Genomic DNA, 55,432 nt, shown 5'->3' on the forward strand with positions numbered 1-55,432 from the left:
GGTGCGGTCCGTCGCTCCCGGCCGGTCCGCGGGTGGCCGGCCCGCGTCGGGCGAGCGCGCGCGCCACGTGCGCGCCGAGCGCACCGGTCCCGCCGGTGATCAGCACCGTGCCGGACGGCTCCCACTCCGCCGCGGGGCGCGGGGCGGGGGCGGGCACCAGCCTGCGTACGTACGTACCGGACGGCCGCACGGCGACCTGGTCCTCGCCGTCCCGGCCCGCCAGTACCGCGACGAAGGCGGCGGCCGAGGGCTCGTTCAGCTCGGTGGGCAGGTCGATCAGGCCACCCCAGCGGTCCGGGTACTCCAACGCGGCCACGCGTCCCAGCCCCCACGCCGCCGCCTGCGCCGGGCCGGCCGGGTGCTCGGCGTCGTTCACGGCCACCGCGCCGCGCGTGACGCACCACAACGGGCAGTGCAGTCCGGCGTCGCCCAGCGCCTGCACCAGCGCGGCCGTGCGGACGAGCCCGGCGGGTACTCCCGCGTCGTCCGCTGATTCGTCCGCTGCCAGCAGCGAGAGCACCCCGGCCACGGACGGAAGACCGTCGGTCGCGGTGGTGAGGCGTTCGGCGAGGGCGGCACGGCCGGCGTCCCCAGCTTCCCGGGCTTCGATGCGGACGGTGTCCGGCCCCAGGGCATCGGCGACGGTGGAGATCCAGTCCTCGTCCGGGCCGCCCGGCGGGGTGACGACCAGCCAGGTACCCGATGCCTTCCCGGCCGGGAAGCTCCGCCGCCGCCAGGCCTCGCGGTGGCGCCACGAGTCCACGGTGGACCTCTGGCGGTGCCGGGTCCGCCACGAGGACAAGGCGGGCAGTACGGTGCGCAGCACCGCGGCGTCGGCGTCCAGGTCCGTCGCCAGCGATGTGACGTCCTCCCGCTCCACCGCCGCCCAGAACTCCGCCTCGGCGCCGTCGCCGTCCCGGACGGGTGTGTCCGCGACCGGCGCGAACCGCTGGTGCTGGAACGGGTAGGTGGGTACGTCGACCCGGTGCGCGCCGGTGTCCGCGAACAGCGCGGGCCAGTCGACGGCCACCCCCGATACGTGGAGCCGCGCCAGCGCGGTCACGGCCGCGAGTTCCTCGCCGATGTCCTCGCGCAGCAACGGAACGACGACGGCGTCGGGCGCCAGGGACTCCTGGGCCATGGCCGTGAGGACGCCGTTCGGTCCCAGCTCCAGCCAGGCGCCGGCGCCCTCGGCGGCGATCGCGCGCACGCCGTCGGCGAACCGTACGGTCTCGCGGACGTGGCGCACCCAGTAGTCGGGCGAGCTCAGCTCACCGGTGGTCGCGAGTCTCCCCGTCACATTCGACACGACCGGAATGCGCGGCTCATGGAACGTGAGCCCGCCGACAGCCGCACGGAACTCCTCCAGCATCGGGTCCACCAGCGCCGAATGAAACGCGTGGCTGACAGCCAGTCTCCTCGTCCGGCGGCCCTCCAACCGCGCGACGGCCTCCTCGACCGCGGTCTCCTCGCCGGACAGCACCACCGACGACGGCCCGTTCACCGCCGCCACCGACACCTCACCGGACAGCAACGGCCGGACCTCGTCCTCAGCCGCCTCGACGGCCACCATCGCCCCGCCACCGGGCAGGCCCTGCATCAGTCGGGCCCTGGCCGCCACCAGCGCACAGGCGTCCGGAAGGGACAGCACTCCCGCGACGTGAGCGGCCGCGATCTCACCGATCGAGTGCCCGGCCAGGTAGCCGGCCTTCAGACCCCATGTCTCCGCGAGGCGGAAGAGGGCTACTTCGATGGCGAACAGAGCGGGTTGGGCGAAGCCGGTGCGGTTCAGCCGCTCGGCGTCCTCGCCCCAGATCACTTCGCGGAGGAGGCCGGTGGTGCCGGGCGGTGGCAGGTGTTCGGACAGCTCCACGAGTACCGCGTCGAATGCTTCCGCGAAGGCCGGGAAGCGGGCGTGCAGTTCGCGGCCCATGCCGATCCGCTGGCTGCCCTGTCCGGAGAACAGGACCGCGAGTGGCCGTTCGGCCGCGACGCCCCTGGCGAGTTCCGGTGCGCCCTCGGCGGAGCCCAGGAGCACGGCGCGGTGCTCGAAGACCGACCGGCCCGTCGCCAGGGAGAATCCGGTGTCGGCCGGGGAGGCCGGCCCGCCCCGCAGGGACCGCACCCGCAGGAGATGCTCGTCGAGGGCGGCGCCGGTCCTGGCGGAGACCACCCAGGGCACCGCGTCGGGCACGATCGGCACCGGGTCGGCGTCGCTCTCCGGCGCCCCCGGGACCTCGGGGGCCCCGGGTGTCTCGGGGGCCTGTTCCAGGACGACATGGGCGTTCGTACCGCTGATCCCGAACGAGGACACCCCCGCGCACCGGGCCCGGCCGGTCTCCGGCCACGCGATGGTCTCGCGCAGCAGCGCGACCCGGCCGGCGGACCAGTCCACCCGCGTGGAGGGCCTTTCGGCGTGCAGCGTACGGGGCAGCGTGGCGTGGCGCATCGCCTGGACCATCTTGATGACCCCGGCGACTCCGGCGGCCGCCTGCGTGTGGCCGATGTTCGACTTGAGCGAGCCCAGCCACAGCGGGCGGTCCGGCTCCCGGCCCTGGCCGTAGGTGGCGAGCAGCGCCTGCGCCTCGATGGGGTCCCCGAGCCGGGTCCCGGTGCCGTGCGCCTCGACCACGTCCACGTCGGAGGTGGTCAGCGCGGCGTTCTCCAGTGCCTGCCGGATGACCCGCTCCTGCGCCGTTCCGTTCGGCGCCGTCAGGCCGTTCGAGGCGCCGTCGGAGTTCACCGCGCTGCCGCGCACCACCGCGAGTACGGGATGACCGTGCCGCCGCGCATCCGACAGCCGTTCGACGACGAGCACCCCGACGCCCTCGGACCAGCCGGTGCCGTCCGCCTGCTCGGAGAACGCCTTGCACCGCCCGTCCGGGGCCAGCCCGCCCTGCCTGCCGAACTCCGGGAAGATCGCCGGGTCCGACAGCACCGTGACCCCGCCGACGACGGCGAGCGAGGACTCCCCGCCGCGCAGCGACCGCACCGCCATGTCCAGCGCGACCAGCGAGGACGAGCACGCGGTGTCCACGGTGACGGCCGGGCCCTCCAGACCCAGGGTGTAGGCGAGGCGGCCGGAGAGAACGCTGGCCGCGGTGCCGGTCATCACGTGGCCCTGCTGGTCGTCGCCGTCCGCGTCCGGCGGCTGCCGGTAACCCCAGTGGTAGGTGCCGACGTACACGCCGGAGCGGCTGCCGCGCAGGGTCAGCGGGTCGATCCCGGCCCGTTCCAGCGCCTCCCAGGACACCTCCAGCAACAGCCTCTGCTGCGGGTCCATCGCCGCGGCCTCGCGCGGGGAGATGCCGAAGAAGCCCGGGTCGAACTCGGTCGCCCCGGCCAGGAATCCGCCCTCGTGGGTGGGGCTGCCGCCCGGGCCGTCGCCGTGCAGAGCGCCCAGGTCCCAGCCGCGGTCGGTGGGAAACCCCGTGATGGCGTCCCCGTCGGCGCGGACCAGTTCCCACAGCTCCTCCGGGGAGCCGACCCCGCCGGGCAGGCGGCAGCCCATGCCGACGATCGCGATGGGTTCGCCGGCGCGCTGCTCCAGTTCCTCGACCCGCGCCCGCGCCCGCCGCAGGTCGGCGGTGACCCGCCTGAGGTACTCGACGATTTTGCCCTGCTGGTCTTCTGGCACCGGACCGTCCTCACGGCTCAACGAAAGTGTGACTGCTTACTGGGGTTCGAATTCCTCGTCGATGAGGTCGAGCAATCGGTCCACCGGCAGCGAATCGATGTCCTCGGTGGAGACCCGATCGGGCATCGGATCGGGCGGTTTCGCCTCGGGGTCGGTGTCGTCCGCCTGACCGTCACCCATGCGGTCCGCCAAGTGGTCCGCGACCGACGCGGGCGTCGGATGGCTGAACACGAGGGTGTCGGGCAGTCTCAGCCCGGTGACCGCGCCGAGCCGCGCGCGCAGTTCGGTCTCGGTCAGTGAGTCGAAGCCCAGTTCCCGGAAGGCCAGGTTCGCGTCCACCTGGCCGGGGTCCGCGTGGCCCAGCACCGCGGCCGCCTCGGCACGCACCAGGTCGAGCAGGACGCGGGCCCGTCGAGCGGCGGGCATGCCCCGCAGCTCCTCCGGGCGCGGCGCGGCGACTCCCGGTCGCCCGGCGGGCCGGTCGGCGTCGTACTCGGCGGCGGGTTCGGTCGCCGGGGGCAGGTCGCCGAGCTGCGGCACCAGGCGTACGAACAGGGTGTCGACCGACAGCACCGGCTCCCCGCCCGGTTCGACGGCCTCGATCGCCAGCGAACCGTCCCGCTGGGCCGAGAGCCGCACACGCAGTGCCGTGGCACCGGACGCGTGCAGGGAAAAGCCGTGCAGGTACGAGGGAAGGCCGATGTCGGCGCCGGGCGGGGTGGCGTGCCGGGCGGCGTCCAGCAGCGCGGGATGCAGGACGAACGCGGCCGTGTCGGCTCCCGGTGGAAGGACCACCTCGGCGAACACGTCCGCGCCGCGCCGCCAGGCCGCGCGCAGCCCCTGGAGCATCGGCCCGTAGGAGAATCCGGCCTCGGCCCACCGCCGCCGGAAACTCTCGGCCTCGACCGGCTCGGCCCCCGGAGGCGGCCACGCGGCCGTGTCGAGCCCGCGGTCCGCGCCGCTCTTGGGGGCGAGCACACCGAAGGCGTGCTCGATCCACGGCGCGCCGAAGGCCGGGACGGGCCGCGCGTGCACGGTCACCGGCCGCCGTCCCGATTCCCGGGCGGCCCCGACCCGCAGCTGAAGTTCCACCGCCCCGGATTCGGGCAGGACGAGCGGCGAGGTGAGGACAAGCTCTTCGAGGTGGGCGCACCCGGCCTCGTCACCGGCCCGGACGGCCAGTTCCGCCAGGGCGGTGCCGGGCAGCACGACCCGGCCGCACACGTTGTGGTCGGCCAGCCATGGCTGCGCGGCCACCGAGACGCGGCCGCCGCACACCAGGCCGGCGTCCTCGGCGAGTTCCACGACCGTGCCCAGCAACGGGTGTCCCGAGCCGTTCCGGGACGTGCCGCTTCCCTCCGCCCGGACGGTCGGCCAGAAGCGTTCGTGCTGGAAGGCGTAGGTCGGAAGGTCCACCCGGCGTGCGCCCGTGCCCGCGAAGAACACGCGCCAGGCCACCGGCACCCCGGTCACGTGCAGCCGGCTCAGCGCGGTCACCAACGCGGCCTCCTCACCCCGGTCCCCGCGCAGGGCGGGCACCGCGGTCACCCGCGTACCGGCCAGGTCGTCCCCGGCCATGGCGGACAGCGTGCCGTCCGGGCCGAGTTCCAGCAGGACGGTGGCGCCCGCCTCGCGGAGGGTGGTGAGGCCGTCGCCGAAGCGGACGGTGTCGCGGATGTGGCGCACCCAGTACTCCGGCGAGCACAGCTCCCCGCCCGTCGCGAGCCGCCCGCTCAGGTTCGACACCACGGGGACGCGCGGCTCCCGGAACTCCAGGCGCTCCACCGTGCGCCGGAACTCCGCGAGCATCGGGTCCATCAGCGGCGAGTGGAAGGCGTGCGACACGGACAGCCGGGTGGTCCTGCGGCCTTCGGCCGCCAGCGCACCGGCGATCCGCACAACCTCGCGCTCCGCTCCGGCGAGCACCACCCGCGACCGGCCGTTGACCGCCGCGATCGACACGCGGTCGGTCAGTAGCGGCCGCACTTCGTTCTCGGTGGCCCGCACCGCGACCATGGCTCCGCCGTCCGGCAGCGCCTGCATCAGCCCGGCGCGCGCGGCCACCAGGCGGCACGCGTCGGCGAGCGAGAACACCCCGGCCACGTGTGCCGCCGTCACCTCGCCGATCGAATGCCCGGCCAGGAGGTCCGGCGTCACACCCAGCGACTCCACGAGCCCGTACAGGGCCACTTCGACGGCGAACAGCGCGGGTTGGGCGAACCCGGTCCGGTCGAGCAGGTCCGGGTCCTCGCCCCACAGCACGTCCCGCAGCGGCACGTTCGTCCGCAGCAGGTCCGTATGGCGGTCGAACTCCGCCAGCACCGCGTCCAGCCGCTCGGCGAACACCGGGAAGCGGCCGTACAACTCCCGTCCCATGCCGAGTCGTTGGGTGCCCTGCCCCGCGAACACCACCGCCGTCCGGCTCTTCCCGGCGACGCCGCGCGCCGCTTCGGACCGGCTCTCGCCGACGGCGAGCAGGACCGCCCGGTGATCGAACGCCGAACGGCCGGTGGCCAAGGAGAATCCGACGTCGAGGGCGGCACGGGGATCCGTTGTGGACACCGGAGTGGACCGGATCCGGTCCAACTGGGCGTCCAGCGCGGCCTCGGTCCTGGCCGACACCACCCAGGGCACCACGGCCGGAGAGACCTCCGGGTTCCGCTCGGGCTCGTCGACCGGTGCGACCGGCGGCGCCTGTTCGAGGATGACGTGCGCGTTGGTTCCGCTGATGCCGAACGAGGACACCCCGGCACGGCGCGGCCGGCCGGTATCCGGCCACGCGGTGTTCTCACGCAGCGGTTCGACCGCCCCCGCCGCCCAGTCCACCTGGGTCGTGGGCACGTTCAGGTGCAGGGTGCGCGGGAGCGTCCCGTGCCGCAGCGCCAGCACCGTCTTGATCACGCCCGCCACGCCCGCCGCCGCCTGCGCGTGGCCGAGGTTCGGCTTCAGCGAGCCGAGATACAGCGGGCGGGTCCGGCCCTGGCCGTACGTGGCGAGCAGGGCCCGCGCCTCGACCGGGTCGCCCACTCGGGTGCCGGTGCCGTGCGCCTCCACCGCGTCCACCTCGGAGGTGCCCAGCGCGGCGTCCTCGAGTGCCTGCCGGATCACCTGTTCCTGGGAGGCGCCGTTCGGCGCGGTCAACCCGCGTGAGGCGCCGTCGGAGTTCACCGCGCTGCCGCGCACGACGGCGAGCGCCGGGTGGCCGTGGCGCCGCGCGTCGGACAGCCGCTCCAGCAGCAGTACGCCCACGCCTTCGGCCCACACGGTGCCGTTCGCGTCGTCGGAGAAGGCCCGGCACCGGCCGTCCGGCGCGAGCCCGCCCTGCCGGGAGTAGCCGACGAGACCCCGCGGGGTGGACATGACGGTCGCGCCGCCGGTCAGCGCCAGCGAGCACTCTCCCGCCCGCAGCGCCCGCGCCGCGCAGTGCAGCGCCACCAGCGAGGACGACGACGCGGTGTCCACCGTGATCGCCGGGCCCTCCAGGCCGAGGAAGTAGGCGAGCCGGCCGGTCGCCACGCCCGGCGAGGTGCCGGTGACGGCGTGCCCGGCCAGGTCCTCCTCCGCCCGCTGGACGACCAGTGCGTAGTCCTCGCCGCTGGTGCCGATGAACGCCCCCGAGCGGCTGCCGCGCAGGGACAGCGGGTCGATTCCCGCCCGCTCGACCGCCTCCCAGGACACCTCGAGCAGCAACCGCTGCTGCGGGTCCATGGCCAGGGCCTCGCGCGGGCTGATCCCGAAGAAGCCGGGGTCGAACTCCGCCGCGCCGCGCAGGAAGCCGCCCCGCTGGGACGCGCTGCGGCCCGGGCCGTCGCCGGCGAGGGCGGCCAGGTCCCAGCCCCGGTCGGCGGGGAGGCCGCCGGTCGCGTCCTGCCCCGACACGACGAGGTTCCACAGGTCTTCGGGAGTATCGATCCCGCCTGGGTATCGGCACGCCATTCCGACGACCACTACCGGATCGCCGGAGGGCTCGGTGCCGGGCCTGACCGTCATGACGCCGTACCGCCTCTGAGAAAGTCGGACGAGTGAAGTTCAGCCCGGAGGCTAAGGCCGCGGGATCTTTACATTCCCTTAGACCTTGCGGCGGATGGAGCTACGCGCCACCGCCGGATTCCAGGGTGGTGAGCCATTCGTCCATCAGGCGTGCGGTCTCCCGGGAGTCGTCGGCGATCAGCGTCAGGTGGTCGGCGTCGATCAGGCGCGTGGTGGAGGCCGGGACCGCGGGCACCGTATCCCCGTGCCCGACCCCGGGCAGCGACTCTGCGCACCGGATGAGCAGGCTCGGCACCGAGGTCGTGTACCGCTCCGCGCCTCCGGTGGTCATCCGTATGAACCAGTACGCCATCGCCGACAGCCGGGCGCTGTTCAGCTTCACCGACGGGGAGTCGATGCCGGCGAGGTAGTTGCTCTGGACCACGTCCCAGTCGACCTGCTCCCCGGCCTCGTACTGGAGGCTGAGGGTGTCGAGCATGATGACTCCCTCGGGGCGGACGCCCCAGACCTCCTCCAGCACGCCCGCGGCCCGGTAGGCGAAGGTGCCGCCGGTGGAGTAGCCGACGAGGACGAACGGCTCGCCGTCACTGGCCAGCAGCGCGCTCTCCGCGATCAGCCGGGCCGCGGTCTCGCTGGTGGCGGGCAGCGGCTCGCCCTCGGCGAAGCCGAGCAGCGGCAGCGCGGAGACGTGTCGGTCGCCGCGGAACCGGGAGGCGATCCGGGCGTACTGGTGGACGCCTCCGTTCGCGCCGGGGGCGCTGATGCAGATCAGCCGGGGCTTGCCCGGGCCCGTGGCCAGGGTCACCGGCTGCGGCAGCTCTTCGACCTCGGCGGACACCTCGCAGGACGGCCGGGTGGCGGCGACGGCCATCAGCAGCCGCATCGCCTCCAGCTGCCTGCCGGAGTTCACGGTGTCGAAGAACATGCCGACCAGCGAGTCCTGGGCGTTCTCCCGGACGGCGGTGAGCGCTCCGGGTTCGGCGGCCGCGCTCATGCCGCCCTGGTGCGCGAGCCGGTCGCGTAGCCACTGGGCGAGCCCGGCGGGCGTCCGGGTCTCGAACACCACGGAGGTCGGCACCCGCATGCCGAGCGCCTCACCGAGCTGGTTGCGCAATTCGAGCGCGATCAGCGAGTCGAAGCCCATGGTGAGGAACGCGCCCTGCGGATCGATCGCGTCCGCGTCGCGCCGGCCGAGCAGTACGGCCGACGTGCCGACCACCAAGTCCACCAGCAGTTTCTCCTGCTCGTCCGGATCGAGGCCGCGGAGCCGGTCCCGTACGGTGGCCAGCGGCCTCGCCGTCCCGGCCGCCGTGGCCCGGGAGCTGGGGATGAGGTTGCGCAGCAGCGGGTGCACCTGCTGGAGCGCCCGCGACCGGTCCACCAGGAGCGGGACCAGCTGGGCCTCGTCGCGCGTGAGGGCCGCGTCGAAGAGGGCCAGACCCAGCTCCGGGGTCAGCGGTGGCGTGCCGGACCGGCTCATACGCTGGATGTCGGTCTCGGTGAGGTGGCCGGTCATTCCCGTGCGGCGGCCCCAGAAGCCCCACGCCAGCGAGGTGGCGGGCAGCCCCTGGCCGCGCCGGTGGGCCGCGAGGGCGTCGAGGTAGGCGTTGCCCGCGGCGTAGCTCGCCTGGGCCTGGCTGCCCATCACCCCGGACACCGAGGAATACAGCACGAAGGCGGCCAGGTCGAGTTCGCGGGTCGCCTCGTGCAGGTGCCAGGCGGCGTCGGCCTTGGGCCTCAGTACCGTGTCCACGCGCTCGGGGGTCAGCGAGGCGATCACGCCGTCGTCGAGCACGCCGGCCGTGTGCACCACCGCGGTCAGCGGATGCCGGGCCGGCACGTCGGCCAGCAGGCGGGCTATGGCGGCGGGGTCGGTGACGTCGCAGGCGGCGACGGACACGTCAGCCCCATGAGCGGTCAGTTCGTCGCGCAGCTCTGCCGCATCCGGCGCCTCGGCGCCCCGGCGGCCGACCAGCAGCAGCCGCCGTACGCCGCGTTCGGCCACCAGGTGCCGGGCCAGTTCCCCGCCGAGGCCGCCGGTGCCGCCGGTGATGAGCACCGTGCCGTCGGGGTTCCAGGCCCGCCCGGACGGGGGCTGTGCGGGCACCCGCGTGAGCCGGGCGACCCGTGCGGTCCGTTTCCGCAGCAACCACTGCTCCTCGTCGGCGGCCAGCAGACCGGACAGCGCCCCGGCCGATATGTGCGCGTCGTCGAGGTCGACCAGCAGGAAGCGGCCGGGGTTCTCCGACTGTGCGGACCGCACCAGGCCCCACACCGCCGCCGCGGCCAGGTCGGTGACGTCCTCACCGTCCGCGGCCATGGCGCCGCGGGTGACGAATACGAGCCGCGAGCGGGCGAACCTCTCCTCGGCCAGCCACTCCTGCATCAGCGCCAGCGCCCGGTGCGTGGCTTCGTGCACGGCCTCGGGGCCGGGGCCCCCCGCGACCGGGACCACGAAGCCGTTCGGCACGGGTCCGTTGTCGCCGCCCTCGCCGATCGCGTCGGCCAGGGTCTCGGCGTAGGCGGTGATGGTCTCGCCGGCCAGGGCCATCGCGTTGCCCAGGTCGTGCTGGTCGTCTCCGATGACGGCCCACCGTGCCCCGGCGAGGGGTGTGGGATCGGTCGGGGCGGGGACCCATTCGACCCGGTGGAGCGAGTCGAGCGGGTCCCGCCCGGCGGGCGTATCCGGCTGGGCCGACGGCGGCCGGAGCGTCAGCGAGTCCACCGAGATCACCGGTGTGCCCTCGACGTCGGTCGCGGCCAGCGTGACGGTGTCCGGGCCGGTGCGCACCAGCCGGGCACGCAGGACGGACGCACCGGTGGCGTGCAGTACGGCGCCGTTCCACGAGAAGGGCAGGGCGCACTCGCCCTTGTCCTCCCCGGCGAACACGGCGGCGTGCAGCACCGCGTCGAGCAGCGCCGGGTGCATCCCGAAGCCGTCCGCGGCCCTTGCCTCGTCCGGCAGGACGACTTCCGCGAACGCCTCCTCGCCGCGGCGCCAGACGGCCCGCAAGCCGCGGAAGGCCGGTCCGTACTCCAGGCCCGCCCGGGCGTGGCGCTCGTGGAGCCCGTCGAGGTCGACCGGGGTCGACTCGGGCGGTGGCCAGACCGTCGCGTCGAACTCCGCGGCCGGGGCTCGGGAGGCATCGGAGGTGAGCACGCCGGTCGCGTACAGGTGCCAGTCCCCGCTCGCGGCGTCGGCGGGCCGTGCGTAGAGCCGGATGTCCCGGTGGCCCCTCTCGTCGGGCTCGCCCACCTGTGCTTGGACCTGGGTCGCGCCCTGCGCGGGGAGCATCAGCGGCGTGGTGATGGTGAGTTGCTCGACACGGTCGCAGCCGGCCTGGTCGCCGGCGCGGATGGCCAGTTCCAGGAATCCGGTGCCGGGGAAGTAGGCCGAGCCGCCGGACCGGGGCTCGGTCAGCCAGGGGTGGGTGGCCTGGGAGAGGGTCCCGGTCAGCACGATGTCGTCCGAGCCCGCCACGTTCACCGTCGCGCCGATCAGCGGATGGTCGGTCGGAGCGAGGCCCACGCCGGACAGGTCCGCCGGGACGGTCGAGCCCGACGGCCAGAACCGCTCGCGCTGGAAGGCGTACGTCGGCAGGTCCACCCGCCGGGCGCCGGTGCCCGCGAAGAACGCCTGCCAGTCCACGGGCACGCCCCTCACGTGGAGCCGCGCGAGCGCGGTGACCGCCGCCGTCTCCTCCGGGCGGTCCGCGCGCAGCACGGCCACGGCCACGGCCGCCTCCGGCGCCGACTCCTGGACCATGGCCGACAGCACGCCGTCCGGGCCCAGTTCGAGGAACGTTCGCACGTCCGCGTCGGCCAGTGTCCGGACGCCGTCGGCGAACCGTACGGTCTCGCGGACGTGGCGCACCCAGTAGTCGGGCGAGCGCAGCTCACCGGCCGTGGCGAGCCGCCCGGTCAGGTTCGAGACGACCGGGATGCGCGGTTCGTGGAAGGTGAGCCCGACGATTGCCGCACGGAACTCGTCCAGCATCGGGTCCATCAGCGGCGAGTGGAACGCGTGGCTGACCGCCAGCCCGCTCGTCCTGCGGTCCTCGAACCGTGCGACGACCTCCTCGACCGCCGATTCCTCACCGGACAGCACCACCGACGACGGTCCGTTCACCGCCGCGACCGACACCCGGTCCGACAGCAGCGGCCGCACCTCGTCCTCGGTCGCCTCGACCGCCACCATCGCCCCGCCACCGGGCAGGGCCTGCATCAACCGGGCCCGCGCCGACACCAGTGCGCAGGCGTCGGCGAGGGACAGCACTCCCGCGACGTGAGCGGCGGCGATCTCACCGACCGAGTGCCCGGCCACGAACTTCGGCGCGATGCCCAGGGATTCGGCCAGCCGGAACAGCGCCACCTCGACGGCGAACAGGGCGGGCTGAGCGGCCCCGGTCCGGTTCAGCGCCTCGGCGTCCTCACCCCACATCACCTCGCGCAGCGCGGGATCGAACTCGGCCAGCACCGCGTCCAGGGCCTGCGCGAACACCGGGAACCGGGCGTACAGCTCCCGCCCCATGCCGAGCCGCTGCGCACCCTGACCGGAGAACAGCACCGCCGGCGCGCCTTGGCCTGCCACGCCCCGGGCGGCCTCGGCCACTCCGTCCTCGGAGGCCAGCAGCACCGCCCGGTGGTCGAACACCGACCGTTCCGTGGCGAGCGAGAACCCGATGTCCAGCGGAGCGCGTTCGGCGGTCCCGGCCGTGAGGGAGCGTACCCGGTCCACCTGGGCTTCGAGGGCCGTCTCGCTCTTGGCAGACACCACCCACGGCACGACGCCGGGCGTGACGGTGGGCGGTTCGGCATCCTCCGCCGGCTCCCGCGGGGCCTGTTCGAGGATCACGTGCGCGTTGGTGCCGCTGATGCCGAACGAGGACACCCCGGCGCGGCGGGGGCGCCCCGCCTCCGGCCATGCGGCGTTCTCGGTCAGCAGCTCAACGGCCCCCGCCGACCAGTCCACGTGTGACGACGGCTCGTCCACGTGCAGCGTCCGTGGCAGCACGCCGTGACGCATCGCCATGACCGTTTTGATCAGCCCGGCCGCGCCGGCGGCGGCCTGGGTGTGGCCGATGTTGGACTTCACCGTGCCCAGCAGCAGCGGGCGCGTCCGGTCCTGGCCGTAGGTCGCCAGCAGGGCCTGCGCCTCGATCGGGTCGCCGAGGGTGGTGCCGGTGCCGTGCGCCTCCACCGCGTCCACGTCCGCCGGGTGCAGCCCGGCGCTCGCCAGGGCCTGCCGGATCACGCGCTGCTGGGAGGGGCCGTTGGGCGCCGTCAGTCCGTTGGACGCGCCGTCCTGGTTGAGCGCGCTGCCCCGCACGACCGCGAGGACGGGATGGCCGCCCCGCCGCGCGTCGGACAGCCGCTCCACGACCAGCACGCCGACCCCCTCGGACCAGCCGGTGCCATCGGCGGAGTCCCCGAACGCCTTGCACCGCCCGTCCGGGGCGAGCCCGCCATGGTGCTTGAACCCCGCGAAGCTGGCCGAGGTGGTCATGACCGTCACGCCACCGGCCAGTGCCAGCGAGCACTCACCGCCCCGCAGAGCCTGGGCGGCCATGTGCAGCGACACCAGCGACGACGAGCAGGCCGTGTCGACGGTGACCGCCGGTCCTTCCAGGCCGAAGGCGTAGGACACCCGACCCGACATCACGCTGGGGCCGAGCATGACGCCCCGGCCCTCCATGTCCCAGGCGCGGGCGATCACATGCATGTAGTCCACGCCGTTGCTGCCGACGAACACGCCGGTCCTGCTGCCCCGCAGCCCGACGGGGTCGATGCCGGACCGCTCGATCGCCTCCCACGCGGTCTCCAGCAGCAGCCGCTGCTGCGGGTCCATGCCCAGTGCCTCACGCGGCGAGATGCCGAAGAACTCCGGGTCGAAGTCGGCGGCGTCGTAGAGGAATCCGCCCTCGCCCTGAAGGTCCCAGCCGCGGTCGGTGGGGAAGTCCGAGATGGCGTCGCGGCCGGAGGAGACCAGGTCCCACAGCTGATCGGGCGAGTCGACGCCGCCGGGGAAGCGGCAGGCCATGCCGACGATCACGATCGGGTCGTCGGCGCCGTCGGTGACACCGGCGGGTGCCACGACGAGCGCCGCTTCGTCACCCTCGGTCCCGTGGCCCATCAGTTCGGCCACGAGGTGCTCGGCCAGTGCCTGGGGCCTCGGGTAGTCGAAGAGCAGGCTCGCGGGCAGCGCGAGGCCGGTGGCGCGGGCCAGTTGGTTGCGCAGTTCCATCGAGGTCAGCGAGTCGAAGCCGTGGTCCTGGAAGACCCGCTCCACGCTGATGGCGTCCGGGCCGGCGTGCCCGAGGACCCCGGCCGCGTGCGTCCGGATCAGGTCCAGCAGTTGCGTCGTACGCTCGGACTCCGGCGCCGCGTACAGCTGCCGCCGCAGGTCGGAGGCCGCCGACTCGCTCTCGCGCCGGACGTCGCGGGCCGACCGCTGCGCTTCGCGGGCGGCGGGCAGCGCGCTCAGCGACGCGCTGGGCCGCAGGCTGAACAGCGCCTCCAGTACGTCCTGCTGCCCCAGGTCGGCGACCACCGTGACCGGGTCGGGTGCGGCGACCAGTTCGGCCAGCACGCCGAGAGCCAGCCCGGGTTCCAGCACCGTGGTGCCGGTCTCGTGCAGCACCTCCTCGATGCCGGCGGCCATCCCGCCGCCCTCCCAGGCGCCCCAGGCGATGGAGGTCGCGGGCAGGCCCTGCGCCCGGCGCTGCTGGGCCAGCGCGTCGAGCACCGTGTTGGCCGCGGCGTAGTTCGCCTGGCCCGGGTTGCCGACGGCACCGGCCACCGAGGAGAACAGGGCGAATACGGACAGGTCCCGGTCGCGGGTGAGCTCGTCGAGCAGCATGGCCGGGGAGACCTTCGCCCGGAACACCGTGCCGAAGCGCTGCGGGGTCAGCCCGTTGAGCACGGCGTCGTCCAGCACGCCGGCGGCGTGCACGATCCCGGTCAGCGGGAATTCCTCGGGAATGGCCGCCAGGGCGGCCTCCAGCTCGGCGCGGTTCGCGGTGTCGCATGCGGCGATGGTGACGCGCGCGCCGAGCGCGGTCAGTTCCGCCTCCAGGTCCGCCGCGCCCGGCGACTGGGGACCGCGGCGGCTGAGCAGCAGCAGGTGTTCCGCGCCGTGCTCGGCCAGCCAGCGGGCCAGGTGCGCACCGAGCGCGCCGGTGCCGCCGGTGATGAGCACCGTGCCGGCGGGCTGCCAGGTCGGCGCCGCGTCGTGGGAGGGGGCGGGCAGCAGCCGCCTGCCGAACACGCCGGAGGCGCGGATGGCGACCTGGTCCTCGTCGCCGGGCCCGCCGAGGATGCCGATGAGCCGCCGGAGCGTACGGTCGTCCGGCTCCGGCGGCAGGTCGACCACGCCGCCCCAGCGGTCCGGGTACTCCAGGGCGGCGACCCGGCCGAGTCCCCAGAGCGCGGCCTGCCGCGGGCTGGTGACGGGGTCGTTCTCGTCCACCGACACGGCGCCGCGGGTCAGCGCCCAGACCCGGCTGTGGATCCCGGCATCGTCGAGGGCCTGCACGAGTACGGCGGTGTCGACCAGACCCACCGGCACGCTCGACCAGCGGCGTGCCTCGTTCGCCGCAAGCAGCGAGACCACTCCGGCGATCCTCGTGCCGCCCGCCTTCAACTCGCCCAGCTTCTGGGCGAGTTCGGAACGGTCGGGCCGCTTCTCCATTGTCACCGGGACCACGTCCGGGCCGAGGCCGTCGAGCACCGACCGCACCCACGGGGTGTCGGTTTCCGACCCGTCATGGGGCAGCGCCACCAGCCATACGCCCGGCAGGGCGGCCGCGGACGCGCCGCGCAGCGGCTGCCAGCTCTCCCGGAACCGCAGCGAGTCGGCGAGCGAACGGGCCCGTCGCTTGGCGCGCCAGGCCGACAGCGCGGGCACCACGCCGCCCAGCGCGTCGGTGTCGATGTCCAGGCGGGCCGCCAGGGACGGCAGGTCCTCGCGCTCCACCGCGGCCCAGAACTCGGCATCCGCCCCGTCCGCCGCACCGGAGAGCGGGACGGACCCGGCCGCCTCCGGCCAGTACCGCTCGCGCTGGAAGGCGTACGTCGGAAGGTCGGTCCGGTGGGCGCCGGTGCCCGCGAAGAACGCCCGCCAGTCCACACCGGCCCCGGCCACGTGCAGCCTGGCCAGGCCGGTGACGGCCGCTGATTCCTCGTCGCGGTCCTTGCGCAGCAGGGGAACGACGGCGATGCGCTCCGGCACGGACTCGCGCATCAGCGGCGCGAGCACCCCGTCCGGGCCAAGTTCGAGCAGCACACCGGCACCGGCGGCGGCCAGCGCCCGTACGCCGTCGGCGAACCGTACGGTCTCGCGGACGTGCCGCACCCAGTAGTCGGGCGAGCGCAGCTCGTCGGGCGTGGCGAGCGCGCCGGTCAGGTTGGAGACGATGTCGATCTCGGGCTGGTGGAAGGTCAGGCGCGCGACGACGGAGCGGAACTCTTCCAGCATCGGGTCCATCAGCGGCGAGTGGAAGGCGTGGCTGACCGCCAGCCTGCTGGTGCGGCGCCCCGTCAGGTGGGCGGTCACCTCGGCGACGGCGTCCTCCTCACCGGAGACGACCAGCGACGAGGGACCGTTGACGGCCGCGATCGACACCTGGTCGGTGAGCAGCGGCCGGACCTCGTCCTCGGTGGCCTCGACCGCCACCATGGCGCCGCCGGCGGGCAGAGCCTGCATCAGCCGGGCGCGGGCCGCGACCAGGCGGCAGGCGTCGGGGAGGGACAGTACGCCCGCGACGTGTGCGGCCGCCACTTCGCCGATCGAGTGCCCGGCGACGAACCGCGGGCGCACTCCCAGCGATTCGACCAGGCGGAACAGCGCCACGTCGACCGCGAAGAGGGCGGGCTGAGCGTGGCCGGTCCGGTCCAGCAGGTCCGCGTCCTCGCCCCAGATCACGTCGCGAAGCCGTTCCGGCCGCGGCCCTGTGGGGCTTTCCGACGCCGTGGACGGGGGCGGGGAGAACTCCGCGAGCACGGCATCCAACGCCTCCGCGAAGGCCGGGAAGCGGTCGTAGAGGCCGCGTCCCATGCCGAGCCGCTGTGCGCCCTGCCCGGAGAAGACGACGGCCACCGGCGCTTCCCCGGCCTCGCCCCGGGCGACTTCGAGGAGCCCCTCGTCGGAGGCCAGCAGCACGGCGCGGTGCTCGAACGCCGACCGGGCGGTGGCGAGGGAGAAACCGACGTCGAGCGGCGAGCACTTCGGGTTCTGTGCCGCGAACCGCTTCACGCTCTCCACCTGCGCGGCCAGCGCGGCCTCGGTCCTGCCCGCGACGGGCCAGGGCACCGCGCCGGGCACCGGAGCGAGGCCCCCGGCGGCCTCCGGTTCGTCCGGCGTGTGCTGTTCCAGGATGACGTGGGCGTTGGTGCCGCTGATCCCGAACGAGGACACTCCCGCCCGGCGTGGGCGGTCGGTCCGGGGCCATTCGGTGTCGGCGGTGAGCAGTTCGGCCGCGCCCTCGGTCCAGTCCACGTGGGACGAGGGGGTGTCGACGTGCAGCGTGCGGGGCAGCACTCCGTGCCGCATGGCCATGACCGTCTTGATGAGTCCGGCGGCGCCCGCCGCGGCCTGCGTGTGTCCGAGGTTCGACTTCACCGAGCCCAGGTACAGCGGCTGCTCCCGGTCCTGCCCGTACGTCGCCAGCAGCGCCTGGGCCTCGATCGGGTCGCCGAGGGTGGTGCCGGTGCCGTGCGCCTCCACCGCGTCCACGTCCGCCGGGGAGAGCCCGGCACTGGCGAGGGCCTGGCGTATCACCCGCTGTTGGGAGGGGCCGTTGGGCGCGGTGAGACCGTTGGACGCGCCGTCCTGGTTGACGGCGGAGCCCCGTACCACGGCGAGGATCTCGTGCCCGTTGCGTATCGCGTCGGACAGCCGTTCCACCATGAGCACGCCGACGCCCTCGGACCAGCTGGTGCCGTCCGCGGCCTCGGCGAAGGGCTTGCAGCGGCCGTCGGGCGCCAGCCCGCCCTGGATGCTGAACCCGGCGAAGCTGGCGGGGGTCGCCATCACGGTGACCCCGCCCGCAAGCGCCAGGGAACACTCCCCGCTGCGCAGCGCGTGCGCGGCCAGGTGCAGCGACACCAGCGACGACGAGCACGCCGTGTCCACGGTGACGGCGGGGCCCACGAGGCCGAGCACATAGGAAAGCCGCCCGGAGATGACGCTCGCCGCGAGCCCGGTCCCCCCGTGGCCGTCCATGTCCTCCCGCGCCTCGGCCACCAGCCGGACGTAGTCCTGGCCGTTGGTCCCGACGAACACGCCGGTCTGGCTGCCGCGCAGCGAGAGCGGGTCGATCCCGGTGCGTTCGATCGCCTCCCAGGACACTTCGAGCAGCAGCCGCTGCTGCGGGTCCATGGCCAGCGCCTCGCGCGGGCTGATCCCGAAGAAGCCCGCATCGAAGTCGGCCGCGTCGTGGAGGAATCCGCCTTCGCCGGTGACGCTGCGGCCGCGGCCGTCACCGCCGAGCACCGCGGCATCCCAGCCTCGATCGGTCGGGAAGCCGGAGATCGCGTCATCGCCCGAGGCCACCAGGTTCCACAGCTGCTCCGGGGAGTGCACCCCGCTGGGGAAACGGCACGCCATGCCGACGATCGCCACCGGCTCGTGCCGGCCGGACTCGGCCTCCTCAAGCCGCCGCCGCGTCTGGTGCAGATCCGCGGTGACCCACTTCAGGTATTCGACGAGCTTCTCTTCGTCCGCCATGGTCAAGGCGCCTTTCCGCTTCCGCTTGAGTGATCGGCCGGGGGCCGGGGGTCAGTGGTCCGTCGGCCGGCCGAGCTCACTGTCGATGAAGGCGAGGACCTCGTCGGCACTCGCCGCCTCGATCCGCTGCTGTACGTCCTGTTCGCCGGTCTCGGTGCCGGGGCCGGTACCGGTGCCGGTCACCCGCGCGAGCATCTTCCGCAGCCGCGCCGCGGCCGCGGCCCTGGCGGCCTCGCCGAGGTCTTCCGCCGACAGCGCTGCCGACAGTGCCGATTCCAGCCGGTCGAGTTCGGCGGGCAGGGCGGGGCCAGCGTCCTCCCGGGCGGGCTCGCCGAGGCGGGTGGCCAGGAAGTCGGCGACGGCGGCCGGTGTCGGATAGTCGAAGATCAGGGTCGCGGGCATCCGCAGCCCTGTCGTGGCGGTGAGCCGGTTGCGCAGCTCGAGCGCGGTGAGCGAGTCGAACCCGAGCCGGTCGAACTCCCGCTCGACACCTACCTGGTCCGGCGAACCGTGCCCCAGTACGGCCGCGGCCTCGCCCCGTACCAGATCGGTGAGAAGGCGCACCCGCTCGTGCTCGCGGGTGTCCGCCAGTCGCGCCGCCAGGTCGGCAGCCCGGTTGTCGGCGGCGGCGGTCCGGCGACCGGCGCGGACCAGGCCGCGCAGGATCGGGGGCACGGCGCCGGCGAACATCGTCGTGCTGGGACCGGCCTTGCCCGCCGTACGCATCACGATCAGGTTCGCCTCGTCGCGGCCGGTGGCGGCGTCGAAGAGGGCGAGGCCCTGTTCCAGGGTCAGCGGCGGCGTTCCGGACCGTTTCATGCGCTCGATGTGGGCGTCGCCCAGTCCGCTGGTCATGCCGGTGCCCTGCGCCCAGGGGCCCCACGCCAGCGATGTCGCGGCCAGCCCCGCACGCCTGCGGTGCTGGGCCAGCGCGTCGAGGAAGGCGTTGGCGGCGGCGTAGTTCGCCTGCCCGGGGCTGCCCATGACGCCCGCCACCGAGGAGTAGACGACGAACGCCGCGAGGTCCGCCGTCCGCGTCGCCTCGTGCAGATGCCACGCGGCGTCGACCTTGGGCCGCAGCACCGTGTCCACCCGCTCCGGGGTCAGCGCGTCGAGCACTCCGTCGTCGAGCACACCGGCCGTGTGCACCACCGCGGTCAGCGGGTGCGCGGCCGGGACCGCGCCCAGGAGTTCCCGTACGGCGACGGGGTCGGCGAAGTCGCAGGCTGCGAGGGACACCTCCGCGCCGTGGGCGGTCAGCTCCTCGCGCAGCTCTGCGGCTCCCGGCGCCTCGGCGCCCCGGCGGCTCGCCAGCACCAGATGCCGGGCCCCACGCTCGGTCACCAGGTGCCGGGCCAGCTCGCGGCCCAGGCCGCCGGTGCCACCGGTGATCAGCACCGTCCCCTCCGGCCCCCAGGGGGAGCCGTTCCGGGCGGGCGCGGACGGTTCGGGCGCGTGCATCATGCGCGCGACCCGAACGGTCCCTTCCCGCACCATGAACTGCTCCTCGTCCGTACCCGGCAGGCTCGGCAGCACGGCCGCGGAGGCGGCCGAGCCGTCGAGATCGGCGAGCAGGAACCGGCCGGGGTTCTCCATCTGCGCGGACCGCACCAGGCCCCACACCGCCGCGGCGGCCAGGTCGGTGACGTCCTCGCCCTCCGGCGCGACCGCTCCCCTGGTGACGAACACCAGGCGGGTGCGGGCCAGCCGGTCCTCGGCCAGGCACTCCTGCATCAGCGCCAGCACCCGATGCGTCACCTCGTGCACCGTCTCCGGGCCGCCATCCATAGGGCCCGCGACGGGTACCGCGAGGATCCGCGGTGCCACCGCGCCGCCACGATCGCGCACTTCGGCTAGGGACTTCACTGGTGTTGCGTCCTGACCGAGCGCGTCGGCCAGCCCGAGCTCGTCGGCCCCGAGGACGAACCAGGCGGAGTCGTCGGCGGCTGTCCCGGGCTCCGGCCGTTCCACCCACTCAAGATGGAACAGGGACTTCCGGTGGTCCGGGCCGGCCGGTGCGTCCGGCCGGGCCGCCGGAGGCCGCAGCACCACCGAGTCCGCCAAGAGGACCGGCGCGCCCTGCGCGTCGGCCGCGGCCAGGACGAGCCCGTCCGCTTCGCGGGTCAGCCGGGCCCGCAGCACCCGCGCGGACGCGGCGTGCAGCGACACCCCGCGCCACTCGGCCGGGAGCAGCCGTTCGCCGTCCTCTTCGGCGCCGGTGAACACCGCCGCGTGCAGCACGGAGTCCAGCAGTGCCGGGTGCAGGCCGAAGCCGTCGGCGTCGCGCACCTCGTCGGGCAGCGCGACCTCGGCATAGAGGTCCTTGCCGCGCCGCCAGACCCCCCGCAGGCCCTGGAACGAAGGCCCGTAGACCAGGCCCGCGTCGGCGAAGCGGTCGTAGAGGTCGTCCAGCCCGATCCCGGTCGCGCCGGCCGGCGGCCACTGTGCCGCGTCGAAGCCGGCCCCCCGCTCCCCCGGTTCGAGCCACCCGTGGGCGTGCGGCGTCCACGCGGCGTCGGGGTCGTCGGTGGGGCGCGCGTGGAACCACAGCTCCCGGCGCCCGGCGTCGTCGGGTTCGCCGATCCGCGCCTGGATCCGCACCGCGCCCCGCTCCGGCACCACCAGCGGTTCGGCCAGGGTCAGTTCCGCCACCCGCTCGCACTCGACCTGGTCGCCCGCGCGGATCGCGGCCTCCAGGAAGGCCGTGCCCGGCAGGATGACCGCACCATCGACGGTGTACTCGGCGAGCCAGGGGTGGAGGGCGAGCGACAGGGTGCCGGTGAGGACCACCTCCGCCGAGCCCGCGACGGCCATCACGGCGCCGAGCATGGGGTGTTCCGTCGGGGCCAGGCCGAGGCCGGCCGCGTCCGCGGAGCGCAGCGACGCCGTCGGCCAGAACCGCTCGCGCTGGAACGCGTACGTCGGCAGGTCGGTCCGGCGCGCCCCGGTGCCCGCGTAGAACACCCGCCAGTCCACCGGGGCGCCGGTGACGTGCAGGCGCGCGAGCGCGGTGGCCATGGCGGCTTCCTCGTCCCGGTCCTTGCGCAGCGCGGGAACGACAGTGGTCCCGTCCGGCGCCGAACCCCGGATCATGGCCGAGAGCACGCCGTCGGGCCCGAGTTCGAGGAAGGTCTTCACGCCGCTCTCGGAGAGGGTCCGTACCCCGTCGGCGAACCGTACGGTCTCGCGGACATGGCGTACCCAGTACTCCGGTGAGCAGAGCTCACCGGCCGTCGCGAGCGCACCGGTCAGGTTCGACACCACCGGCATCGTGGGCTCGTGGAAGGTGAGGTCCCCGACAACCTTACGGAACTCCGCCAGCATCGGGTCCATCAACGGCGAGTGGAACGCGTGGCTGACCGCCAGTTCGCTCCTACGACGGCCCTTCAACCGTGCGACGACCTCCGCGACCGCTGTCTCCTCACCGGACAGCACCACCGACGACGGCCCGTTCACCGCCGCGACCGACACCCGGTCCGACAGCAACGACCGCACCTCGTCCTCGGTCGCCTCGACCGCCACCATCACCCCGCCGACCGGCAACGCCTGCATCAACCGGGCCCGCGCCGACACCAGCGCGCAGGCGTCGGCGAGGGACAGCACACCCGCCACATGCGCCGCGGCCACCTCACCGATCGAATGCCCCGCCACGAACCTCGGCACGACACCGAACGACTCCAGCAGCCGGAACAAGGCCACCTCGACCGCGAACAGCGCAGGCTGAGCACAACCCGTCGCGTTCAGCGCCCCGACGTCCCCACCCCACATCACCTCACGCAACGCAGGATCGAACTCGGCCAACACCCCGTCCAAGGCCCGCGCGAACACCGGGAACCGGCCATACAACTCCCGCCCCATCCCGATCCGCTGCGCACCCTGCCCCGAGAACACCACAGCAAGCGGACCCTCGGCAGCCACACCCCGGGCCACCTCGACCACACCATCCGCACCATCCGCCGACGACAGCAACACCGCCCGATGATCGAACACCGACCGGCCCGTCACCAGCGAGAACCCGACGTCCAGCGGCAGCCGCCCATCCGCGAAAGACCTGATCCGCTCCACCTGCGCATCGAGCGCGGCCTCGCCCACGGCCGACACCGGCCACGGCACCACGACCGGCCTGACCTCCGGCTCCCCACCGGCCTCCACCACCGGCTCGGGACCCTGCTCCAGGATCACATGCGCGTTCGTACCACTGATCCCGAACGAAGACACTCCCACCCGGCGCGGATGGCCCGTCTCCGGCCACGCCTGATTCTGGGTCAGCAGCTCGATCGAACCGGCCGCCCAGTCCACGTGGGACGACGGCTCATCCACGTTCAGCGTGCGGGGCAGGATTCCGTGCCGCATCGCCAGTACGGACTTGATGACACCGGCGACGCCCGCCGCGGCCTGCGTATGGCCGAGGTTGGACTTCACCGAGCCCAGGTACAGCGGGTGCTCCCGGTCCTGCCCGTACGTCGCCAGCAGCGCCTGCGCCTCGATCGGATCGCCGAGAGTGGTGCCGGTGCCGTGCGCCTCCACCGCATCGACCTCCCCCGGATTCAACCCGGCACCGGCCAGCGCCTGGCGGATCACCCGCTGCTGCGAGGGGCCGTTCGGCGCGCTCAGACCGTTCGAGGCACCGTCCTGGTTCACGGCGGAGCCCCGCAACACGGCGAGGATGTGATGCCCGTTGCGCAGCGCGTCGGACTGCCGCTCGACCACCAGCATGCCGACGCCCTCGGACCAGCTGGTCCCGTTGGCGGCCTCGGCGAACGGCTTGCAGCGGCCGTCGGGCGCCAGCCCGCCCTGGATGCTGAACCCCTCGAAGCTCACGGAGGTCGTCATCACGGTGACGCCACCGGCCAGGGCCAGCGAGCACTCCCCGGCACGCAGGGCCTGCGCGGCCAGGTGCAAGGACACCAGCGACGACGAGCACGCCGTGTCGACGGTGGACGCCGGGCCTTCCAGGCCGAAGACGTAGGACAGCCGACCGGAGAGCACACTCGCCGCCAGCCCGGTGCCGATGTGGCCGCCGATGTCTTCGCGCGCGCGGGTCACCAGGTGCACGTAGTCCTGGCCGTTGGTGCCCACGAACACCCCGGTCCGGCTGGAGCGCAGGCCGGCCAGGTCGATGCCCGCCCGCTCGATCGCCTCCCAGGACACTTCGAGCAGCAGCCGCTGCTGCGGATCCATGGCCAGCGCCTCGCGCGGGCTGATCCCGAAGAAGCCCGGATCGAAGTCGGCCGCGTCGTAGAGAAAACCACCCTCGGAGGTCGCGCTGGAGCCGGGTTGATTCCCGGCGAGGGTCTCCAGGTCCCAGCCGCGATCGGTGGGAAACCCGGCGATGCCGTCCCGGCCGGACGCGACGAGGTCCCAGTACTCCTCCGGGGTACGCACCTGGCCGGGGAAGCGGCAGGCCATGCCGACGATCACCACCGGGTCGTCCGCGGGGCCGGGCGAAACCGGGGTGAGGACCGGCGCATCGGCCTGCTCCCCCCGCCCCAGCAGCTCGGCGACGAGGTGTTCGGCCAGCACCCGTGGCCTCGGGTAGTCGAAGAGCAGACTCGCGGGCAGCGCCAGGCCGGTGGCGTGGGCCAGTTGGTTGCGCAGTTCCATCGAGGTCAGCGAGTCGAACCCGTGGTCCTGGAACGCCCGGTCCGCGCCGATGGCCTCCGGGTCGGCGTGTCCGAGTACGGCGGCGGCATGGGNGCCGATGGCCTCCGGGTCGGCGTGTCCGAGTACGGCGGCGGCATGGGTCCGTACGACGTCCAGCAGCACCGCACCCCGCTCGGTCGCGGGGGCGGCGAGCAGGCGCTCACGCAGCTTCGAGACCGTGGACTCGCCGTCGAGCCGGGCTTTCCGCGCCGCCCGTGCGGCCTCGCGGGCGCCGGGCAGTCCGGTGAACGCGGCACTGGTACGGAGGCTGAGCAGGGCCTTCAGCAACTGGGGCTGCCGGAGGTCGGCGACGACCGCGGTCGCGTCCGGTTCGGCCACCAGCTCGGCCATCGCCTCCATCGCGAGCCGTGGATCGAGGACGGTGGATCCGGCCGCCTCCGGCGCTCCGGCCCCTCGCCAGGCGCCCCAGGCGATCGAGGTCGCCGGGAGGCCCTGTGCCCGGCGGCGCTCGGCGAGCGCGTCCAGCACCGCGTTCCCGGCGGCGTAGTCCGCCCGGCCAGGGCTGCCGACGGCGGCGGCCACCGAGGAGAACAGCGCGAACACCGACAGGTCGAGGTCGCGGGTCAGCTCGTCCAGCAGCAGGGCGGGCTCGACCTTGGCCCGGAACACGTCCTCGAAACGCCGCGCGGGCAGACCGTCGAGCGCGGTGGGCTCTTCCAGGTGACCGGCCGCGTGCACGACACCGGTCAGCGGGAACTCCGGCCCGATCGCCGCCAGCACCGCTTCCAGTTCGGCCCGGTCCGTCGCGTCGCAGACCGCGATCGTGACCCGCGTGCCGAGCGCGGTCAGTTCGGCCTCCAGCTCCGCCGCACCGGACGCGTCCGGCCCCGGACGGGCGAGCAGCAGCAGGTGTTCCGCGCCGTGCCCGGCCAGCCAGCGCGCCACGTGCGCGCCCACCGTTCCGGTGCCCTCGGTGATCAGCACCGTGCCGGTCGGCTGCCACCGCCGTGCCGCGTTCCCTGCGGGTGCGGGCACCAGACGCCGGCCGAAGACCCCTGAGGTCCGCACCGCGACCTGGTCCTCGTCACCGGCCCCGGGGAGTGATCCCGCGAGCACGCCGATCAGCCGCCGCGCGACGTCCGCGTTCAGCACGTCCGCGTTCAGCGCGTCCGCGCCCGGTGCCTCCGCGCTCGGTACGTCGACCAGGCCGCCCCAGCGGTCCGGGTACTCCAGTGCAGCGACCCGGCCGAGTCCCCAGAACGCGGCCTGTCCCGGATCGATCGCCGGGCCGCCGGGATCCGCGGACACCGCACCGCGGGTCACCGCCCACACGGGCGCCGCGATGTCCGCGTCGCCCAGGGCCCGCAGCAGCGCCGCCGTGTCCGCGAGGCCGTCCGGCGACGCGGCGAGGAGTGATACCACTCCTGCGAACTCGGTTCCGTCGGCGGTGAGTTCGGCCAACCGCGCGGTGAGCACCGTACGGTCGGAATCCGCCGGTACGAAGCGGATCACGGCTGGACCCAGCGTGTCCACGACGTCACGCGCCCAGCCGTCACCCTCGGCGGGGAGCACCGCCAGCCAGGTGCCCGGCAGTACGGCCGGGAAGGAATCCTCCAGGGGCCGCCACTTCTCCCGGTAGCGCCAGGAGTCGACCGTCGACCTCGTCCGGCGCCGACCGCGCCAGGACGACAGCGCGGGCACGATGGCGCCGAGGGTGTCGGGGTCCACATCGAGGCTCGACGCGAGGGAATCCAGGTCCTCCCGCTCCACCGCCGACCAGAACTCCGCGTCGATGCCGTCGCCCGCGGCCACGGGTTCGGCCGCCTCCGGCCAGAACCGCTCGCGCTGGAACGCGTACGTCGGCAGGTCGGTCCGGCGCGCACCGGTCCCGGCGAAGAAGGTCTTCCAGTCCACGTCCACCCCGGCCACGTGCAGGCGCGCGAGGGCGGTCACGGCTGCGGTCTCCTCGTCCCGGTCCTTGCGCAGGACCGGGACGACCGTCGTCCCGTCGGCCACCGACTCGCGGATCACCGGCGAGAGCACACCGTCCGGGCCCAGTTCGAGGAACACCGCCGCGCCCGCGCCGGACAGCGTCCGCATCCCGTCGGCGAACCGTACGGTCTCGCGGACGTGGCGTACCCAGTACTCCGGTGAGCACAGTTCACCGGCCGTCGCGAGCGCACCGGTCAGGTTCGACACCACCGGCATCGTGGGCTCGTGGAAGGTGAGGTCCCCGACAACCTTACGGAACTCCGCCAGCATCGGGTCCATCAACGGCGAGTGGAACGCGTGGCTGACCGCCAGCTCGCTCCTACGACGGCCCTCCAACCGTGCGACGACCTCCGCGACCGCCGATTCCTCACCGGACAGCACCACCGACGACGGCCCGTTCACCGCCGCGACCGACACCCGCTCGGACAACAACGGCGCGACCTCGTCCTCGGTCGCCGCGACCGCCACCATCGCCCCGCCGACCGGCAACGCCTGCATCAACCGGGCCCTCGCCGACACCAGCGCGCAGGCGTCGGCGAGGGACAGCACACCCGCCACATGCGCCGCGGCCACCTCACCGATCGAATGCCCCGCCACGAACCTCGGCACGACACCGAACGACTCCAGCAGCCGGAACAAGGCCACCTCGACCGCGAACAGCGCAGGCTGAGCACAACCCGTCGCATTCAGCGCCCCGACATCCTCACCCCACATCACCTCACGCAACGCGGGATCGAACTCATCCAACACCTCATCCAAGGCCCGCGCGAACACCGGGAACCGGCCATACAACTCCCGCCCCATCCCGATCCGCTGCGCACCCTGCCCCGAGAACACCACAGCAAGCGGACCCTCGGCAGCCACACCCCGGGCCACCTCGACCACACCATCCGCACCATCCGCCGGGGACAGCAACACCGCCCGATGATCGAACACCGACCGGCCCCTCACCAGCGAGAACCCGACGTCCAGCGGAAGCCGCCCATCCGCCAGCCGCCCATCCGCGAAAGACCTGATCCGCTCCACCTGCGCATCGAGCGCGGCCTCGCCCACGGCCGACACAGGCCACGGCACCACGACCGGCCTGACCTCCGGCTCCCCACCGGCCTCCACCACCGGCTCGGGACCCTGCTCCAGGATCACATGCGCGTTCGTACCACTGATCCCGAACGAAGACACTCCCACCCGGCGCGGATGGCCCGTCTCCGGCCACGCCACGTTCTCCGTCAGCAGCTCAACGGCCCCCGCCGACCAGTCCACATGGGACGACGGCTCGTCCACGTGCAACGTCCTCGGCAGCACCCCATGCCGCATCGCCATGACCGTCTTGATCAGTCCGGCGGCGCCTGCCGCCGCCTGCCCGTGGCCGAGGTTGGACTTCACCGAGCCCAGGTACAGCGGGTGCTCCCGGTCCTGCCCGTACGTCGCCAGCAGCGCCTGCGCCTCGATCGGATCGCCGAGAGTGGTGCCGGTGCCGTGCGCCTCCACCGCATCGACCTCCCCCGGATTCAACCCGGCGCCGGCCAGCGCCTGGCGGATCACCCGCTGCTGCGAGGGGCCGTTGGGCGCGCTCAGACCGTTCGAGGCACCGTCCTGGTTCACCGCCGAGGACCGCACCACCGCGAGGATGTCGTGTCCGTTGCGCACCGCGTCGGACATCCGTTCCACTACCAGCGTCGCCACGCCCTCGGACCAGCCGGTGCCGTCCGCGGCCTCGGCGAACGCCTTGCAGCGGCCGTCCGGCGCCAGGCCGCCGACCCGGGAGAATCCCGCGAAGGTCACCGGGGTGGCCATGACCATCACCGCCCCCACGAGGGCCAGCGAGCATTCCCCTGCACGCAGGGCCTGCGTGGCCAGGTGCAGCGACACCAGCGACGACGAGCACGCCGTGTCCACCGTGACCGCCGGGCCTTCCAGCCCGAGGACGTAGGCCAGCCGACCTGACGCCACACTCCCCGACAGGCCCGTGGTCGCATGGCCTTCGACGTCCGCGGAGGACTGCATGACCAGCGTGGAGTAGTCGTAGCCGCTGAGCCCGACGAACACTCCGGTCCTGCTGCCCCGCAGCGCCACCGGATCGATGCCCGCCCGCTCGACGGCCTCCCAGGACACTTCGAGCAGCAGCCGCTGCTGCGGATCCATGGCCAGCGCCTCACGCGGGCTGATCCCGAAGAAGCCCGCGTCGAAGTCGGCCGCGCCGCGCAGGAACCCGCCCGCGGCGCCGTCGCCCTCCGCGTTCCCTTCCCAGCCCCGGTCCTCGGGGAAGCCGGAGATGGCGTCGCCGCCCGATTCGACGAACCGCCACAGATCCTCCGGCGACTCCAGCCCGCCCGGGAACCGGCAGCTCATTCCGACGATGACCATGGGGTCATCGGCCACCGCGACCGGCGTCAGCGAGCCCGGGGCGTCCGCGTCCTGGCCTTCCTCCACCAGTTCCCCCAGCAGGAACCCGGCGAGCCCACGCGGCGTGGGGTAGTCGAAGACCAGTGTCGCGGGCAGGGTGAGCCCGGTGACCGAGGACAGCCGGTTGCGCAGCTCGATCGCGGTCAGCGAGTCGATCCCCAGCCGACGGAAGTCCTTGTCCGCGGAAACGGCCGAGCCGCCCGGGCCGGAGTCCGGCGACGTGTGTCCGAGCACGCGCGCGGCTTCGTCGCGCACCAGGTTCACCAGATGGCGCGCCCGCTCCTCGGGCCGCAGCCCGCGCAGGTGCTCGGCGAGGGCAGCCCGCGACGCTCCGCCTCCGCCGCTGGTCGCGGCCCGGCGGCCGGTGCGGACCAGTCCGCGGAGCAGCGCCGGGACCGCTGCCCGCGCGGGGAGTGCTCCCCCACCCGTGCCCCCGGTGACCGGCAGCGGGACCACCAGCGCGTCGTCGCCGACGGTGGCGGCGTCGAACAGGGCCAGTCCGCGCGCCGTCGAGAGCAGCGGCAGGCCGAGGGCGCCGGCGCGGCGCAGGTCCCGGTCTTCCAGGCCGCTGGTCATGCCGACGCCCTGCTCCCACGCGGGCCAGGCCAGCGACACGGCGGGCAGCCCGGCGGCCCTGCGGTGGTGCGCGAGGGCGTCCAGGAACGCGTTGCCCGCCGCGTAATTCGCCTGTCCCGGGGCGCCCATCACACCGGCGGTCGAGGAGTACAGGACGAAGGCGGCGAGCCCGATGTCCTTCGTCGCCTCATGCAGATGCCAGGCCGCGTCCACCTTGGGCCGCAGTACGGTGCTGAGCCGCCGCGGGGTGAGCGAGCCGACGACGCCGTCGTCGAGCACACCCGCCGTGTGCACCACCGCGGTCAGCGGATGTTCGCCGGGGATCGCGGCCACCAGTGCCCGTACGGCGTCCGGGTCGGCGACATCGCAGGCGACCACGGAGACCTCGGCGCCGTACGCGGTCAGTTCGGCGCGCAGGTCGTGCGCGCCGGGCGCGTCCGGCCCGCGGCGCCCGGCCAGTACCAGGTGCCGCATCCCGCGCTCGGCGACCAGGTGGCGGGCGAGTTCCCCACCCAGGCCGCCGGTGCCGCCGGTGATCAGGACGGTGCCTTCGGGGTTCCAGGCGGGCGGCAGAGTCAGGACGAGCTTGCCGACGTGCTGCGCCAGGCTCATGTGGCGGAACGCGTCCGGCGCCCGCCGCACGTCCCAGGCACGTACGGGCAGCGGCTTCAGCGCGCCCGCGCCGAACAGCTCCATGAGCGCGGCGAGCATCCGCTGGATGCCGTCGGGGGCGACCCAGCCCAGGTCGAAGGCGTGATAACACACGCCCTCCGGCACTTTGTCGGGGTCCCGTACGTCGGTCTTGCCCATCTCGAGGAACCGGCCGCCGGGGCCGAGCAATCGCAGCGACGCGTCCACGAACTCACCGGACAGCGCGTTGAGTACGACGTCGATCCCGCCGTCACCCGCGACGGCGGCGAAGGCCGCCTCGAAGCCGGTGGTGCGGGAGGAGGCGATGTGGTTCTCGGCGACGCCCAGTTCACGCAGGGTGTCCCATTTGCCTTCGCTCGCGGTGGCGAACACCTCCGCGCCGAGATGGCGCGCCAGCTGGATCGCCGCCATGCCGACGCCGCCCGCGCCCGCGTGCACGAGCACCTTGTCGCCCGGCCGTATCGCGGCGAGGTCCACCAGCGCGTGGTACGCCGTGAGGAACACGAGCGGGACCGAGCCGGCCGTCTCCCACGACCAGTCCTCGGGCACGGCCGTCAGCTGCCGCTCGTCCACCACGACGGTCGGGCCGAACCCACCGGACACCATGCCCAGCACCCGGTCGCCGGGCCGCAGGCCGGTCGCCTCCGGGCCGACCGCCGCGACCACGCCCGCCGCCTCGGAGCCGAACAGCCCGGCCTCGCCGGGGTACATGCCCAGGGCGTTCAGTACGTCGCGGAAGTTGATCCCGGCGGCCCGCACGGCCACCCGCACCTGGCGCCCGGTCAGCGGCTCGAGAACCTCGGGGCACTCCGTCAGGGCCAGCGCGTCGAGGCTGCCCTTCGCGTGGCTGTCCAGTCGCCACGGCCGGTTCGCCGGCGGCACCAGCCCGCCGCCCGACGCCACGCGCGCCAGCCGGCCGACCCGCAGCCGCCCGGCCCGGATCAGCGCCTGCGGCTCGTCGAGGTCCAGCAACCCGGGCACGCCCGGCAGTACGGGGCCTGCCGCCGCCGCGTCGTCGAGGTCCACCAGCAGGAACCGGCCCGGGTTCTCCGACTGCGCGGACCGCACCAGGCCCCACACCGCCGCGGCGGCCGGGTCGGTGACGTCCTCGCCGTCCGGCGCGATCGCACCCCGTGTCACGAACACCAGGCGGGAGCGGGTGAAGCGTTCCTCGGCGAGCCAATCCTGGATCAGGCCCAGCACACGGCACGTCAGCGCGTGCACGGCCTCGGGACCGCAGCCCCCCGCCAGCGTTACGGCCACGACCTGCGGCACCTCGGCCACCTCGGCCAGGGACGGCGCACCTTGGCGGACGGTACCCGTCGAGTCCAGCGCCGCGCCCAGTCCGACGTCGTCCGCGCCGATCACGGCCCAGGTCCCGTCCACGGCGTCCGGAGGGGTCTGCGGAACCCAGTCCAGGCGGAACAGCGAGTCGGCCGGGTCCGGGCCCGCGGGCGTGGTGGCGGGCGCGGCCGACGGCGCCCGCAGGAGCAGCGAGTCCACCGAGATCACGGGCGCGCCGTGTACGTCGGCCGCGGCGACCACGACGGTGTCGGAGCCGGTCCTGAGCACCCTGGCCCGCAGCACGTCGGCGCCGGAGGCGTGCAGCGAGACCCCGGTCCACTCGAAGGGCACCAACTGCTCGCCGTCGCCGGAGTCCGCCGCGACGTGCAGCACCGAGTCCAGCAGTCCGGGGTGGATGCCGAAATCCCCGGCGTCACGCGCGGTCTGCGGCAGGGCCACCTCGGCGAAGAGTTCGTCGCCCCGGCGCCAGGCCGCCCGCAGGCAGCGGAACGTCGGCCCCAAGTCCAGGCCGGATGCCGCGTACCGGTCGTAGAACCCGTCGATGTCCATGGCTCTCGCGCCGGGCGGCGGCCACCGCGTGGCGTCGAATTCGGCCACCCGCTCGCCCGGGGCGAGCCGTCCGACGGCATGCAGCGTCCAGTCGGTTTCGGGCGCCTCCGCGGGGCGCGCGAAGAACCGTATTTCCCGGCGGCCCTCGTCGTCGGGTTCGCCCACCCGCGCCTGGACCTGGGTCCCGCCGTCCTCGGCCAGTGCGAGCGGTACGACCATGGTGAGTTCCTCGACCCGGTCGCAGCCCGCCTGGTCGCCGGCCCGGACGGCCAGCTCCAGGAACCCGGTGCCCGGGAACAGGATCACACCGCCGACCCCGTGGTCGGCGAGCCAGGGCTGCGCCTCCGGGGACAGCACGCCGGTCAGCGTCAGTTCGTCCGCACCGGCCACGACCATCACCGCGCCGAGCAGCGGGTGGCCGGTGGGCTCCAGCCCCGTCCCGGACAGGTCCGTGGACAGGTCGGTCCCCGAGGGCCAGAACCGCTCGTGCTGGAAGGCGTACGTCGGCAAGTCGACCCGGCGGGCCCCGGTGCCCGCGAAGAACGCCGCCCAGTCCACCGCGACCCCGCCCACGTGCAGCCCTGCGACCCCGGTCACCAGCGCGGCCTCTTCACCGCGGTCCCTGCGGAGCAGGGGAAGCACCGCGGTCTCCTCCGGCACCGACTCGCGGGCCGCCGCCGAGAGCACCCCGTCGGGCCCGAGCTCCGCGAACACGTGGGCACCGGCGTCGGCCAGCGCCCGTACCCCGTCGGCGAAGCGCACGGTCTCCCGTACGTGCCGAACCCAGTACTCCGGTGAGCACAGTTCACCCGCGTCGGCCGGCCGGCCGGTCAGGTTCGACACCACCGCGATCCGCGGCTCGTGGAACTCCAGCCCGGCGAGGGCCTGACGGAAGGCAGCGAGCATCGGGTCCATCAGCGGTGAGTGGAAGCCGTGCGACACCCGCAGCCGGCTGGTACGGCGGCCCCGCGCCTCCAGCCGCGCCGCGATCTCCAGTACGGCCTCCTCGTCGCCGGACACGACCACCGAGGACGGCCCGTTCACCGCGGCGACCGACACCCGCTCGGTCAGCAGGGGCGTGATGTCGTCCTCGGTGGCCCGTACCGCGACCATCGCCCCGCCGGCGGGCAGGTCGTCCATGAGCCGCGCCCGCGCGTTCACCAGCGTGCACGCGTCGGTCAGCGACAGCACACCGGCGACGTGCGCGGCCGCGACCTCACCGATGGAGTGCCCGGCGACGGCATCAGGCCGCACGCCCCACGATTCGAGCAGCCGGAACAGCGCCACCTCGATGGCGAACAGCGCGGGCTGGGCGTATCCGGTCCGGTCGAGTTCGTCGGCGTGTCCGCCCCACATGACATCGCGCAGCGGGCGGTCCAGACCCGGATCGAGTGCGGCCCGGACGGCGTCCAGCGCCTCGGCGAACGCCGGGAACCGGTCGTACAGTTCCCGCCCCATGCCGAGCCGCTGCGCCCCCTGACCGGAGAACAGCATGGCCAGCTTCGTGCGGTCGGGGACGGTGCCGTCCACCACGGAGGGCGCCGTGCCGTTCTCGGCCCAGGCCACCAGCCCGTCCCGGAGCGCTTCGCGGCCGTCCGCGACGACGGCCACCCGGTGTTCGAGACTCGTCCGGGACGTCGCCAGGGAGAACGCCACGTCGAGCGGGCGCGGTCCGGGTTCCTCGTCCAGTAGGGAGAGCGCGGCGGTGACCTGGTCCCGCAGGGCGGCCTCGGTGGCTCCGGACAGCACCCAGGGCAGCGCGGTCGGCCGCCACTCCGCCGTCGTGGAGGTCCCGGGGGCCCCGGAGGTCTCCTCGGCGGGGGTGTCCGGCGCCTGTTCGAGGATGACGTGCGCGTTGGTGCCGCTCACCCCGAACGACGACACGCCCGCGCGCCGGGGGCGGCCGGTGTCCGGCCACGCGCGCGACTCCCGCAACAGGTCCACCGCTCCGGCAGACCAGTCCACACGAGATGACGGTGTGTCGGCGTGGAGGGTCTTCGGCACGGTGCCGTGACGCATCGCCATGACCGTCTTGATCACCCCGGCGACCCCGGCCGCGGCCTGGGCGTGCCCGAGGTTCGACTTGACCGACCCCAGCAGCAGTGGCGTATCCCGTTCCTGGCCGTAGGTCTCCAGGAGGCTCTGCGCCTCGATCGGGTCGCCCAGCGGCGTGCCGGTGCCGTGCGCCTCCACCACGTCCACGTCGGCCGGGGCGAGTCCGGCGGCGGCCAGCGCCTGCCGGATGACGCGCCGCTGCGCCGGGCCGTTGGGCGCGGTGAACCCGTTCGACGCGCCGTCCTGGTTGACCGCGCTGCCACGCACCACGGCGAGCACCGGATGCCCGTTGCGCCGCGCGTCGGACAGCTTCTCCAGCACCAGCACGCCGACGCCCTCGGACCAGCCGGTGCCGTCGGCGGAGTCGGCGAACGCCTTGCACCGCCCGTCACGGGCGAGGCCGCCCTGACGGCTGAACTCGATGAGCGGCCCCGGCGTGGACATCACGTTGACCCCGCCGACGAGCGCCAGCGAGCACTCGCCGCCGCGCAGCGCCTGCGTGGCGAGGTGCAGGGCGACCAGCGAGGACGAGCACGCCGTGTCGACGGTCAGCGCGGGCCCCTCCAGCCCCAGGGTGTACGACAGCCGCCCGGACATCGCGCTCGCCGCGATCCCGGTGCCGACCTCGCCGGTCGCGTCGTCCAGCGAGCGCACCATCAGGTACGCGTAGTCCTGGCCGTTCGTTCCCATGAACACGCCGGTCCGGCTGGAGCGCAGGCGGTTGGCGTCGATGCCCGCCCGTTCGATCGCCTCCCACGAGGTCTCCAGCAGCAGCCGCTGCTGCGGATCCATCCGCAGCGCCTCACGCGGCGAGATCCCGAAGAAGCCGGGGTCGAACTCCGTGGCGCAGTCGAGGAATCCGCCCTGACGGCTGATCTCGTTGCCGCGCTCGTCGACCTGGCCGCCGCGCAGGGCGCTCAGGTTCCAGCCACGGTCGGCGGGAAATCCGGAGATCGCGTCGGTGCCGGCCGCCACCAGCCGCCACAGGTCCTCCGGGGAGCGCACGCCGCCGGGGTAGCGGCAGCCCATGCCGACGACGGCGACCGGTTCGGTGGCCGCGGCGACCAGATGGCGGTTCTGCCGCCGGAGGCGCTCGGTCTCCTTCATCGCCGCGCGCAGTGCCTGGGCGACCTGCTCGCCGGACGTGCTCATGACTGCCTCCGTCGTTCGGGTGACTCGTCGTCGGGGAACGTGCCGTCGTCGGGTCCTCGGCGTGACTCACCGTCGGGTTGTCCTTGGAGGGCGGCTCGTACCAGGTCCTCCAGTGCCATCGCGTCGATGGACTCCTCGTCCGGTTCGGCGTCCGATGCGGGGGCCCCGGTCCCGGTCCCGTCGCCCGCCAGCTGGAGCAGCGGCTCCAGCAGACCGATCTCGCGGAGTCGGCCGATGGGCACCGAGGCGAGCACCGACCGGATCTCCGCGTCCTGGGCCGATTCGGCGGCCTCGGCGGCCGGGGCCCCGGCCCCGGCCCCGGAGCCGTCGGGCGCCAGCCGTCCGGCGATGTGCTCGGCCAGCGCCAGGGGCGTCGGGTAGTCGAACACCAGCGTCGCCGCCAGGCTCAGGCCGGTCGCGGCGCCGAGCTGGTTGCGCAGTTCGACGGCGCCGAGGGAATCCACCCCCAGGTCCCGGAACGGCCGCTCGGCGCCGACCGCGTCCGCGGTGCGGTAGCCGAGTACGTACGCGGACCGGGTGCGGACCAGGTCGAGCACGGCCTCCAGGCGCCTGCCCGCGGGGAGCCTCACCAGCCGCTCCCGCAGCACGTCGCCCGCGGAGTCCGCCGGTTCGCCGCGTGCGGCCACCAGCTCCTGGTAGCCGGGCAGTTCGCGGAGCAACGCGCTCGGCCGGGCCCCGCCGTACGCCTGGGCGAACCGTTCCGGGGCGATCTCGGCGACCAGCGCGGTGGGTTCCGCTTCCGTCACCAGCCGGCGCAGCGCCTCGCTCGCCAGCTGCGGGTCCATCGCGTGGACCCCCGCCCGGCGGGCCGCCTCTTCGGCCTCGGCCTTCCCCGCCGTGCCGCCACCGCCCCAGGCACCCCAGGCGATCGAGGTCGCGGGCAGGCCATGCGCCCGCCGCTGCTCGGCCAGGGCGTCCAGCACGGCGTTCGCCGCCGCGTAGTTCGCCTGACCGGGGTTGCCCACGACGGCGGACGCGGAGGAGAACAGCGCGAACACCGACAGGTCCGCCCCGCGTGTCAGCTCGTCGAGCAGAAACGCGGAGGTGACCTTGGACCGGAACACGTCCCCGAACCGCTCCGGGGTCAACCGGTCGAGCACGCCGTCGTCCAGCACACCGGCGGTGTGCACCACCCCGGTCAGGGGGTGTTCGGCCGGAACGCCCTCCAGCAGCGCGGTCAGCTGCGCCCGGTCGGCGACATCGCACGCGGCGACGGTGACCCGCGTCCCGAGTGCGGCCAGCTCGTCGCGCAACGCGCCGATTCCCGGCGCCTGGGAGCCCCGTCGCCCGGCGAGCAACAGATGCGGCGCGCCCGCGCGGGCGAGACACCGGGCGACCTGTCCGCCGAGCGCACCGGTGCCACCGGTGATCAGGACCGTTCCGGTCGGCTCCCAGGCCCCCGCACCGGCAGGCGCGGCGCCGTGCCGGTCGGGCCGTTCGGTGGACCGGTCGGCGGGGGACGGGATCAGCCTGCGGCCGAATACCGCGCTCTTGCGGACCGCTACCTGATCCTCGCCGTCCCATCCGGCCAGCACGGCGGCGAATGCGGCGGCCGCCCGCTCGTCGAGTTCGCCCGGGAGGTCGATCAGACCACCCCAGCGGTCCGGGTACTCCAGCGCGACGACCCGGCCCAGGCCCCAGACGGCCGCCTGCACGGGCCCGGTCACCGTGTCCGAGCGCCCGACCGACACCGCACCGCGCGTCACGCACCACAGCGGGGCGGTGATCCCGGCGTCGCTCAGCGCTTGCACGAGCGTGGCGGTGCCGACCGTGCCGGACGGGGCACCGGTGCCGGAATCCGCTTCGTCCAGTGCCAGCAGGGAGAGCACACCGGCGTAGGCACCGGAATGGGCGTCGGCGTGGTCGCGGAGGCGGGCCGCCAGCTTCTGGCGGTCGTACGCCGTGACCGGCACGCGCACCACATCGGTGCCCAGCGCGTCCAGGGCGGCGGTGGCCCACGGGTCGTCGGCGTACGCGACGGGGAGGACGGCGAGCCACGTCCCCTTCGGGGTGTCGGCGGGAGCACCGGAGACCGGCTTCCAGACGATGCGGTGGCGCCAGCCGTCCAGCGTGGACTCTTCCTGGCGCTGCCTGCGCCAGTCCAGCAGCGCGGGCAGCACCCGCGACAGCGCGTCGTCCTCGACGTTCAGCGCCGCTCCGAGCGAGGCGAAGTCCGCTCCCTCGACGGCGGACCAGAAGGCGTCGTCCGCCTGGCCTGCCCCGTCCCGTTCGCTCGTACGGGTCGCGGGCGCGGGCGTGGCGTCCGGCCAGAACCGTTCGTGCTGGAAGGCATAGGTCGGCAGGTCGACCTGCCGCGCGGCGCCCGCGAAGTACGACTCCCAGTCGACGGTGACACCGCGCAGCCGCAGGCGGGCCAGGGCCGCCGCGACGGACGCCTGCTCCGGCCGCTCCGGGTGCAGCGTCGGCACCGCGGCAGCGTCGTCGGGCAGGGTGGTGCGGGCCATGCCCAGCAGTACGTTGCCCGGGCCGAGTTCCAGTAGCGCCGTGACCTCCCGGTCCGCCAGGGCCCGGATGCCGTCGGCGAAGCGGACCGTCTCCCGGACGTGCCGCACCCAGTACTCCGGCGAGCACAGCTCACCGGCGGTGGTGACCGTGCCGGTCAGGTTCGACACCACCGCCAGCCGCGGCTCACCGAACTCCAGGCCCTCCACCACCCGGCGGAACTCCTCCAGCATCGGATCCATCAACGGCGAGTGGAACGCGTGCGAGACACGCAAACGGCTCGTCCTGCGCCCCTCACCCTCCAAGCGGGCCCCGATCGCCAGGACGGCATCCTCCTCACCGGACACCACCACCGAGGACGGCCCGTTCACCGCCGCCACCGACACCCCATCGGTCAACAGCGGCGCCACCTCATCCTCGGCCGCCTCGACCGCCACCATCGCCCCACCGGACGGCAACCCATCCATCAACCGCGCCCGAGCCGCCACCAGACGGCACGCATCCTCCAGCGAGAACACCCCCGCCACATGCGCCGCCGCGACCTCACCGATCGAATGCCCAGCCACATAATCCGGCACCACACCCCACGACTCGACCAACCGGAACAGCGCCACCTCCACCGCGAACAACGCAGGCTGCGCAAACCCCGTCCGATCCAGCACCTCCGGCTGACCGCCCCACACCACCTCACGCAGCGACGGATCGAAGTGCGCCAATACGGCATCCAGCGCCTCCGCGAACACCGGGAAACGCCCGTACAACTCCCGCCCCATACCCAGCCGCTGACTCCCCTGCCCCGAGAACAGGAACGCCAGCTTCCCGGGGCGTGGCGCGTCCGCGCGGAGGATGTGCGGGCCGTCTTCGCCGTCGGCGAGGGCGGCCAGTGCGGCCAGCAGCTCGCTTCGGTCGGTGGCCAGCAGCGCGGCCCGGTGCTCGAACAGCGAGCGGGTGGTGGCCAGCGAGTACGCCACGTCGGCGAACTCGAGCCCGGGCCGCGCGTCTGCGTGGGCGAGCAGGCGTCGTGCCTGCGCCCGCAAGGCGTCCGGCGTCCTGGCGGACAACAGGACCGGAACGGTCTCACCCTCGACGGGAGACCGTCGCGCGGGTTCCTCGGTCGGCGGTGCCTGCTCCAGGATCACGTGCGCGTTCGTCCCGCTGGCGCCGAACGAGGAGATGCCCACCCGGCGCGGGCGGCCGGAGTCCGGCCACTGGGCCGGTTCGGTCAGCAGCCGGACCGCACCGGCGCTCCAGTCCACATGGGACGAAGGCGTGTCCGCGTGCAGGGTCTTCGGCAGCAGACCGTGCCGCATCGCCTGCACCATCTTGATCACCCCCGCCGCACCCGAGGCGGCCTGGGTGTGCCCGATGTTGGACTTCAGGGAGCCGAGCAGCAGCGGACTCGTCCGGTCCTGCCCGTAGGTTGCCAGCAGCGCCTGCGCCTCGATCGGATCGCCCAGCGTGGTGCCCGTGCCGTGCGCCTCCACCGCGTCGATGTCGGCGGGCGAGAGTTGGGCGTCGGCCAGCGCGCGCTGGATCACCCGCTGCTGCGACGGCCCGTTCGGCGCGGTGAGGCCGTTGGACGCACCGTCCTGGTTGATCGCCGAGCCGCGGAGTACGGCGAGCACGGGGTGACCGCTGCGGCGCGCGTCCGAGAGGCGTTCGATCACCAGCATGCCCACGCCCTCGGCCCAGCCCGTACCGTCGGCGTCCTCGGAGAACGCCTTGCAGCGGCCGTCCGGCGAGAGCGCGCCCTGTGCGCTGAACTCCACGAATCCGACTGGGGTCGCCATCACAGTCACGCCGCCGGCCAAGGCCACCGAGCACTCCCCCGACCGCAGCGCCTGCGCGGCCAGGTGGAGGGCGACCAGCGACGACGAGCAGGCGGTGTCCACCGAGACGGTGGGGCCCTGGAGCCCGAAGGTGTACGCCAGCCTGCCGGAGAGGAGGCTCGCCGACTGCGCGGTCTCCCACCGGCCGAGGTGCTCGGGCAGGCGGTAGTCACCGCTGCCGCCGCCGACGTACGCCCCGGCGTCGGTCCCGCGCAGCGCGGCCGGGTCGATCCCCGCCCGCTCCAGGGCTTCCCAGGCCGATTCGAGTACGAGGCGCTGCTGCGGGTCCATCACCAGGGCCTCGTGCGGAGAGATCCCGAAGAAGCCGGGGTCGAAGTCGGCCGCGTCGTGGAGGAAGCCGCCGCTGCGGGTGACGCTTCCGCCGTTGCCCCCCGTGTCGCCGCTGAGAAGGGCGTCGAAGTCCCAGCCTCGGTCCACCGGCATGTCACCGACGGCGTCGGTGCCGGCCAGGACGAGTTCCCAGAGGTCTTCCGGCGACCGCACGCCGCCGGGGAAGCGGCAGCTCATGCCGACGATCGCGATCGGGTCGTCGGCCGTACGGGCGGACGGCGCCGCCGGGGCGACCGGGACGGCCGGGACGGTCCGCTCGCCGAGCAGGGCGGTCAGCAGGTGGTCGGCCAGTTCGTTCGGGGTCGGGAAGTCGAATACGGCGGTGGCGGCCACGCTCAGTCCGGTCGCCCTGGTGAGCTGGTCGCGCAGGTCGACGGCGGTCAGGGAGTCGAACCCGAGGTCCCGGAAGGGCAGATCGGCCTCGACGGCACCGGCGTCGGTGTGCCCCAGCACCAGGGCGCTCTTCTCCCTCACCACGGCGAGCAGTTCGCCGAAGCGCTCGGTTTCGGGCAGGCCGAGCAGCCTGTCCCGAAGCTCGGTCGCCGCGGGTCCCTCGGTGCCCGCGATCCCCGCGATGCCGGCGGTCTCGCCGTCCCGTGGCGCGGCGTCGAGCGCCGCGCGAGCCTCCGGCAGGTCGGCCAGCAGCGCGCTGGGCCGAGCGGCGGTGAAGGCGGGCGCGAAGCTGTCCCACTCCACGTCGGCCACGGTCAGCGATGCCTCGCCACTCGCGAGCGCACGGCCGAGGGCCGCGAGCGCCACCTCCGTGTCCAGCACGGGCAGCCCGCTCGCCCGGAGGTGGCCGGTCATCGACCGCTCGGTGACCTCCGCCCACGCGCCCCACGCGACGCACAGCGCGGCCATGCCACGGTCGCGGCGCCGCTGCGCCATGGCTTCCAGAACGGCCCCCGTGGCCGCCTCGGCGCCTCGGCCCCGTACACCCCACACTCCGGCGACCGAGCTGAACAGGACGAACGCGTCCAACTCACGGTCGGCGAGCAGAACGTCAAGGTTCGTCACCCCGGCGAGCGCTTCGGAGAACGTGGCGCCGACGAGCTCTTCGGCGTGCACGACGGCGGTCAGCTCACCGGCCGGGAGGACGTCGAGTACGGCCTTGAGCTCGTCGCGATCGGCGGTGTCGCAGGCCAGTACGGTGACCGGGATTCCCCACTCGGCTGCGAGATCCGCATCCGTCAGGCCGACTGTGTCGCGCCCGATGAGGACGAGGTGCCCGGCGCCTTCCCGGGCCAGCCAGCGGGCGACCCGGACGCCCATCGGTCCGGTGCCGACGACGAGCGCGGTACCGGACGGGGTCCAGCTCCCGGCGGGCGCGGTGGCCCGGACCAGGCGCCGCGCGAACACCCCGGAGGGCCGCACCGCGAGCTCGTCCTCCGGGTCGGGCAGCGGACGAGGTCCGCCGGCGGCGTGGCCGAGCAGCGCGGCGAACCGCGCATCCGGCGCCTCGGCCAAATCGATCACGCCACCCCAGCGTTCGGGCCGCTCGAGCGCGGCCACCCGCCCCGCACCCCACACCGCCGCCTGGCGGGCGTCATCGATACGGTCGCCGGGCACCGTCTTCACGGCGCCCCGCGTGACGCACCACAGCGGCGCGTCGATCCCGGCCTCCGCCAGCGCCTCCAGCAGCTCCAGCGGACCGGGGCCGGACGAAAGCAGCGAGACCACGCCGGTGAAGTCCGTACGGCCGGCGTCGGACACCCGGCGGACCACGCGGACGGCCTCAGCGTCCGGCGCGTCACCACCCAGGGCATCGACGGCGGCGGAAGCCCAGGGGTCGCCCGCCTCCGCGAGTACGAGCCACCGACCCGGCTGATCGGCGACCACGTCCGGCACCGGCACCGGCACCCAGCTCACCCGGTACTGCCGGGCATCCGCGACCGCGACCTCGCGCCTGCGGCGGTTCCACGACGAGAGCGCCGACAGCGCCGGGGCCATCGCGCTCGCCTCGTCGCCGTCGAGGCCGAGCGTCGCGGCCAGTGCCGCCGGGTCCTCGCTCTCCACCGCCGACCAGAACTCGGCGTCGACCGGGTCGGCCGACGTGCTCGGCGTCGCCGGTTCGGGCCAGAAGTGCCGACGCTGGAAGGCGTACGTGGGCAGGCTGACGCATCCCGCACCCGTCCCGGCGAAGAAGGCGCGCCAGTCGATGGAAGTGCCGTGCACGTGCAGCCGGGACAACGCGGTCACCAGCGCGGTTTCCTCACCGTGGTCGCGGCGCAGCACCGGCACCACCAGCGGGTCTTCGATCAGCTGCCCGGTCGCGGCGGACAGCTGCCCGTCGGGGCCGAGTTCGACGTACGCGCCCACGCCCGCATCGCGCAGGGCCCGGATGCCGTCGGCGAAGCGAACCGTCTCCCGGACGTGCCGCACCCAGTACTCCGGCGAGCACAGCTCACCGGCGGTGGTGACCGTGCCGGTCAGGTTCGACACCACCGCCAGCCGCGGCTCACCGAACTCCAGGCCCTCCACCACCCGGCGGAACTCCTCCAGCATCGGGTCCATCAACGGCGAGTGGAACGCATGCGAGACACGCAGCCGCGTGGACCGCCTGCCCCGCTCCGAGAAGCGGGCCCCGATCGCCAGGACGGCATCCTCCTCACCGGACACCACCACCGAGGACGGACCATTCACCGCCGCCACCGACACCCCATCGGTCAACAGCGGCGCCACCTCATCCTCGGCCGCCTCGACCGCCACCATCGCCCCACCGGACGGCAACCCATCCATCAACCGCGCCCGAGCCGCCACCAGACGGCACGCATCCTCCAGCGAGAACACCCCCGCCACATGCGCCGCCGCGACCTCACCGATCGAATGCCCGGCCACATAATCCGGCACCACACCCCACGACTCGACCAACCGGAACAGCGCCGCCTCCACCGCGAACAACGCAGGCTGCGCAAACCCCGTCCGATCCAGCACCTCCGGCTCCCCGCCCCACATCACCTCCCGCAACGAGGCATCGAACTGCGCCAGCACCCCGTCCAACGCCTCCGCGAACACCGGGAAACGCCCGTACAACTCCCGCCCCATACCCAGCCGCTGACTCCCCTGCCCCGAGAACAGGAAGGCGACCGGTCCGCGAGCGCCGCGTGCCACGCCGCGCGCGACCTCCGTCGCCCCGTCCTCGGTGGCGAGCAGCACCGCGCGGTGCGCGAAGGCGGAACGGGTCGTTGCCAGCGAGTAGGCCACGTCGGCGGCGGGCAACTCGGGGTGGTGCTCGGTGAAGGACGTGAGCCGCGTGAGCTGGGCGCGCAGCGCCTCCGCGGTCTTGCCGGAGACGAGCCACGGCACTACCGCGGGTACGGTCCGGGCGGGTTCGGTTTCCGGTCGCCGCGTGTCCGCCGGCGCCTGTTCGATGATGACGTGGGCGTTCGTGCCGCTCATGCCGAACGCCGACACGCCCGCCCGGTGCGGCCCGCCGGTCTCGGGCCAGGCGGCGGGCCGGCTGAGCAGCGCGAGTTCGCCGGAGGCCCAGGCGATGTGCGGGGACGGGGCGTCCGCGTGCAGTGTTTTGGGCAGGGTGCCCCGCTGCATCGCCAGGACCATCTTGATCACACCCGCGACACCGGCCGCGGCCTGGGTGTGACCGAGGTTCGACTTGACCGTGCCCAGGAGCAGCGGGCGCTCGCGGTCCTGGCCGTAGGTGGCCAGCAGCGCCTGCGCCTCGATCGGATCACCCAGCGTGGTACCCGTGCCGTGGGCGTCGACGGCGTCGATGTCGGTGTACGCCAGCCCCGCGTCGGCCAGCGCCTGCCGGATGACGCGTTGCTGGGAGGGGCCGTTGGGGGCGGTGAGGCCGTTGGACGCGCCGTCCTGGTTGACGGCGGTACCGCGCACGATGCCGCGGACCTCGTGCCCGTTGCGTATCGCGTCGGAAAGCCGTTCCAGTACGAGCACGCCGACGCCCTCCGACCAGGAGGTGCCGTCCGCGTCCGCCGAGAAAGCCTTGCAGCGGCCGTCCGGGGCCAGCCCGCCCTGGGCGCTGAACTCCACGAAGGCGTCCGGGCCCGACATCACCGACACGCCACCGGCGAGCGCCAGCGAGCACTCGCCGCCGCGCAGCGCCCGGGTGGCCCAGTGCAGGGCGACCAGCGAGGCCGAGCAGGCCGTGTCGACGGTGACCGCCGGACCTTCGAGACCGAGCACGTACGACACGCGTCCCGACAGCACGCTCGCGGTGTTGCCGGTGGCCGCGTACCCCTGTACGTCCTCGGAACCGGCCCGCAGCACGGTGGTGTAGTCCTGGCCGTTGGTGCCGACGAAGACGCCCGTCTGACTGCCGCGCAGCGCGCCGGGGTCGATGGCGGCCCCTTCCAGCGCCTCCCACGAGGTCTCCAGCAGCAACCGCTGCTGCGGGTCCATGGCAAGCGCCTCGCGGGGCGAGATCCCGAAGAACCCGGCGTCGAACTCGGCCACGCCGCTGAGGAATCCGCCCTCGCGGGTGATGGACGACCCGGCCGCCAGCGCGTCCAGGTCCCAGTGCCGGTCGGTCGGGAACGGCGAGATCGCGTCGCGCCCCTCCGAGAGCAGCTGCCAGAAGTCCTCGGGCGAGGTCACTCCGCCGGGGAAGCGGCAGCCGATGCCGACGATCGCGATCGGGTCCTCGGCCGGGGGCCGGGTGGCGGGGTCCGCCGGCCGCGTGGCGGGGTCCGCCCGCTCGGGCAGTGATCCGAGCAGCTCGGCGAGCAGGAACTCCGCCAGTTCCTGCGGGGTCGGGTAGTCGTACACCAGCGAGGCGGGCAGGGTCAGCCCGGTGGCCGTGGCGATCCCGTTGCGCAGTTCCAGCGTGGTCAGCGAATCGAAGCCCAGGTCCCGGAAGGTCCAGTCGGCCTCGACGGTGGTCGCGTCGGCGTGGCCGAGCACCGCGGCCACCTGGGTGCGCAGCAGATCCAGCAGGAACCTGCCGCGCTCGGCGTCGGGCATGCCCGCCAGCCGCTGCCGTAGCTCCGACTCGCCGGGCATACGGGCCGCGGCGGCGCCGCCGTCGGTCACGAGGGCCTGCCGCACCTCGGGCAGGTCGCCGACGAGCGGGGCGGGCCTGGCGGAGGTGTGCGCGAGGACGAAGCGGCCCCAGTCGATGTCGGCGACGGTGAGGGCGGTGTCGTCGTGCTCGACGGCGGCGCGCAGCGCGGAGATGGCGAGGTCCGGTGCGAGGGGCGTGAATCCGCCACGCCGCACCCGCCGTTCGATCTCGCCGCTGTCGTGGTCGGCGTCCACGCCGCTGCCGCCGACCATGCCCGATCCGGCCCACGGGCCCCAGGCGATCGACACGGCGGCGCGGCCCCGGGTCCTGCGGTGTTCCGCGAGGGCGTCCAGGTAGGCGTTCGCGGCGGCGTAGTTGCCCTGCCCGGCGGCGCCGATGACGCCGGCCGTCGAGGAGAACAGCACGAATGCCGACAGCTCGGCGTCCCGGGTCAGTTCGTCCAGGTTCCGCGCGGACACCGCCTTGGCGCGCAGTACGGCCGCGAAGTCGTCCGGCGTCAGGTCGTCCACGACGCGGTCCTCGATCACGCCCGCGGTGTGCATGACCGCGGTGAGCGGGCAGTCCTCGGGAATGTCCGCGAGGACCGCGGCGAGTCCGTCCCGGTCAGCGGCGTCGCAGGCCGTGATGGTGACCCGGGCGCCGAGTTCGGTGAGTTCCCGCCGCAGGCCGTCGGCGCCCGGCGCCTCCGGGCCGCGTCGGCTGATCAGCAGCAGATGGTCCGCGCCCTCGCGGGCCAGCCAGCGGGCGACGTGTCCGCCGAGGCCGCCGGTGCCGCCGGTGACCAGGACGGTGCCGCGCGGTGTGAACGCGCGCCCGGTCCTGTGGTCCGTCGTCACCGGGCTGTGTGCGAGCCTGCGCGCGAACACGCCGGAGGCGCGTACGGCGACCTGGTCCTCCGCGTCCGTGCCGGTGTCCGCGAGGACGCTCCGGAGCCGGCGCACCGTGGCCGGGTCGATCCGCTCGGGCAGGTCGATCAACCCGCCCCAGCGCCGGGGGTGTTCGAGTGCGACGACGCGGCCGAGGCCCCACAGGGCGGCCTGGGCCGGGCTGTGCACCGGCTCGGAGCGGCCGACGGACACCGCGCCCCGGGTGACGCACCACAGGGGGGCGTCGATCCCGGCGTCGCCGAGCGCCTGGAACGCGGTGGCCGTGCGGGCCGTGCCCCCGCCACCGTCCAACGCGTCGTCGTCATCGAGCGCGAGCAGGGAGAGCACCCCGGCGAACTCGCCCTCGGGCAGCCACTCGGCGAGCGAGCCGCGGTCGGCCGCGGTGACCTCGACGCGTACGGTCGGCGCGCCGAGGCCGTCGATCACAGCGGTCTGCCACGTGTCGTCGGCGGATCCGGCCGGGGTGAGCACGAGCCACCGGCCGGGCAGGGCCTGCGACCTCGGCGTGGCGCTCGCCGGCTTCCAGATCGCCTGGTAGCGCAGGGCGTCGACGCTGGACCTGTCACGGCGGCGACGGCGCCACGACGACAGCGCAGGGGCCAGCACGCTCACCGCCTCGGCGTCGAGGTCGAGGGTGGCGGCCAGCGAGTCCGTGTCCTCGCGCTCCACCGCGGACCAGAAGTCGGCTTCCGTTCCGTCCCCGGCGGCGGGCACCGCCGGAAGTGCGGGCTCCGCCCAGAAGCGCTGCCGCTGGAAGGCGTAGGTGGGCAGTTCGATGCGCCGTGCGCCCATTCCGGCGAAGAAGCCGGACCAGTCCACGGCCACGCCGCCCACGTGCGCGCCCGCCAGTGCGGCGGTGATGGCGGGCACCTCGTCGCGGTCGCGGCGCAGTGCCGGGATCACGGCGGTGCGTGCCCGTGCCTCGTCGTCCAGGCAGTCCTGGGCCATGGCGCTGAGCACCCCGTCCGGGCCGAGCTCGAGGAAGGTGCGTACGCCCCGCCCGGCGAGGGTGGCCATGCCGTCGGCGAAGCGGACGGTGCGGCGGGCGTGCCGCACCCAGTGGTCCGGGGAGCCCAGCTCCTCGTCGGTGGCGAGTTCGCCGGTGACGGTGGACACGAGGGGGATCGCCGCGGCGTGGTAGGTCACGCGCGCGGCGACGGCGGCGAAGTCGTCGAGCATGGCGTCCATGCGCGGCGAGTGGAAGGCGTGGCTCACCCGGAGCCGCTTGGTCCGCCTGCCGCGCGCCGCCAGGCCGGATGCCACCGCCTCGACGGCGTCCTCGTCCCCGGCGATCACCAGCGAGGCCGGGCCGTTGACGGCGGCGATGGACACGCGGTCGGTGAGCAGCCCGGCGACCTCGTCCTCGGTGGACTCGACGGCGACCATGGCCCCTCCGGCGGGCAGGTCCTCCATCAGCCGCCCGCGTGCGGCCACCAGCGTGCACGCGTCCTCCAGCGAGAAGACGCCCGCGACGTGTGCCGCTGCCAGTTCGCCGACGGAGTGCCCGGCGAGGTAGTCGGGTGCGATGCCCCAGGATTCGAGCAGCCGGAACAGCGCCACCTCGATCGCGAACAGTGCGGGCTGGGTGTAGCCGGTCCGGTCGAGCAGTGCGGCCTCGGGTGTGCCGTCGTCCGCGAACACGACCTCGCGCAGCGGGCGGGCCAGCTCGGTGTCGAGGTGCGCCAGTACGGCATCCAGCGCGTCGGCGAACACCGGGAACCGCTCGTACAGCTCCCGTCCCATGCCGGGGCGCTGGCCGCCCTGCCCGGTGAACAGGTAGGCGAGCCGGCCCCGGCCCGTGCCGCCCCCGCCGCCGTGCACCACGCTCGCGTCGCTCAGGCCGTCGCGCAGCGCCAGCAGGCCGCTGCGCAGGCCGTCCTGGTCGCGGGTGATGACGGCCGCGCGGTGTTCGAAGCTCGACCGGTACAGCGCCTGTGAGTACGCCAGGTCCGTGAGGTGCGTTCCGGGCCGGTCCTCGATCAGGGACAGCAGCCGGTCGGCCTGCGCCCGCAGCGCGTCGTCGGTACGGCCGGACAGCACGACGGGGACGATCTCCGCGCGAGGCCCGTCGGCGGGCTCGGCGGGTTCCTCGACGGGCGGTGCCTGTTCGAGAACGGTGTGCACATTGGTACCGCTGATACCGAAAGAGGACACGCCGGCCCGGCGCGGCCGCCCGGTCCGCGGCCAGTCGGTGGGCTCGGTCAGCAGTTCCACCGCGCCCGCGGACCAGTCCACGTGGGACGACGGGGTGTCGGCGTGCAGGGTCGGGGGGAGGACACCGTGGCGCAGCGCCATCACCATCTTGATCACGCTCGCCGCGCCGGAGGCGGCCTGGGTGTGTCCGATGTTGGACTTGATCGAGCCCAGCAGCAGCGGCCGCGTCCGGTCCTGCCCGTAGGCCGCCAGCAGCGCCTGCGCCTCGATCGGGTCGCCGAGCGCGGTACCCGTGCCGTGGCCTTCGATCGCGTCGACGTCCGCCGCGGACAGCCCCGAGTTGGCCAGCGCCTGCCGGATCACGCGCTGCTGGGACGGCCCGTTGGGGGCGGTCAGGCCGTTGGACGCGCCGTCCTGGTTGACCGCGCTGCCGCGGACCACGGCGAGGACCGGGTGCCCGTTGCGCCGAGCGTCCGACAGCCGCTCCACGAGCACCATGCCGACGCCCTCGGCGAGCGCCATGCCGTCGGCGGAGTCCGCGTACGCCTTGCAGCGTCCGTCGGGGGCCAGCGCCCGCTGGCCGCTGAAGCCGATGAAAGTGTTCGGCGTGGACATGAGGCTCACGCCACCGGCGAGCGCGAGCGTGCTCTCGCCGTTGCGCAGCGACTGGCAGGCCAGGTGCAACGCCGTCAGCGAGGAGGAGCAGGCGGTGTCGAGGGTGACCGCGGGGCCCTCCAGGCCCAGCAGGTAGGAGACCCGGCCGGACAGCACGCTGGACAGCGTGCCGGTGACCGCGTGCCCGTCCGGGCCCTCCGAGCCGTCCGCGCCGTCGCCGCCGGGCGCGCCGCCTGCCTGGTAGTCCTGGTAGCTGGCCCCGATGAACGCGCCGGTGAGGGTGGAACGCACGGTGTCGGGGACGATCCCGGCGCGCTCGAACGCCTCCCACGCGGTCTCCAGCAGGAGTCGCTGCTGCGGGTCCATGGTCATCGCCTCGCGCGGCGAGATGCCGAAGAAGGCGGGGTCGAAGTCGGCGGCGTGGTGCAGGAAACCGCCTTGCGCGCTGTACGTACGCCCCGGGGTGTCCGGGTCCGGGTCGTACAGGGCGTCGGTGGGCCAGCCGCGGTCGGCCGGGAATCCGGAGATCGCGTCCGTGCCCCCCATGACCAGTTCCCACAGCTCTTCCGGCGAATTGGCCTCGCCCGGGTAGCGGCAGCTCATGCCGATGATGGCGATCGGCTCGTCGGTGGTGGCGGACACGGCCGGGGCCGCGGTCCGCTGCTGGTCGCCGGTGATCCCGGTACGCAGGAACTCGGCCAGCGCCACCGGGGTCGGGTGGTCGAACACCATGGTCGCGGGCAGGCTGAGCCCGGTGATCGCGGCGAGCCGGTTCCGCAGGTCCACCGCGGTCAGGGAGTCGAAGCCGACCTCCCGGAAGGCGCGCCGCTCGGCCACCGTCTCGACGGAACCGTGGCCGAGCACGGCCGCGGCCTGGCCTCGTACGGTGTCCAGCAGCAGCCGGTCCCGCTCGACGGGCGGCAGAGCGGCCAGCTTCGCCGCGAACTCGCCGTCGCCCGCCTGCCCGGCCTGCGCTTCGGCGGCCTCGACCAGCCGCCGCACCTCGGGCACCTCGTCGAACAGCGGCGTCGGGCGGACGGAGCCGAACACCGGGTAGTAGCGGTCCCAGTCGACATCGGCGATCGCGAGCACGGTCTCGTCGTCGTCCATCGCGCGCCGCATCCCGGTCAGCGCGAGGCCCGCGTCCATGAACTCCAGGCCGGTGCGCCGGACCTGGTCCGGGGCGACCCGGCCGATGCCGAGTTCGTTGGCCCAGATGCCCCAGTGGACGGACGTCGCGGTCAGGCCACGGGCGCGCCGGTTGGCGGCCAGCGCGGCGAGGTAGGCGTTGCCCGCCACGTACGCGGCGTGCTGGCCGCTTCCCCACATGCCGGCGACGGACGAGAACAGCACGAAGGCGTCGAGTTCGGCGTCCGCCAGCAGCTCGTCCAGGTTCCGCGCACCGGCGATCTTGGCGTGCATGACCCTGGCGAACGCCGCCATGTCCGTCTCCGCCAGCGTGTGCAGCTCGATGACGGCGGCGGCGTGAATGACGGTGCGCGGGGTGTGGCCTTCGGCCGTCAGCCGGTCCAGCAGCGCGGCGAGCGCCTCGCGGTCGGTGATGTCACAGGCGGCGACGGTGGCTTCGGTGCCCTGCCCCGCCAATTCATCCACCAGCTCGGCGGCACCGGGCGCGGCCATGCCCCGGCGGCTGACCAGGACGATGCGTTCGGCGCCCTGGTTCGCCAGCCAGCGCGCGACATGCGGGCCCAGCGTGCCGGTGCCGCCGGTGACCAGCACCGTGCCGCGCGGTTCCCAGGTCCGGCGCGGCTCGCGGTCACCGGCCGGGGCGCGCACGATGCGCCGGGCCAGCACACCGGAGGTGCGCAGGGCGAGCTGGTCCTCGCCGCCCGTGGTCTCCGTTCCGGCCCCGGTCCCGGCTCCGGCCAGGATGGCCGCCAGCCGCTGTCCGCCCCGCTCGTCCAGGGTCTCCGGCAGGTCCACCGCTCCGCCGTAGAAGCGCGGGTGTTCCAGCGCGGCGGTCCAGCCCACGCCGAGCGTCTGCGCCTGGACCGGGCGGGTGACCCGGTCGGAACGCCCGGTGGAGACCGCTCCCCGGGTCAGGCACCACAGCGGTGCCTCGGCGCCGGTGTCCGCCAGGGCCTGTACGAGGGCAACGCCCAGGGCCGTGCCGGTGGCCAGCTCGGGATACGCCCGGCACGGCTCCTCGGCGGCGGCCAGCAGGGACACGAACCCGGCGATGCCACCGGCCTCGTCCGCCCCGTCCACTTCATCCGTCTCGACCGCGTCCGCCAGTCGGGACGCCAGCACGGCACGGTCCAGGCAGGACTCGTCCAGCGCCACCCGGCGTACGCGTGCGCCGTGGGCCCGTAGGGCGGCCACCACGTCGTCGCCGGTATCACCCTGGCCCGTACGGCTCTCGCCTTCGGCGGTGACGACCAGCCAGGTGCCCGAGAGCGTCGCCCGGGGCAGGGCGGGCAGCGGCGTCCAGGTGACCTGGTAGCGCCAGTCGTCCACGGTGGACTGCTCGTGCTTGCGACGGCGCCAGGCGGTCAGTCCCGGCAGGATCGCGGCGAGGGCCTCCTCGTCGACGTCCAGGCTCTCGGTCAGACCCGCGAGGTCCGCCCGCTCGACGGCGGCCCAGAAGGCGGCGTCCGCCGGGTCGGCCGCCTCGGTCCGCTCGGCCTCGACCGGCCGTACCCACAACTGCTGGTGCTGGAAGGGGTACGTGGGCAGGTCGACCCGCTGGGCCGCCGTCCCGAAGGCAGCGGTCCAGTCGACGCGTACGCCCCGTACGTACGCCTCCGCCAGCGAGGTCAGCACGCGTCGCGTCCCGTCCTCGCCACGGCGCAGGGTGCCGACGGCCACGGCCGGCACCGCGGCCTCGTCGATCAGGGCCTGCACCCCCATGGTCAACACCGGGTGGGCGCTGACCTCGATGAACGCGCGGTGCTGCTCTTCCAGCAACTGCGCGACCGCGGGCGCGAAGCGCACGGTACGGCGGAGGTTGCGGTACCAGTACTCGGCGTCCATGCCGCTCGTGTCGAGCCAGTCACCGGTCACGGTGGACAGCAGGGGGACGAGCGAGGCGCGCGGGGTGATCGGCGCCAGCTCGGTGAGCAGTTCGTCGCGCAGGTCCTCGACGTGCGCCGAGTGCGAGGCGTAGTCCACAGCGATCTTCCGCGCCCGTACGCAGTCCTCGGTCAGGCGGGCGAACAGTTCGTCCAGCGCTTCCGGATCGCCGCACACCACCACGGCACCGGGGCCGTTCACGGCCGCGATCGACAACCGTTCGTCCCACGCCTCCAGCCGGGCCCGGGCCTCGTCGGCGGACAGCGCCACCGACATCATGCCGCCGCGCCCCGCGAGGCGCCGCCCGATCGCCTGGCTGCGCAACGCCACCACGCGGGCGCCGTCCTCGACGGACAGCGCGCCCGCGACCACGGCCGCCGCGATCTCGCCCTGCGAATGGCCGACGACCGCGTCCGGGATGACGCCGTACGACTCCCACACCGACGCCAGCGACACCATCACCGCGAACGACACCGGCTGCACGACGTCGACGCGCTCCAACGACGGCGCACCGGGCTCCTGCCGCAGTACGTCCTCCAGCGACCACTCCACGAACCGGCCCAGGGCCGTCGCGCACTCACGGAGCCGTTCGGCGAACACCGGTGACCGCTCCAGCAGAGCGGCGCCCATTCCAGCCCACTGCGTGCCCTGCCCGGGGAAGACGAACACCGTCTTCCCCTCGACATCGGCCTCGCCCCGGACCACGGGAGCCGACAGGTCCTCATCGGCGAACGCGGCCAGTGCGGCCGACAATTCGGCGCGGTCCGCGCCCACGGCCACCGCGCGCCGCTCGAACGCCGACCGCGATGTCACCAAGGAGAAGCCGACATCGGCGACGTCCACCGGAGCGGCTTCGACGTGCGATACCAGGTCTGCCGCCCGGTCGCGCAGCGAGGCTCCGTCCCGGGCCGACAGCACCCATGGCACCACTTCCCGAGCCTGCTCGGACGGCAACGGAGCCGGGGTGGGTTCGCGTTCGGGGTCCGGTTCGGCCGGTGCCTGTTCCAGCACCGCGTGCGCGTTCGTACCGCTGATCCCGAACGACGACACCGCGCACCGGCGCGGCTGCCCGGTCTCCGGCCACGGCACCGGCTCGGCCAGCAACCGGAGCGCCCCCGAGGACCAGTCCACATGCGACGAAGGCGTGTCCACATGCAGGGTCCGCGGCAGAACGCCGAGCCGCAGCGCCATCACCATCTTGATCACGCTCGCGACACCCGCCGCTGACTGGGTGTGGCCGATGTTCGACTTCACGGACCCCAGCCACACCGGCCGCTCCGGATCCCGGTCACGGCCGTAGGTCGCCAGCAGCGCCTGCACTTCGATCGGGTCGCCGAGCGGCGTGCCGGTGCCGTGTGCCTCCACCGCGTCGATCTCGGCGGGCGAGATCCGCGCGGTGGCCAGCGCCTTGCGGATCACCCGCTGCTGCGACGGGCCGTTGGGCGCGGTCAGTCCGTTCGAGGCGCCGTCCTGGTTGATCGCGCTGCCGCGGATGACGGCGAGCACCGGATGCCCGTTGCGCCGCGCGTCCGACAGCCGCTCGACCAGCAGCAGCCCGACGCCCTCGGCCAGCGCCATGCCGTCCGCACCGTCGGAGAACGCCTTGCAGCGGCCGTCGGCGGCGAGCGCGCGCTGGCGACTGAACGCCACGAACGCGTCCGGAGTCGTCATTACCGTGGCGCCCCCGGCCAGCGCGAGCGAGCTCTCGCCGTCGCGCAGGCTCTGGCAGGCCAGGTGGAGGGCGACCAGCGACGAGGAGCAGGCCGTGTCGACCGTGACGGCCGGGCCTTCGAGACCGAGCGCGTACGCCACGCGGCCCGACAGCACGCTCGGGATGGACCCGGTGACCATGTGGCCCTCGGTGCCGTCGCCCGCGCCACGGCCGTAGTCCTGGTAACTGGAGCCGATGAACGCGCCGGTCAGGGTGGAGTGCAGGGCGGCCGGGTCGATCCCGGCCCGTTCGACGGCCTCCCACGCGGTCTCCAGCAGCAGCCGCTGCTGCGGGTCCATCACCAGCGCCTCGCGCGGCGAGATGCCGAAGAAGACCGGGTCGAACGCGCCCGCGTCGTGCAGGAACCCGCCCTGTGTGGAGTAGGTCGTGCCACTGCGGTCCGGATCCGGGTCGTACAGGCCGGTGGTGTCCCAGCCACGGTTGACCGGGAACTCCGAGACCGCGTCCACCCCGGAGGAGACAAGGTCCCAGAACTGCTCGGGCGAGTTGACGCCACCGGGGAAGCGGCAGCTCATCCCGATGATCGCTATCGGCTCGTCGTCGGTGGGCACGGCCGGTACGGCCCCCGCGCCGTACGTATCGGTGGTGTCGGTGCCGTCGGCGGCGTCGCTCAGCAGCTCCGCCCGCAGATACCGGGCCAGCGCGACGGGGGTCGGATAGTCGAAGACCATGGTGCTGGGCAGGGTCAAGTCGGTGACCAGGCCGAGCCGCTTGCGCAGTTCCACGGCGGTCAGCGAGTCGAACCCGTGGTCCTGGAAGGCCTTGTCCGGCTTGATGGCGTCCGGGCCGGGGTGCCCGAGCACAGCGGCCGCATGGGTACGGACCAGGTCGAGGAGCACCGGCAGCCGGCCGCTCTCCGGGGCCTCGTGCAAACGCTCGCGTAGTGCCGATGCCGCCGTTTCGCTCTCGCGCAGCGCTTCCCTGGCCGTCTCCGCGGCCTCACGCGCGCCGGGCAGCGTCGTGAGCGACGCGATGTACCGCAGGCTGAACAGCGCCTCCAGCACCTGCTTGTCGCCCAGGTCGGCGACCACCGTGGTCGCGTGCGGCTCGGCCACCAGCTCGGACAGGGCTTCCAACGCGAGCCGCGGTTCCAGCGCCGTCGTCCCCGCGTGCCGGGCGCGCGCGGCCATGCCGTCGCCGCTCCAGGCGCCCCAGGCGATCGAGGTCGCGGGCAGACCTCGCGACCGGCGCCGCAGGGCCAGCGCGTCCAGCACCGCGTTGGCGGCCGCGTAGTTCGCCTGGCCGAGGTTGCCCACGGCGCCGGCCACCGACGAGAACAGCGCGAACACGGACAGATCCCGGTCGGCCGTCAGCTCGTCCAGCAGCAGCGCCGGAGCGACTTTGGACTGGAACACTCCCTCGAACCGCTCCGGGGTCAGACCGTCCAGCATCGCGTCGTCCAGCACCCCGGCCGCGTGCACCACACCGGTCAGCGGGAACTCGGCCGGGACGGCGGCCAGTACGGCTTCCAGCTCGGCCCGATCGGCGACATCGCAGGCCACGACCGTGACCCGGGCGCCCAGTGCGGTCAGCTCCGTCTCCAGTTCCGGTGCGCCCGGCGCGCCCGGTCCACGGCGGCTCATCAACAGCAGGTGTTCCGTGCCGCGTTCGGCCAGCCACCGGGCCACGTGCGCACCCAGCGCGCCGGTACCACCGGTGATCAGCACCGTGCCCGACGGGTCCCAGCGCGTCGCGCCCTCACTCTCGACGGTGGGAGTGAGCGTGGGGTCGACGGACGGGGTGGGCGCGGGAGCGGACACCAACCGACGGCCGTAGACGCCCGAGGCGCGAACCGCGACCTGGTCCTCATCACCCGGCCCGGCCAGCACCCCGACCAACCGTCGCACGACCAGGTCGTCGAGTTCCTGCGGCAGATCGATCAGTCCGCCCCAACGCTCCGGGTACTCCAGCGCGGCGACCCGGCCCAGCCCCCACACCGCGGCCTGCAATGGGTGGCCCACCGGATCGGCGGGCTCCACCGACACCGCGCCGCGAGTCACCGCCCACACGGGTGCCCCGATCCCGGCATCCTCCAGCGCCTGCACCAGCACCGCCGTGTCCATCGCACCGGCGGGCACACCCGACCAACGAGCCCATTCATCAGCCGCGAGCAGAGACACCACACCCGAGGGCTCTGCAACACCCTGTGCAGTCAACTCGGCCATCTGCCGGGTAAGCTGCTCGGCCAACGCCGCACGCTCGGCGTCTTCGACCAGCACCCGCACCACGTCCCCGCCCAGCGCGGCAAGCACGAACCGAACCCACTCGTGCTCGGCCTCGTCCGCCGGGACCACGGCCAACCAGGTCCCGGACAACGCCGTCGGCAACGTGCCGCTCAACGCCTGCCAAGTTTCCCGGTACCGCAACGAATCCATCGCCGACCGGGTCCGGCTCCGGTTACGCCAGGCCGACAGCGCGGACACCACGCCGTCCAACGCTTCCGTGTCGATCTCCAGGCGGGCCGCCAGGGCCTCCAGGTCCTGACTCTCGACCGCGGCCCAGAACTCCGCGTCGACCCCGTCCACGGTCAGCCCGGCCTCGGTCCCCGCACTCCGGGCCGCCTCGGGCCAGAACCGCTGCCGCTGGAAGGCGTAGGTGGGCAGTTCGACCTGCCGGGCGCCGGTACCGGTGTAGAACGCCCGCCAGTCGACGGCGATGCCGGTCACGTGCAGACGGGCGAGCGCGGTAACCGCCGCGCTCTCCTCCGG

3 protein-coding genes and 1 pseudogene are annotated in these 55,432 nt (G+C 74.0%); all 4 read right to left on the bottom strand.

The features are described 5' to 3' along the window. A pseudogene (locus EEJ42_RS54515) lies at nucleotides 1-7,549 on the bottom strand (type I polyketide synthase); the annotation flags it as partial. Nucleotides 7,550-7,727: 178 nt separating this feature from the next. Continuing rightward, nucleotides 7,728-18,353, bottom strand: a complete 10,626-nt coding sequence (locus EEJ42_RS05445) for a type I polyketide synthase (protein WP_123098861.1) — start codon at nucleotides 18,351-18,353, stop codon at nucleotides 7,728-7,730. A gap of 51 nt (nucleotides 18,354-18,404) precedes the next feature. Further along, a complete protein-coding gene (locus EEJ42_RS52530; protein ID WP_246096096.1) occupies nucleotides 18,405-34,640 on the bottom strand; it encodes a type I polyketide synthase in 16,236 nt (5,411 codons plus the stop codon). Then, on the bottom strand, nucleotides 34,637-55,390 hold the full coding sequence (locus EEJ42_RS05470; protein WP_342778246.1) for a type I polyketide synthase: 20,754 nt from the start codon (nucleotides 55,388-55,390) through the stop codon (nucleotides 34,637-34,639). The genes EEJ42_RS52530 and EEJ42_RS05470 overlap by 4 nt, the downstream gene beginning before the upstream one ends. Between the last annotated feature and the right edge of the window lie 42 nt (nucleotides 55,391-55,432).

This window comes from Streptomyces botrytidirepellens, from assembly GCF_003721215.1.
Lineage (GTDB): Bacteria > Actinomycetota > Actinomycetes > Streptomycetales > Streptomycetaceae > Streptomyces > Streptomyces himastatinicus.

What these genes read in the sequence shown, in the direction of transcription:
- EEJ42_RS05445 (WP_123098861.1), bottom strand. Translation starts at nt 18,353, where the DNA reads ATGGCGGACGAAGAGAAGCTCGTCGAATACCTGAAGTGGGTCACCGCG.